The sequence below is a fragment of the Anaeromassilibacillus sp. An172 genome, assembly GCF_002160515.1.
Lineage (GTDB): Bacteria > Bacillota > Clostridia > Oscillospirales > Acutalibacteraceae > Limousia > Limousia pullorum.
Window position 1 is genome coordinate 1 of record NZ_NFKS01000027.1, and the last position, 43,460, is coordinate 43,460.

At 40.9% G+C, this 43,460-nt stretch carries 32 protein-coding genes; 19 read left to right on the plus strand and 13 right to left on the minus strand.

The window, feature by feature from the left end; genetic code table 11:
* Positions 1-197: 197 nt before the first annotated feature.
* From B5F08_RS13770 to B5F08_RS11105, 3 genes are read right to left on the minus strand one after another with little or no spacing between them, the layout of a single operon-like run.
* Complete coding sequence (locus B5F08_RS13770) at positions 198-278, minus strand: NINE protein (RefSeq protein WP_442856076.1); 81 nt, start codon at positions 276-278, stop codon at positions 198-200.
* 50 nt (positions 279-328) lie between these two features.
* On the minus strand, positions 329-1,453 hold the full coding sequence (locus B5F08_RS11100; protein WP_087379345.1) for an NADAR domain-containing protein: 1,125 nt from the start codon (positions 1,451-1,453) through the stop codon (positions 329-331).
* 37 nt (positions 1,454-1,490) lie between these two features.
* Complete coding sequence (locus tag B5F08_RS11105; RefSeq protein WP_158096293.1) at positions 1,491-1,988, minus strand: hypothetical protein; 498 nt, start codon at positions 1,986-1,988, stop codon at positions 1,491-1,493.
* A gap of 236 nt (positions 1,989-2,224) precedes the next feature.
* Here B5F08_RS11105 and B5F08_RS11110 point away from each other — a divergent pair, with 236 nt between their 5' ends.
* From B5F08_RS11110 to B5F08_RS11125, 4 genes are all read left to right on the plus strand, one after another.
* Positions 2,225-3,448: an AraC family transcriptional regulator gene (locus B5F08_RS11110; RefSeq protein WP_158096294.1), complete on the plus strand. Its 1,224-nt coding sequence runs from the start codon at positions 2,225-2,227 to the stop codon at positions 3,446-3,448.
* 265 nt (positions 3,449-3,713) lie between these two features.
* Complete coding sequence (locus B5F08_RS11115; RefSeq protein WP_087379354.1) at positions 3,714-9,389, plus strand: endo-alpha-N-acetylgalactosaminidase family protein; 5,676 nt, start codon at positions 3,714-3,716, stop codon at positions 9,387-9,389.
* 283 nt (positions 9,390-9,672) lie between these two features.
* Positions 9,673-17,505, plus strand: coding sequence for an InlB B-repeat-containing protein (locus tag B5F08_RS11120; RefSeq protein WP_087379357.1), 7,833 nt, complete (start codon positions 9,673-9,675; stop codon positions 17,503-17,505).
* A gap of 412 nt (positions 17,506-17,917) precedes the next feature.
* Positions 17,918-18,265, plus strand: a complete 348-nt coding sequence (locus B5F08_RS11125) for a hypothetical protein (RefSeq protein WP_087379360.1) — start codon at positions 17,918-17,920, stop codon at positions 18,263-18,265.
* A gap of 48 nt (positions 18,266-18,313) precedes the next feature.
* Here the strand turns inward: B5F08_RS11125 and hcp are convergent, their stop codons facing one another.
* Genes hcp through B5F08_RS11140 form a run of 3 tightly spaced genes read right to left on the minus strand, consistent with a single transcriptional unit; the run spans position 18,314 to position 21,014 of the window.
* Positions 18,314-19,909: a hydroxylamine reductase gene (hcp, locus tag B5F08_RS11130; protein WP_204245197.1), complete on the minus strand. Its 1,596-nt coding sequence runs from the start codon at positions 19,907-19,909 to the stop codon at positions 18,314-18,316.
* A gap of 37 nt (positions 19,910-19,946) precedes the next feature.
* The gene (locus tag B5F08_RS11135) at positions 19,947-20,288 is read right to left on the minus strand and encodes a cupin domain-containing protein (RefSeq protein WP_204245198.1); all 342 of its coding nucleotides are present in this window, start codon (positions 20,286-20,288) and stop codon (positions 19,947-19,949) included.
* Between the two features lie 12 nt (positions 20,289-20,300).
* Positions 20,301-21,014 (minus strand): 4Fe-4S binding protein, encoded by a 714-nt coding sequence (locus B5F08_RS11140; RefSeq protein WP_087379366.1) that lies wholly within the window; start codon positions 21,012-21,014, stop codon positions 20,301-20,303.
* Between the two features lie 110 nt (positions 21,015-21,124).
* Between B5F08_RS11140 and B5F08_RS11145 the strand changes: the two genes are divergently transcribed.
* From B5F08_RS11145 to B5F08_RS11210, 14 genes are all read left to right on the plus strand, one after another.
* Positions 21,125-21,784, plus strand: a complete 660-nt coding sequence (locus tag B5F08_RS11145) for a Crp/Fnr family transcriptional regulator (RefSeq protein ID WP_087379369.1) — start codon at positions 21,125-21,127, stop codon at positions 21,782-21,784.
* A gap of 154 nt (positions 21,785-21,938) precedes the next feature.
* Positions 21,939-22,814, plus strand: coding sequence for a L,D-transpeptidase family protein (locus tag B5F08_RS13565; RefSeq protein WP_242968441.1), 876 nt, complete (start codon positions 21,939-21,941; stop codon positions 22,812-22,814).
* Between the two features lie 107 nt (positions 22,815-22,921).
* Entirely contained in the window at positions 22,922-24,817 is a 1,896-nt protein-coding gene (locus B5F08_RS11155; protein WP_087379372.1) for a fructose-1,6-bisphosphatase, read from the plus strand.
* Positions 24,818-24,857: 40 nt separating this feature from the next.
* A complete protein-coding gene (locus B5F08_RS11160; RefSeq protein ID WP_087379375.1) occupies positions 24,858-25,475 on the plus strand; it encodes a hypothetical protein in 618 nt (205 codons plus the stop codon).
* Positions 25,476-25,499: 24 nt separating this feature from the next.
* Positions 25,500-26,165 (plus strand): hypothetical protein, encoded by a 666-nt coding sequence (locus B5F08_RS11165; RefSeq protein ID WP_087379378.1) that lies wholly within the window; start codon positions 25,500-25,502, stop codon positions 26,163-26,165.
* 63 nt (positions 26,166-26,228) lie between these two features.
* Positions 26,229-26,900: a hypothetical protein gene (locus B5F08_RS11170; RefSeq protein ID WP_087379381.1), complete on the plus strand. Its 672-nt coding sequence runs from the start codon at positions 26,229-26,231 to the stop codon at positions 26,898-26,900.
* Positions 26,901-27,480: 580 nt separating this feature from the next.
* A complete protein-coding gene (locus B5F08_RS11175; protein ID WP_087379384.1) occupies positions 27,481-28,251 on the plus strand; it encodes a DeoR/GlpR family DNA-binding transcription regulator in 771 nt (256 codons plus the stop codon).
* Positions 28,229-29,155 (plus strand): 1-phosphofructokinase, encoded by a 927-nt coding sequence (gene pfkB, locus B5F08_RS11180; RefSeq protein WP_087379387.1) that lies wholly within the window; start codon positions 28,229-28,231, stop codon positions 29,153-29,155. The genes B5F08_RS11175 and pfkB overlap by 23 nt, the downstream gene beginning before the upstream one ends.
* A 61-nt stretch (positions 29,156-29,216) precedes the next feature.
* Entirely contained in the window at positions 29,217-31,238 is a 2,022-nt protein-coding gene (locus B5F08_RS11185; RefSeq protein WP_087379389.1) for a PTS fructose transporter subunit IIABC, read from the plus strand.
* 55 nt (positions 31,239-31,293) lie between these two features.
* Positions 31,294-31,551, plus strand: a complete 258-nt coding sequence (locus B5F08_RS11190; RefSeq protein ID WP_087379392.1) for an HPr family phosphocarrier protein — start codon at positions 31,294-31,296, stop codon at positions 31,549-31,551.
* Between the two features lie 170 nt (positions 31,552-31,721).
* Complete coding sequence (locus tag B5F08_RS11195; RefSeq protein WP_087379395.1) at positions 31,722-32,111, plus strand: Fur family transcriptional regulator; 390 nt, start codon at positions 31,722-31,724, stop codon at positions 32,109-32,111.
* A gap of 68 nt (positions 32,112-32,179) precedes the next feature.
* Positions 32,180-32,749, plus strand: coding sequence for a 6-pyruvoyl trahydropterin synthase family protein (locus B5F08_RS11200; RefSeq protein WP_087379398.1), 570 nt, complete (start codon positions 32,180-32,182; stop codon positions 32,747-32,749).
* A 154-nt stretch (positions 32,750-32,903) separates the two neighbouring features.
* Positions 32,904-34,310 carry an AAA family ATPase gene (locus tag B5F08_RS11205; RefSeq protein WP_087379401.1) on the plus strand — a complete coding sequence of 469 codons (1,407 nt, stop codon included), beginning with the start codon at positions 32,904-32,906 and terminating at the stop codon, positions 34,308-34,310.
* Positions 34,294-34,992 (plus strand): hypothetical protein, encoded by a 699-nt coding sequence (locus B5F08_RS11210; protein ID WP_087379404.1) that lies wholly within the window; start codon positions 34,294-34,296, stop codon positions 34,990-34,992. Before B5F08_RS11205 ends, B5F08_RS11210 begins: the two co-directional genes overlap by 17 nt.
* 46 nt (positions 34,993-35,038) lie before the next feature.
* On the opposite strand, the gene B5F08_RS11215 is transcribed toward B5F08_RS11210, so the two are convergent.
* From B5F08_RS11215 to B5F08_RS11245, 7 genes are all read right to left on the minus strand, one after another.
* On the minus strand, positions 35,039-35,839 hold the full coding sequence (locus B5F08_RS11215; protein ID WP_087379407.1) for an ABC transporter permease subunit: 801 nt from the start codon (positions 35,837-35,839) through the stop codon (positions 35,039-35,041).
* Complete coding sequence (locus B5F08_RS11220; protein WP_087379411.1) at positions 35,829-36,650, minus strand: ABC transporter ATP-binding protein; 822 nt, start codon at positions 36,648-36,650, stop codon at positions 35,829-35,831. The genes B5F08_RS11215 and B5F08_RS11220 overlap by 11 nt, the downstream gene beginning before the upstream one ends.
* A gap of 87 nt (positions 36,651-36,737) precedes the next feature.
* Positions 36,738-37,160 (minus strand): amino acid-binding protein, encoded by a 423-nt coding sequence (locus B5F08_RS11225; RefSeq protein ID WP_087379414.1) that lies wholly within the window; start codon positions 37,158-37,160, stop codon positions 36,738-36,740.
* Positions 37,161-37,216: 56 nt separating this feature from the next.
* Positions 37,217-38,515, minus strand: coding sequence for a phenylacetate--CoA ligase family protein (locus B5F08_RS11230; protein ID WP_087379417.1), 1,299 nt, complete (start codon positions 38,513-38,515; stop codon positions 37,217-37,219).
* 44 nt (positions 38,516-38,559) lie between these two features.
* Positions 38,560-39,126 carry an indolepyruvate oxidoreductase subunit beta gene (locus B5F08_RS11235; protein ID WP_087379420.1) on the minus strand — a complete coding sequence of 189 codons (567 nt, stop codon included), beginning with the start codon at positions 39,124-39,126 and terminating at the stop codon, positions 38,560-38,562.
* A 1-nt stretch (position 39,127) separates the two neighbouring features.
* Positions 39,128-40,876 (minus strand): indolepyruvate ferredoxin oxidoreductase subunit alpha, encoded by a 1,749-nt coding sequence (iorA, locus tag B5F08_RS11240; RefSeq protein WP_087379423.1) that lies wholly within the window; start codon positions 40,874-40,876, stop codon positions 39,128-39,130.
* A 2-nt stretch (positions 40,877-40,878) separates the two neighbouring features.
* Positions 40,879-42,189 carry a phenylacetate--CoA ligase family protein gene (locus B5F08_RS11245; protein WP_087379426.1) on the minus strand — a complete coding sequence of 437 codons (1,311 nt, stop codon included), beginning with the start codon at positions 42,187-42,189 and terminating at the stop codon, positions 40,879-40,881.
* Positions 42,190-42,657: 468 nt separating this feature from the next.
* Here B5F08_RS11245 and B5F08_RS11250 point away from each other — a divergent pair, with 468 nt between their 5' ends.
* Entirely contained in the window at positions 42,658-43,368 is a 711-nt protein-coding gene (locus tag B5F08_RS11250) for a hypothetical protein (protein ID WP_087379429.1), read from the plus strand.
* The last annotated feature ends 92 nt before the right edge of the window (positions 43,369-43,460 follow it).

Consider the following 43,460-nt stretch of genomic DNA (forward strand, 5'->3'; position numbering starts at 1 on the left):
GCTTTTATACAACTCATTTTTAACAACATCCATCTTTTGAGTTCTATTTAAGCTTTTTAATTATATCAAATTTAAAATAAAAGTCCTTAAAAGTTGTTATTTGACAATTTTTCCGTCTTTGTCTTTAAATTCTCCCACTATCAGCAAAAGTAAATCGGAAAGCCAGCCAAGGAAGAAAAAACCACCTGTTAAAAACATCAAAAACCGGATTTAACTCTTCCTACATACATTCGATGAATTCCGGCAATTCCAAAGAAAAACCAGAGGAACAAAGCCACCCAACGGCTGGGCAGTTTTCTGATTGTTTGGGCAAGAAATTAAATTGACACTAAACCTTTTTCTGTAATTTCAGTTCTTCTCGGATTTTCATGAGGATTTTTCCGAGGAGATTGTTTCCTTTGCCTGTCCTTGTATCAACGCCCCAGCAGGTATCTCCCCAGGTATTGCCTTCGATTATTGGAATTTCTCCGGTGGTGAGGAGTTTTTCTGCGATATCCGGATTTTGTAGAAATTTTGCACGTACAATTTCTTCCATGATCTCGGCTTTTACATCCTCCCAATCCGGTCTTAACTGCACCTGACGCCCCAGGCGTTTGGATTTATTGGAAGGGAGATTTATAAATTGCATTTTTTCCTCTTTTGTAAGGCATTTTTGTGCTTGGAATGCGGCTTCGGCGTTGAGAAAATGCAATCCCTTGTAATCAAGCTCAGACGGATAGAAGTTGCTGAGAAAATCGTATTCCTCACGGAAACGGTCGATGACTTTCGGAATTTTTCCGTTCTTTTTCAACAATTCCCAAACATCCTTTGTTACCATTCCTTTTGCAGATAAATCATAGCTGCGCAGCTTTTCTCTGAAAGCCGATGAGCTTATTGTGTCGAGCCAATCGGGAACGGTAAACACTGTGAAGGCGTCTTTATGAGCTGACAGGAAGGGATGATTTGAAATCACTGTTTCCGGCATTTCTCCTTGACGTTTTGCCACCATAATGCCGAATCTTTCTACAAACTCTTTGATACGGTGCCAGCGGGGGATAATATGGAGTTTATCACTGCCGGCAAGAAAAAGCACCTGACTTTCAGGATATTTTTCTTGTATTTTTTCCAGTGTTTCATAAGTAAAGCTTCTTTCGCCTTTTTGACGCTGAAGCTCACAGCTATCTACTGCCAAGCGTTTATCTCCGGAGCACATACTATTGAGAAGCTCTATGCGAAGTTCATCCGGCAAGGTTTCTTCCTTATGTCCTGTCTTAGCAAGCTTTTTTTCCACATACCAGAACGGTGTGGGAACAAATAATCCGAGCTGTGCCCCTGCTGCATCAACAGCGGCTTTCATAAGAGCTAAATGGGCGGTTGTAGGCGGATTAAACGAACCGCCCAGCACCACGATTTTTGATTGATTTTCTTTATTGTAATTTGAAAAGCCGCAAGAGGATATTACTTTTGTTTCCATTTTGACAGCCTCCTTTCTATATAAAATAAATAATAAACTAATTTTTAAATTCAACTATACGTTGTGTGTTTTTGTAACAGGATACTGTTACTTCATCGGTTTCTTTAAGATTATTATAGTCGTTTCCTGAGATTCTAAAGCGGTATGCTGTGCCGTTTGAATCTAATCCACGGAGATAATAATGCTGTCTCCAGATAAATTTTATTGATGGACTGCGGTCTATACTGCAATTATATAATGTAATGGTTTCAGTGCCTGCTATTATATCCTTAAATATATCGGCGGATTTAAAGACGGCTACAAAACATAATATAATGAATACGAATATAACCAGTATGGATTTTAAATATTTTTTTGATTTAAAGACGGAGGGCAAGGATTTTCCTATAGCCACTGCCAAAATAATCATAAGTAAAACGGTAAAAAATTCCTTGAGCAAAACTAATTGCCCAGTTTCAGGAATAAAAATACTGGAAAGTAAACATACAACCGTAATAAATAAAATTATTATATAAAACAATTTTTTCTTTGTCATTTTTTCACCTGCAAATATTTTCATATATTATATATCTTTGAAACGATTGTATCATAGGTGATAATGCCGGTCAACTATAACAGGTTGCTTTTACTGTAATTTCCATTGACGTGTAATTTTTCTAACTGTAAAATAAAAATTGATATTGCTTTGTGTTTGAAAATAATTGTACTTGTGTTCCAATAAAAGTTAATGCATAATTTATTTATAGGTTAGTTTATACAAGGGTGATGGGTTTGGATAATAATTATGACGTATTTTCAGGGCTGGAATTGCTCTATAATTCTACAGGATGCTATGTGTCTGTATATGACAAAGAGAGCAAAGATTTTGTATGGAGCTGTTCTGAAGAATTTAATGTATTTTTCCGTGAGGCCATAGACAGACCATATGTAATATTTAACGATTCGCCGACAACATTTTTTATAAACAGCTTTGAGCTTGTGGGAGGATTTAACTATTCAAAAGACGGAAAAACATATACGGTTATAGTAGGTCCTGCATTCGTAACGGACCCGTTTTCGGATTTACGTATTATAGGAAAAACATTGTATTTTGTAACGGGCGGCGACACACAGAAGCTTAAAAATTATCTTTATGTTTCAAAGATAACGGATAAAAAAGGTTTTAATGCTGACTTACTTATGTGTTACTATTTGCACACAGGAAAGAAAATCTCCAAGAGTGTGGAAGAAAGCACTGTAGTTGTGGATATTAACAAAGACATAATTCAAAAGTTGTTTGACATGAGAGAAGAAGAGAAAAAGGATTATTTTTCTTTTGAAAGACAAGAGCTTTTACTGTCTGCCATATCTTCAGGAAATCTGGAGAACACGAAAAAGCTTTGTACTTCTTTTTTGAATTTCTCTGCTTTTAAAAGGTGTGAAGACAATCTGATGTCAAGTAAGTTTCGTTTTATAGCTGCTATGCTTCTTGTGAACAGGCAAGCTGTTATATTTGGAGTAGACGAAACAAAAGCTGCCGCCATATACAAGGAGTTTTGCAGAAAAGTATATGCTTCGGAAAGAGAATGGGAAATAAAGGAAATCTTTTTGAAAGTGGCAATGGAATATACAAAAAGCATAAGCGAGTCACAAATATACAAGGTCAATATTCATGATGTTAATCCGGTGGTTATAAAAGCTGTAAACTATATAAGCCAGCATTTGCATAAGGATTTAACCGTTGCAGAGATATGCTGTTATTGCGGTGTAAGCGAATCTTATTTGCGTGTACGTTTCAAGCATGATATCGGAAAGAGTATAGTAGAATATGTTACTGAACAAAAAATTGAAGAAGCAAAAATGCTTTTAAAATATACCAATTACAGTCTTTTGGAAATATCTGAATATTTGTCTTTTTCCTCTCAGAGTTATTTCACTACAGTGTTTAGAAAAAATTGTGGACAAACACCGACAGAGTATAGAAATCTCTTAAAAAATAGTCGAAATTCAAAATAGCAAATTGAAAATTGAAAGAAGCATAGCTGCTTGTATGTTAGAATAAACGTACAGGCAGCTTTTATTTTACGGATGAATTTAAAAGCAATAGAGTTTGAAGAATTATTCTTTAAACTTGTTAAAAGGATAATATATAAAAAGAAAAGAGGGATGGTTTTTAATTGTCTATTTAAAACAAATCTGTAAGTGAAGAGGTGATTTTGAGTTTACTATTATAGGTTGAAAGAAGTAAAAGGAACATTTTAATGTATTGGAGGTTAAAAAAATGAAACGAATAGTAAACAGAGGTCTTGCTGTTCTGTTGTCGGTTATTATGCTTGTAGGAATAATCCCTGCCGGTATATCATCGGCAGCTGCGGCAGATACCGGCAAATGGAAATTTGCTGAATGGCCTACAGGAGCTCCTGTAGAAGCTCAGGACGGCTGGATAACACCGGACGAGGACGGAAACGGATTTGTCCTTGATTTTGAAAAAGTTATAGCTGACAGAACTGACGGAGGAGACAGCACAAGCATAGTTTTGTACGACTCTGAAGCAGAGCCTTATAAAAACAGCATATTAGAATTCGACATTACTCAGGAGTCCGAAAAGTGGCCTGACTTTTTCAATGTTGGATTCTTCTCACGTTTTGATATTACAGACAACGTGCTGAACTGCGATGGATTTGCAGTTGATACACCGGAAAAAATTCAGCATAGCGCAGCCACAAACGGTCAAGAGGGATGGGCTAATGTTGATAATCTTGCCGGTTACAATTTTGAAACAGGTAAAACACACCATGTAAGAATTGAAACCTATAACGATACTATAACAGTATATGTAGGAAATGGTGCTGAGCAAAAGAAGCTCACTTCCTTTACATCTTCTTCATCAGTACAGGAAGGCGGATACGGTTTCCGTATTTGGAGAGGAGCAAAAACAATTACTGTTGACAATATCGTAAGAAAAGATTTTTCAAAGTCATACTTGCTTGAAAACGAAGCCAAGATTATGGATTCACAGTGGACAACTGCAAGCGTTGATATTCCGGTTGCTCTTAAAGAGGGCGACAATGTGGCATCAATAAATGACGGAACAATGGATTTGACTCCGGGAAGCCACTACAGCATAGCTGATGGAATTATCAATATCACACCTGACTATATGAAAAATTTGGGAACAGTAAGTGAGGTTACTCTTACAGTTAATTTTGAACAGGGTGATAAAGATACATTTAAGCTTATTCGTCAAGGCGAGGATGACGGCGGATGGAAATTCTATCGTCATAATGCTACAGAACCTTTTGAAAGCCAGGAAGGCTGGATAAATGTATTAAACGGCGGAAGCAAAGTAGTTATTGACTACGATAAGCTTATTACAGATACAGGTGAGCAGGGATTGGTTATTCTTAATGAGAGTGCTCCACAGTATCAGGATAGTATACTGGAATATGACCTTACATTTACTAATCCTAATGACGGTACATGGATAACTACTGCCCCTGTTGTAAGAGGATATGACGGTGCAAACTATGAGGGCTTTGCTATAACTCAGGGCACAGGACTTGAACGTACAGGTCGTCTTAACGGAAGCGAAAGCTATGCAGGTATAGACAATAAGCTGGGTATTTCATTTGAGTACAACAAAACCTATCATTTCCGTATAGAAACAATAGGCAACCATATTACAGTTTATCTTACAGTTGACGGCGAAGAGAAAAAACTTACAGAATTTGACAGCCCAATAGGACTTGAAAAGGGTACATATGGTTTCCGTATTTGGCGTGGCGGAAAAACTATCACACTTGATAATATAAAGCGCACAGAGATTATCACATCTAAGTTTGAAAACGGTATTCTTCAGGTTAATAAAGACGACTGGGGAAAAACTGATGTAACAACAAATGTATCCTTCGGTACAGGTGACTCTATTAAGACAATTAAAAACGGTGATACAGTTCTTGAAAACGGCAAGGATTACACAGTTGAAGGCAATGTATTTACTCTTAAGAAGGAATACGTAGCCACACAGTCAGGAAACTTCAGACTTCAGGCAGAGTTTGCTATGGGCAGTAATGTTGCATTATGGGTTATGAAGTTTGACCCTGATAATGCCCAGGAATACACATGGACTCCTGACCAGGGTATGGACATGTGGAAGAAAATGGAGGGCGACGGAACCTTTGAGATGACAGAGGACGGAAAAGCACTTCATATTAAAGGAAACAATCTCCTTGTAAACGAGCTTGCACCAATCGCTGCAAACGGTGAAATTGAAATGACATTTGATATTTTGCAGGACCCGAAAGGTTACGACGCAGGTGCAGTATTCCGTACAGATGATATATTAGGCAACTGGCAGGGTGTTGTCAGCAACGATACTCTCAATGCAGAAGGCCTTTGGGATTTCATGAGTAACGGAAGCGCAACCCGTATAGTTTGGGACGGCGGCAGAAATATGAGCCGTAACGGCATAATAGACATAAAAGTAAAAATCCGTTATGTTGATAATTCCATGACAATTTGGCTTGATGACCAGTTTGCACACACAGCAAAGATGACCCAGTCAGAGCCGGGCGTAGGCGGAATGGGTATATTTGTAGGCGACCAGGGCGATCTTTTGCTCAAGAAAGTTGTATTCCGTGAGGTTGTTCCTTATCAGGAGGCAGAGGGTGAGCGTGAACCTGTAACAATCGAAAACGACGGATTGTCAGTTCGCCTTGACAGCGACTTCCCACACGTTATCGACTATACCCTTAACGGAAAAGTTATGAATGGTTCTGAGCTTCGCTATAACTATGTAACAATCAATACAACAGATTATAAAGCAACAGCTGAAATCACAGAGCAGACAGAAAATTCTATAACATACCATGTTACACCTCAGGGTATTGACGTGCCATTTGATGTAGTATTTACAGTTAAGGAAGACCAGGTTGTTGAAATGCTTATCAAGAATATTGATGAGAGCAATGTTACAGTAAATTCAATCGGCTTCCCGGCTCAGCCTTTGATTTCTGCAAACAGTGCTCAGGCTGACGCATCTCTTGACGCTGCTTGGGTAAATGAAAACAGCAGAAGCATTGTTGACCTTCACGAAACAATCGGAGATAAAAATGTTTCTACAGTAGCTCCATTCTCTGTAAACACTCCGTATATTTCAGCAGACGGACTTTCAGCTTCAATGTTTAACAACTGCTATCTCGGTGGTGAAGAGTTTATTTACCGTGGTTTTGAACTTCCAAACGGCGAAGAGTCAGTAGGTGTTTGGAATCAGGACTTCATGTACAGAGGCGTTGACGGAGAAAAGATTCTTCCGTTCCCATCAGAGCCTGATGAAAATGATTTGTACTGCCGTATAGTTATCACAGAGGACAACAACGGCGATGGTATTGCTAATTGGCAGGACGGCGCAAATGCACTTAGAAAGCTTACAAAGAATATGGTTCCTGGCAGTGATGACGCAGCAAGAAGCTTCTTCCATGTTGGTTATAACTTCGCCAGCGGCGTACAGCAGCCATTCCTCAAGGTTGCCGACAACATGAAGCGTCTTTCAAACTATATTGACGGATTCAGTCAGCAGCTTATCTTCAAGGGCTATGCAAACGAAGGACATGACTCTGGCCATGCTGACTATTCAGATATAAATGAGCGTGCAGGCGGAGCAGAGGATTTTGCAATTGCTATTGCTGAAGCAGACAAAATAAATTCTAACTTAGGTATTCACATTAACGTTCACGAAGCTTATCCGGAAGCTAAGATGTATGATGATTATGTAATGAGCGATTTGCTTACATGGCACTGGATGGATCAGGCAAAAGCTATCCGACGTTATGTATTTATGCTGACAGGCGGCTTCGATTCAGAAATAGACGGACTCTTTGAGCAGGTTCCTGATTTGGATTTCATATATGTTGACTGCTGGGGCGAAGACCGTTGGGGCGAGAAGAAGCTCATCGGTACACTTCTTGACCACGGCGCAGAAATGTTTGTAAACGAGAATGCTGCTGACTTTATGCGTTTCGGTGCTTGGGTACATTCAACTGCTAACAACAGCCAGATTCATCAGTTTACATACAACTCACAGAAAGACATTTATCCGGGAAGCTCAATTTACTGGGGCGGCTACAGCCGTGCAGCTTCCATGATGTCATGGCAGCACAACAACAATATCAATACTCTTGTTGAGCAGTTCTATACTAACCAGCTTCCACAGAAATACCTTATGTGCCATGAGGTACAGCGTGTAGCTGACGGAGTAGGTTATTTCTCAGACAATATTACATCAGGAAATTACACAATTACAAAGGACGGCAAAAAGCTTACAGACGGTAACGGTAAAATCTTTATTCCTTGGTACGATGAGGATACAAGCGTTGACCGCAACCCGGACGAAGCAGCAAAGATTTATCACTGGAATTCAAACGGCGGCAAGACAACATGGGATCTTCCGGACTCATGGAGCGATGTAACAACAGTTTACCTTTACAGAGCAACTCAGGACGGCAAAACAGATGAGACACCTATAAAGGTTGAAAACGGTCAGGTTACAATAGACGCTAAGGCTAAGACACCTTATGTTCTCTATAAGGAGCCACAGGAAGCTGACGTAACAGACTGGAGCGTTGGCAGCGAACTTAAGGACACAGGATTCAACAGCCGTGATTTCTCAATCTGGCAGAACAGCGGAGACGCTGATATCTACTACGAGGACGACGGAAACGGCGTTTCTATCCTCAACATCAAGGGCTCTGAAGAGGGTCAGGTAAGCCAGACAATGGAAGGCCTTGTTCCTGGACAGAAATACAGAGTTGTAGTTCATGCAGGAGTGGAGAACGGCAAAACTGCACGTCTTACAGTTGACACAGGAACAAACACATATGAAAACTATCTTGAAAAGGTAGGAATGACCAACCAGTACTTTGACAGCTATGTTAAGGGCAAGAACATGCAGAGAATGTGGGTTGACTTTGTTGCAGAAAGCGACACAGCAACAGTTACACTTTCCGGTGACGCATGCGAAAGCGCAGACGGAAAGACCACATTTATGGAAACTCGTATTGTAAAGACAGCAGAGCCTGACCTCCCAGAGGGTTATGTTGCAAATGAAACATTCGAGTATGTTGAGCAGGGCGCTTATGGCATATTCAATCCTGAGCGTTCCGCAGACGGTGTTCCTCACCTTTCAGAAACACACAGACCATATACAAACGATACAATCACAGGTGATTGGTCACTTAAATTGTACGGTCATTATGGTCAGGGCGACGTAACAGTACGCACAAGCCCGGCAACAATGCGCCTTGAGCCTAACACAACCTATACAGTTGAGTTTGATACTCTCGGCAACGGTAAAGTATACATCCAGTCCGAAGCAGACGGAAACGACAAGGTTCTTGAAGAATCATACAGCGCAGGACATCACAAGTATACATTTACAACAGGTGACAAAAATGACTATATCGCACGTATTGAGCGCAGCTCCGTACTTGATAACTTCAAAGTATATCTCACCGATGAGGTTACAGAGGTTACAGGTATAGATATAGAGAATAAAGAAATCGAAATGAGCGTAGGCGATACACTTACACTCAATCCAACAATTCAGCCAGTAGAGGCAAACAACAAGCAGGTTGTATGGAATACAGATGAAAACGATATCGTTTCTGTAGACCAGACAGGAAAGCTCGTAGCAGTTGCAAAGGGAACTACAACAATCACAGGAACAACTGTTGAGGGCGGTTATACAGTTACTGTTACAGTTACAGTTACCGATAAAGAGTATGCTAAGGGCGACGTAAACCACGACGGAGTTCTTAATATCGATGACGTAACATTGGTACAGCAGTTCCTGGTAGAGCTTAATCCTGACAACTTTGATCAGACACTTGCAGATATGAATGATGACGGTGTAATCAATATTATTGATGCAACTCTGATACAGCTCGCTATAAAAGCTTAAAAAACTACTTTTAGTTCTAATTATAACTCCTTTTTCTAACAATCAATGGCGGTTACTTTTCAGTAACCGCCATTGGTGTCTTTTTAACTGATTGTGTATTTTTCACAAATTCATACAAAGAACACTTAAAAAACACTTGCTGTTTTGTAATTTGCACCAAAATACTTGTTTTAACATTACAATTTTGTAAGGTTGGCGGTTTTGGCATTTTTTTATGTTATAATTAACATAAAGGTTTATTGTAAAATAATAAATCTAATTCTAAAAAAGAGGAGGAAATGACATGAAAAAACGATTGTTGAGTGTATTCTTGTCAGTATGCTTGCTGTTTTCAGCGATTCCGCTGAGCGCTGCTACTGCTTCTGCCGCAACAGGGGCGCTGCTGGGTGATGCAGACGGAAGCGGCAAAGTAGACTTACAGGACGTATACGCAATGGAAGCTCACATCGACGGAGAAACACCCGAGGGGTTTAACTCTGAAAACGCTGATGTGAACAAAGATGGAACCATAGACAACAACGATGTCAGTTTGGTAAAAGAGTATTTGGCAGGAAATATTCAGCTGACAGATGATCTGTGTACCATTACATTCAATACCGACGGAGGCGGAGAAATTTCTCCGGTTAAAGTCGGCAGGGGATATGAGGTAATACAGGAAATTCCTTCCCCTGCAAAACAGGGTCATATCTTTACAGGTTGGGTAATTGAATCCACAGGAGAACCATTTTACCAGTCTACCCCTATTACACAGGATTTAACAGTAAAGGCTACCTATGAGGCTATGGAATCTACAGAAGAAGTGTATATAGATTCCTTTGCTTTGACTGACCAGCAGCCGGACTTATCTTTTGACATTACAGCGTCCGGAATGACAGCTGATCAGGTTAAGGGAGCATTGACTCTGAGTATTAAGGATAATACAGATCCCGTTGAACTTGCGGTAACCGATGACGGTGACGGCACTTTTACGGTAAAGGCAAAAGATGGATTTACCCCCGGTGCTTCTTATGAAATGACTCTCGGAGAGGGCATGACTTTCACCGATAAGGATTCACGCTATAAGAAGGTTGCGTTCACCATTCATAAGGAAGAGGTGGATAACCTTAAATTTAAAGACAGTGTAATCTTTATAGAAGATACCGATAGTCTGAACTATATGATGTTGGACGATGAGGGAAACATAGTGGAAACCGTTGAAGTTCTTGATATGCCTATAATACATGACAACACGGTAAATCAGTATACTTCCGGATGTATGGCGAACAGTGCAGTAAGAGATCTAAAGGCCGGAGATATTGTATGTTTCTATACCGGAACTGACCCGAGGGAAAAGGATTATACAGAGGATATTGACGATAACGGAACTGTAGCCTATGTAAGAATAACCGATAGAACAGATTATGGTTTTAAATACTTTGAGGCTTTAGGCGAGGAAGATATAGTTGATTTGCTTCAGATTCCTGATTCTATTCCTTATAAGGTTGAACAGCTGCCAACAGGTAACGGTACAGTAAGTATAAACGAATTTGACAATGTAGCGAGAAGCTATCTTGGCTTAGAGGGAAATCCTCAGTTTGCCAAAGATGATTTGCTGATTTTCTATACAGGTGAATTTGCCGATGTAATGGCAAACTTTGAAAATCTTGAAAACTATGACAAAGTGGCTTTCGCTAAGGTTACCGGAACTGCAAGTGAAAACACTGTAAATTATGAGATTATTCAGTACAACGATATAGAAAATCTTGTTAACAGCGATCTGTATATAAGCGATCCCGTTAACATGAATGAGTATATAAGCGATGAGGATAAAGCAGAGCTGGAAGCCGACATAAAACAGCAGGCTGTGGAAAGCGGTTTTGTAGACGAAGCCGTACAGGCTATGTCGGATAATGCTTTGCAGTCTGAAAGCGTTAAGGAAGAAATGCTTGAAGCAGGCTTTTCCGAAGCTGAGATAAGCACTCTGGCTGCCGCTGGAGCAGGAGGATCTTCAAGAGTTAGGTATGAGGTTGAAGACATCAATCCTTATGTAGATGTTGACGTAGGAGATCGCTATGAAAATGGCGTTGGAGTAAGTCTCGGTGTTTCGGCGGTTTTGGCAATAACGAAAAAAATGGATTCAACAAGGGAAATATCGGTGAAAATCGAGATGAACGCTTCCTTTGAGGAGCAGGTTGCCATTGATGTTAATGTTGATGTACAGGCAAAATGGAAAGTAATAGTTCTCAAAGAGCTCAGCGTAAACGCTTCCTTTGACCTGAAGAATTATACTTCCGCTTCAATTTCCGTAAAAGTATATACTGTTCAGAATACAAAAATACCGAAGTGGAATGCTCTTAGAAATACCACAGATATTTCTGATCCTGTAAACAAATTGACTGCGGAAAGATTGGACGAAATAAACAAGCTGGCTGTTAAGGCGAGAAAATTCGCTAAAACCGTGGAAGAAAAGGAAGAAATGCTTGCCCAGATGCAAAGCCTTTATGACAGCCTTCCAAAGGTAAGTGTTGACGGTCAGGAATATACTATTCAAGCCTTGCAGGAAGAGCTTGGAATGACCGATGTAAGCTCAGAGTTTGAGGATTTGCTTGAGGCGGAGGACTATGAAAGCAATAAAGTAGGTATTGAACAGCTTATGAACAAATATACCGAAATGCTCAACTCCGAAGCCGGCTGGATTCAGCTTTTGAATAAGCCTCTCGTGCAAAAATCCTTCTACATTAAGGTAATTGAAATAAGATTTACTGTAAGTGCAATAATAAGTGCAAACCTTAATATGACAGCAGGCGCTGACCTTGAGTATGAAATAGGAAAACGCTATTGCTTCTGGTTAAATATCTTTGCGGGAACCACGGGTTCCAGTGAACTTGATTTGCTTGACGAGCGTTTCGGATTCCAGTTCTATATTATGGGTGCGGCAGGATTAAGAGCCGGTGCAAAGCTTGATGTTGCTGTGGGTGTTATCAGTACGAAAATAGCGAGCGTAGGCGTAAATGTGGAAGCAGGCCCATATGTGAAGCTGTACGGCTATTTTATCTACATATTCACCAAGGAACGACCTGCCGGTACGTCCCAGTGGGAAGAAAATGAAGTAACAATGGGTGCCATATATGTGGAAGCCGGTATATACGTCATAGTTAATTTTAAGGCGTCGCTGTTTGGAGATGCGGTAAAATACGAACCTAACCTGTATTCCGGAGAATTTCCGTTCCTAAAGGTTGGTTTAGACCAGCACCCTTATGATTTCTCCTTAAATGACAAGACGTCGGATTTATTCTATGTACTTGACTCGGATTATAATTCTACAAACGGCATAACAATGTCGCTGCCGGAGATTTACAGAACAATGAAGGTTATGAACCTTAAAACCGGTGAGCGTGAACTAAAGGCGTTTGACGGAAATTGCTTTGTTGCAAGCTTTACAAATCCGTGCTTCTCCATGGACAGTAATACTGGTATAATTTCCGTGGACAGATCAAAGGCCACTGACCCTAATACCCGTTATGAAAGAGGATATATGAGGCTTTCGTGGAAGCTTGGCAAGCTTGCTTTCAGTGATTATGATATAAGCATAACGGTTCCGATAGTTTGGACAAACCTAAGCTCCAGCGAAATGGCACAGAAATTCACCGCCTCTGTTGTAGTGGGAAATGACACAGAGGGCTGGAAAAAGGTTTGGAACCAGCAGTATACAAGAATAGAAACCTTTGATTTGCCTTCACAGGAAGAAATTCTTGACATTATAAACTACGACGGTTTCACTGAAGAATCCGGAAACAATGTAAAATATGACGGTACAGGATTCTACCGTGACACAGAAACTACAGAGCTTTCTATTTCACGTGATACAACATTTTATTATGAAATTCCGTTGAAAAAGTATTCTATTACGGTTAATGATGTTCAGACTTCAACGGGAAGTACAGAAATAAGAACGTATACAACAACTTACGGAAATCCGTTTGTTGAGCTTGTAGGTTTACAGTCAACGGGAGCTGATAACAAAAAGGATAATATTTACAGTACTTTTGACAAAATTACATACACACAACAAGGAGAAGTTCAGGAGTTTCCGCTTGATACTGTTGTAGATATGAGCTTCTTTAAGAAATTCCCAGGGGAAGCTAATGTTTACGCAAATTATATTGATGATTCAAGAATTGCAACCTTTGAGTTTGTGGGAATAGGAGATATTGAACCTTTGAAAGTTCCTTTCAGAAAGGGAGATATTCCTACTTCAGATGAGCTGTCAAGCTATATTAAGCAGCACGGCGGTGAAAACGTATCAATAGTAAGCGTAACACCGGAGATCACAAATTCAGACAGCTCAATAACATATATGGTTGTCTGCAAGCCTGACTCAAATGAACCGAAGTATACAGTAAACTTCAAGATACTGCCATCGGAATACGGACAGGAAGCACCGGAAATAAAATCGGCACAGTATTTGGAGGGCTCTGTAATATTTAGACCATCTGTATCTTCTATTACGGACGCATCCTTTGACGGCTGGTATAAAGATGAAGCCTGCACACAGCCCTTTGATTTCAGTACCGAACGTATGCCCGGCAACGACATTACCTTGTACGGCAGAGTTGTGTCATGGCTTACTAATATCTATTTCTACAACGGAAGCACTCTTGTTGAAAAGAGAGGCTTGCCGATGGGAGCAAAATTCGGAGAAATGCCGAAGGTGACAGGTTTGACAGAAACACAGCGTCTTGTTGGCTGGTATGATAAAGATGGTAAGGCTTATGATTCTTCAAGCATTGTAATACAAACAGGGGATTATTTCCTTTATGCAAAAATAGGTGAAAAACTTAAGACTGATTTATCCCCTGATGATTTTGAGGTTCAAACCAGAAAATATAACGGATATATGGGTCCAAGTATATATAGTTGGGGACCTACTGTACAATCTAAACTTAAAGATGTAATGAATTCAGAGGAGACCAGAGCTGCATGGAGAATTAACGGTGCCCCGCCTGAAGTTGAATGGAAAGACGTAGGTTCTATGCTGGATGAAGACCATATGGCTTGGCCTATAGACGCAGGTTATTATGATGTACGTATCACATACCCGGGAAATGAGGATTATTTACCTGTTGAAATTTATTTGGAGAATCATTTGGTAGTCCAAAAGTGTGAAATATATCAAAGAGGAAACGCATTAGAGCAACCCGGTGTGCAGATTAACGGAAACACCATGGATGTTTTTTATCCCGGCAACTTCTTTAATTATAATGACGAACATTCCTATAAGACCGGAGCTATGGGTACTGTAAACTGTGATATCAGATATATGGGAAAAGACACCGGTATGAAAAAATGGAAAACAATAGTAAGTGAACTTCCATGGACAAATGGAGAAAGCAAAATGCTCAGCGTTGACATGACCAACTTCCCGTATAACGACTGCTTCAGAGATGGTGAATATGTATATATTTATGTATTTGTTTCTTTTAACGAGGGCAGAAACTATTTGGGCGGTACATGTCCCGGAGTAACTGTCATGCACGATACTTCCAGAAACCGTGCTTCCTTCAGTGTTTCTTCATTAGGCGGATTATTTACATCAATGTCTGAGTCTATCGACAGCTTGACAGCACAGGCAGTAAATAATAATGAAGCTGCAAATCAGACAGAACCTAATAACGGTAACCAGGCTATGGTTATTACAGGAGATAATGTAAAAACTGTTCCGGGTACAAGCTTTAGTGTTACTTATAAAGTAAATGACAACTCAGGAATCTGGGGACTTTGGGAAAACATAAACTTTGAAGATACGCCTTTCGAGATGGCAGGCTATAACGTGGGCAATGTATTCCCGAAAAACGGATTTACAATACAGAGGGATTGGAGCAAAAAGAATATAAACTTTGTTGCTACAAACGGAACACGCACAGACACGGTTGAAAATGGAGACCTTATTACAATGTGGTTCTGGGTACCGGATGATACCGAGTACGGAACCTACACAATCGATATGAAAACATTGCAGGCTATTAATGCAGAAAATGCTATTAAGCCTATATCTGACACTGTGGTTACAGTAGAAATTGTGAGTCCTGAAAGCTTTACTGCCGAGATGCCGAAAATTACAAAGAATTTAGAGAATATAAGCTATCTCCAGTCAAGTGAAAGACCGATTTCAGATTTGAGCGTGTCTGCCGTTGTAAACGACGGAGGAACCTTGAGCTATCAGTGGTATGAAAATACCTCCAACAGCACAGAGGGCAGCCAGCCTATAGAAGGCGCAACCGACCCGACATTTACACCGCCAACGGATGAAGTGGGACCTTCCTACTATTACTGTGTGGTTACAAACACACTTGAAACAGTGGCAGGTACAAGAACTGCAAGTGTAAATTCACTGATTTCAAGAGTAGATATAATTGACAGTGAAAAAACAATCACCTTCGATCCTAACGGTGAAGGTGCATATGTAATGGGAGGAGATAAGTTAACCACAGAATTTGGTAGAGTATTAATGCCAAGGAGTGCATGGAGAGATGATTATACCTTTATTGGTTGGTTTACGGAAAGAGAAGGCGGAGAAGAGCTTACTCCTGATACTGTTCACTATGAGGACACAACATACTACGCACACTGGGATTATACACCTAAGATAGTTGATGCAGAGAAACCTTATGTTTCAAGCAACTTTAAACCGGTGACAGCAAACAAAGGAGACGAACCGGGAGAACCATTTGAAGTAAGTGCGGAGATAAAAGACGGAGGAACTCTTTCTTACCAGTGGTATGTAAATACAGAGGACAGTACAGAGGGAGGAACTCCTGTAGAGGGTGCCACAGAAAAAACATTTTATGCTCCTACTGATAAAGTTGGTGTTTTCTACTACTATTGCGTTGTAACAAATACTAACCCGAATGTAACCGGTGAAAAATCAGTTTCCAATGTTTCCGATACGGTACAAGTAACAATACACGTTGGATATATTACGGTTACACTGGACGGTAACGGAGGTAATCCTGATGTTGAAAGTGTGAAGACTAATGTAAACGGCAATCTTCAATATTTGCCGTCAGCAAGACGTGACGGTTATATGCTGTCCGGCTGGTCCACAAAGAAAGACGGCTCAGAGCCTGTTACAACCGATACAGTATTTATGGATTCGACAACTATTTATGCTGTCTGGAGTGAGGATGCAATTACACCTGTTATTACATCACAGCCGGAAGACTTAGAGATAAAAGCAAATGAAGAATTCCTCATAACTTTTACTACTGATTTCGGACCTCAGAGAGATGGTTATGATGTAACCTATCAGTGGTATGAAAATACCGAGGACAGCAATCAGGGCGGAACTCTTATTGAAGAATTTGACAGTAATTATTATGAAGGTCAAATACCGTACGCCTGTGAGAAGTACTACTATTGTACGGTAACGGTTACAGATGAAAAGCTTATAGGAAACAAGACTGCTTCCGTAACTACAGAGCCTGCAAAAGTCACTGTCACAAGCTCTCCTACAGGACACTTGGTAACTGTAAATAACGGTTCCGGTGACGGTCAGTTTGAACCGGGTGAAATTGTTGAAATTTATTCCGATTCTCCGGGAGCTTCAAGAGAATTTGTAGGCTGGACTGTAACAAGCGGAAATGTTGAACTCGAGGATGCCAGTGAAAGATTCACTTCCTTTGTAATGCCTGACGAAGATGTAGTTGTAACAGCTGTCTATAAAGAAAATCATATCCATGAACTGACACTTGTTCCGGCAAAAGAACCAACCTGCACAGAAGATGGCAACAAGGAATATTATGTTTGCAATGGCTGTGAAAAATGGTTTGAGGATGAGGAAGGAACAGTTGAAATTCTTGATAAGGACAGCGTGATTATACCTACAAAGGGACATAATTACGAAGACGGAGCATGTACAGTCTGCGGAGAACTTGACCCGAAATACAGCATCGGCGATGTTGATATGGACGGTACAGTAACTATCAAAGACGCTACTTTGATTCAGATTTATGTTTCAAAGGTTAAATTTGATTCCGTATTCAGTAAGGCCTTGGCAGACGTAAACAGAGATAAAAAGATAACTGTATACGATGCTACTTTAATACAGGTTGATGTTGCCAAGAGAGGTAACGAATAACTTAAAAATTTCAGTTTAGCAAGTAATTGTCAACTGAATAATTAAATAAAGGGACTGGCGAATTTACAATTTGCGTCAGTCCCTTTAAATTTTTTATTGACTTTTAAATATAAAGTAGTATAATAATAACGTAAACATTTACCAAGTGAAGTTTACGTATAGTATTTTCAAAATTGCATTGAGTTGGCTAAGAAGTTATTCAGTAGCCGGGTCAGTGCGTCATTTTTTAGGTTTTACACTGCGCTCCGGCAACAGGGCGCAGTTTTTTGCGTCTTGGCTGAATTTTCTCAGCCGGGTGGAAACGGCTCAGAGTTTTTCCACAGGGACGCATTGCCGCTGAATACAGTGCGGGACGGTACCCTATAACCAAAAGAAAATGCAAAATGAAAATACTTATCGGAGGTAAATGTTTATGAAAATGAATTATAATGCTGTATCCTGTGAAATCACACTCTCTAACAATTTTTACGCCGTATCCCATGTTCCCTGCGATTACCAGAATGATGTAATCGGTTACGGTGTGTGCCGTTTTATTATGAAGTCAAACGATATTCGCAGACACTGCGTGTTTCAGAGCTGGAAGCTCCGTGTGTCAAAAGGAAAGGAACGCAAAAGCCATCGTTTCTTCTATACAATTCCTGCAGTTCTTGCAGAGCTTCCCGGACAGTGGATTCAGATAAGCGGAACTATAGACCCAAACGGAGTGACGCTAAAAAAGGCGGAAATCTTTTCCCAGCATCCCTGTTTTAACAAAAGATAAATCAAGCCGGTTCAATCTGTGTAATGCAGAGAGAACCGGCTTTTTATATTACTTATTTAAAATAGCTTTTAAATCTTCCTCAGGTGTGGTTATAGGGGCGATGTTGTAGTTTTCTACAAGGAAGTTCAGAACATTTGGTGAAACAAAGGCCGGGAGTGTCGGGCCTAAGCGGATGTTTTTAATTCCAAGATAAAGCAGTGTGAGAAGAATACATACAGCCTTCTGCTCGTACCATGAAAGAACAAGTGAGAGAGGAAGTTCGTTTACACCACAGTTAAAGGCTTCTGCAAGGGCAATTGCTACCTTGATTGCGCTGTAGGCGTCGTTGCACTGTCCCATATCCATAATGCGTGGAAGCCCCTCTATTGTGCCGAGGTCAAGGTCGTTAAATCTGTATTTACCGCAGGCCAAGGTGAGAACTACTGTGTCCGCAGGTGTGTTCTTTACAAAATCTGTGTAGTAATTGCGTCCTGTCTTTGCTCCGTCACAGCCTCCTACAAGGAAGAAGTGCTTTATTTTTCCTGCTTTTACTGCCTCGATAACCTTATCAGCAACGCTTAAAACTGTTCCGTGGCCGAAACCGGTCATAACTGTGCTGCCGCCGTTTATTCCGGTAAACTTTCTGTCCTCCGGATAGCCTCCAAGCTCAAGGGCTTTTTCAATTACAGGTGTAAAGTCCTTGTCCTCGCCGATGTGTACAAGCTCAGGATATGAAACAACCTCTGTTGTGAAAACTCTGTCCTTGTAGCTGTCCTTAACAGGCATGAGGCAGTTGGTTGTGAAAAGCACAGGAGCCGGAATGTTGTCAAACTCCTTTTGCTGGTTCTGCCATGCTGTGCCGAAGTTTCCCTTTAAGTGGCTGTACTTTTTGAGGAGAGGGTAAGCGTGGGCAGGGAGCATCTCGCCGTGGGTGTAGATGTTTATGCCTTTGCCTTCGGTTTGCTCCAAAAGCTTTTTAAGGTCGTAAAGGTCGTGACCTGAAATTACAATAAATGGACCCTTTTCAACGGTGAGGGGAACAAGTGTGGGAACAGGAGTTCCGAAGCTTTCTGTATTTGCTTTGTCCAAAAGCTCCATGCACTCAAGGTTTACTTCACCGGTTTCCATAACTATTGGGAGAAGCTCCTCCATGCCGTAGTCCTGTGAAAGACTGAACAGAGCCTTGTAGAAGAAGTTGTTTACCTTTTCGCTGGTAAAGCCTAAAACATAGGCGTGATAAGCGTATGCCGCCATACCTCTTATTCCGAAGAGGATAAGTGATTTAAGAGAACGGATGTCCTCGTCTGCATTCCATATATTTGAAAGAGGATAATCCTCTGTACTTTCACAGCGGGAAGCGCATCCGGCACAGCCCGGAGCGGCAAATTTTTTCTCATTGTGAACCTGATTGATAAGGTCATTAAGTGTTTTTTCGTTAAAGCTTACATTTGTTACTGTTGTGAAAAGTCCCTCTAAAATAAGCCTGTCGGAATTTTCTGTTTTTCCGTTGTTCATGCAGGCTTTGGCAAGACCTATAAGAGCGGCTGTTAAATCGTCCTGAAGATTTGCAACAGGAGCTGATTTTCCGCAGACACCTGCAGAGCCTTTGCAGCCTGTACATCCGGCTGTTTGTTCACACTGAAAGCAAAACATTTTATTAGTCATGATTTTCTCCTTTTTCTAGTTGATATGTTGATATTTTTTACTTTTCTACGGGAAATATTACAGTTAAAAGCATTTTAAAAGCTTCTTGTGCAAAAACCGCATGTGGTTTTTGTGCCGGCATAACCAGCGTTTCGCCTGATGAAACAAAGTATTCCTTGCCGTCAACGGTGAATTTTCCCTGTCCCTCCAAAACAGTTACCATTGCGTCGCCTTTTGACTCGTGGGTGCTTATCTCTTCACCCTTTGAAAATGCGAAGAGTGTAAGGCTTACAAAATTGTTTTGTGCAAGAGTTTTGCTGACAATCTGTCCTGGCTGGGCAGATATTTCCTTTGCAAGACTCAAAACCTCTTCGTGATTGATATTTTTAATATAGCTCATAATTTCCTCCTGTTATATGTCCAGTATTCTTCCGTCTGTGGAGATTGTGACAACCTGCCATGGAATAAACTTTCCGCTGTTCTTTAAAGCGGTGACTGCGGCATGCTCAATTCCTCCGCAGCAGGGAACCTCCATTCTCACAACTGTGACGCTTCTTATGTCGTTGTTTGCAATAATCTGTGTGAGCTTTTCAGAATAGTCAACTGCGTCCAGCTTCGGACATCCTATCAATGTGATTTTTCCTTTTATAAATTCCTCGTGGAAGTTTGCATATGCATAAGCGGTGCAGTCTGCGGCAATAAGAAGCTTTGCTCCGCTGAAATAAGGTGCGTTTATTGGCGCAAGCTTTATCTGTACAGGCCACTGCTGAAGTCTGCTGACAGGTACAGTTTTTGCAGAAAAGCTTTCTGTTTCGGAAATATTTTCTCTGTTAAAAGCTTTTGCCTGACTGCCGGGACAGCCGCAGGGAATTTTTGCCTTTTGTGCTTTCTTTTCCATATTGGCTTTTACAGCCTGTTCATCATATGCGGCGGCTTCACGTTCTACAAAGGTTATTGCTCCTGTGGGACAGGTGGGCAGACAGTCGCCCAAACCGTCGCAGTAATCGTCACGCAAAAGCTTTGCCTTTCCGTTTACCATGCCGATAGCACCTTCGTGACAAGCCTTGGCGCAGGCTCCGCATCCGTTGCATTTTTCTTCATCTATATTTATTATTCTTCTAATCATAGTAATCTGCCTCCTGTTTAGTTTTCGATTTTCTGTTGAGTTTATGACTGAATTATAGTACAATCAGAAAATAAAGTCTGTTGTAATTCCAACAAAGGAGATTTTTTAAAATGGAAAAATATTTTGAAGCTATTAAGAGATGTCCAATCTTTGCCGATATATCATCAGAGGAAATAAAAGCAATGCTCAACTGTTTGCAGGGTAAAAAAGAAAGCTACGAAAAAGGAAGCTGTATTTTGCAGATAGGCGATAAGCTGGAAGCTGTGGGTTTGCTGTTATCGGGAAAAGGAATGATAGTTCAGGAGGATTTCTGGGGTAATAGAAATATCCTTTCGGAGATTTTGCCTGGGCATATTTTCGGCGAGGCTTTTGCCTGCTCGCCGGGTTCGGTTTTAAATGTCAGCGTTTTTGCTGAAAAGGAAAGTGAGGTGCTTTGGCTCAGCGTCGGAAGAATACTTACCACCTGTCCCACCGCCTGCCCTCATCACAGCAGAATGATAAGAAATCTCCTTTCAGATTTGGCAGAAAAAAATCTGCGTTTAAATGAAAAGCTCACCCATATGGGACAGAGAAAGACAAGGGAAAAGCTAATGTCCTATTTGTCGTCCCAAGCTCAAAAATCCGGAAAATCCCAATTTGAAATACCCTTTAACAGACAGCAGCTTGCAGACTACCTTTCAGTAGAGAGAAGCGCCATGTCCTTGGAGCTGAGTAAGCTTAAATCCGAGGGGATAATTGATTTTGATAAAAATAGTTTTAAACTATTATAATTATATTGAATGATAAATCTATAATACATTATATAAATTTTATTAGCGGATAGTAAGGAGAAAGGAATGCTGTCCGCTTTTTTAATTGTAATTTATATTTTTATGTGATAAAATTAAGTAAAAATAATCGATTATTCAAAAATGAGGAGCAGAAATGAGTAAGAAAGAAAAAATAAAGTTAATTTCCGTGGTTGCGGCTTGTTTTATAGTGGTTTTGATAACACTTATAGTTGTATTTTCTCCAAAATCTGACGATGATTTCACATCTGCGCCAACCGCTGACACAAGCGAAGCTAAAGTTACAACAGAGGAGCTTACAACCGAAACATCCACAACCGAAGAGGAAACAACTGAGCCGGAAACAGAGGAGATATCTTCAGAGGAAACATCATCGGAAACAGCGGAAAGCACGGAAGTACAGCAGGTTTCTCAGCCTGAGGAGTTTATAAGACTTATGAGCAAGTGCGGAATTGATATCAACATGGTGGATTGCCGCCAGCTTGTGGTGGTGGAGTCCTCGGGAAACGAAGCGGTTGTGTCATTTTATGAAAAACAGGACAGCGGTCTGTGGCAGGACACAGGACTTACTGTTTCCGGATGGGTAGGTGTAAACGGAGTTGACGAGAAATCCCAGGAGGGAGATGGAAAAACTCCTTATGGACTTTTTTCAGTTGGAGAGGCTTTTTATATAGGAGAAGAGCCTGAAACAGGACTTAACAGCTTTCAGGTAACGGAAAACACCTACTGGGTTGATGACCCACAATCTGTGTATTACAACCAAAAGGTAGAGGGAACGGAAAATAAGGACTGGAACAGTGCCGAGCATATGATAAGCTATTACCAAAGCTATAAGTATGGATTTGTTGTAAACTTCAATATGGACCCTATTGTTCCGGGAAAAGGCTCTGCAATATTTTTCCACTGCGGAACTGCGCCAACTGCCGGATGTGTGGCTGTGCCGGAAAGCAGTGTGCTGAGCTATCTTGAAAGACTGGACAAAAATAAAAATCCTTATATATTGCTTATGTGAAAAAGCTCGTTTTATAAATAATTATTAAAAATTTCTTAATCTTTTGGCAGAACTCTTGACAGCTATTCCGGGAAATATTTATAATACTTATAAGGAAGGTGATAAATATGGAAAAGGAATGGTCACCGGAAAAAAGATATTATCTAAATCTTTTGGCGGAGAAATACCCGTCCATGCAGAATGTGTGGACAGAAATAATAAATTTACAGGCTATAATGAACCTGCCCAAGGGCACAGAGCATTTTATGAGCGACCTCCACGGAGAGTACGAAGCATTTACTCAGATACTCAACAACTGTTCGGGGGTTATCAGAGAAAAGGTAAATATGCTTTTTGAAAATACCCTGAGTTCCTTTGAGAGAAACGAGCTTTGCACACTTATCTACTATCCGGAACAGAAGCTTTCACAGCTTCATGAAAGCGGAAAAATTTCCGACGGCTGGTATCAGACAACATTGCAGGAGCTTACAGACTTGGCAAAGCTTTTGTCATCAAAGTACACTCGCTCTAAGGTGAGAAAGGCAATGCCTCAGGCATACAGCTATATAATAGACGAGCTTTTGCATGCCCAGCCTGATGAGGACAACAACCAGCTTTTGTATCATCAGAAGATAATAGACACACTTATCCGTGTGGGAAGCGGCGATTCATTTATATGCGCTTTGTCAGACCTTATAAAAAGGCTGGCTGTTGACCTTTTGCACATAGTAGGAGATGTTTTCGACAGAGGCCCAAGACCTGACAGTATTCTTGATATGCTTTTCAAGTACCACAATGTGGATATAGAATGGGGAAACCATGACATACTGTGGATGGGAGCGGCGTCAGGCAACAAAGCCTGTATCGCCACTGTAGTGAGAAACAGTCTTTCCTATGGAAACACCCAGGTGCTTGAAAGCGGCTACGGAATAAGTTTGCGACCCTTGTATCTTTTTGCGGAGCATACTTACCCGGGAGATGTAAACAGTGCCGCAAGGAAAGCGATTTCCGTTATCCTCTTTAAGCTTGAGGGAAATATAATTATGAATCATCCGGAATACTGTATGGATGAACAGCTTTTGCTTCATAAGATGAACTTAAATTCCGGAACAATAGAGATTGACGGAAAAATTTACGAGCTTAACGACACGTTTTTCCCAACGCTTGATTTTGAAAATCCTTACGAGCTTACAGAAGAGGAAAAGGAAATAATAGAGGATTTGAAGCAGTCATTTACCGAAAGCGAAAGACTGAACCGTCATATTGAATTTTTGTACAAAAAGGGAAGCATGTACCGCTGCTGTAACGGAAATCTTCTTTACCACGGCTGTATACCAATTGATAGCGACGGAAACTTTGACAGCATAGAGCTGGAAGGCGGAAGATACTGGGGAAAATCCTATATGGATTACGCAGACAGAGCCGCAAGAAGAGCGTTTTTACAGAAAGATGATGAAAATGCAGTGGATTTCATGTGGTATCTGTGGTGCGGAGAGAAATCCCCCCTTTCGGGAAGAAGAATAAAAACTTTCCAGAGAATGTTTTTAAACGACAAAACAGCATGGGAAGAACCACGCAACCCTTATTACGAGTTTTATAAGGAAGAGGCGGTCTGCAAAATGATTTTGAGGGAGTTCGGACTTTTCGGAGAAAACTGCCACATAATCAACGGACATACGCCTATAAAGGTTTCAAAGGGCGAAAGCCCTATAAAAGCCAACGGCAGGCTTATTGTAATTGACGGAGGTTTCTGCAAGGCTTATCAGAAAACCACCGGAATTGCGGGATATACATTGATATTTAATTCCCACGGTCTTAGACTGATGTCGCACCAGCCGTTCAGCAGTATAGAAAAGGTTTTAAATGACAACGAGGATATTGAGTCCCAGTCAGAAATATTTGAAACAGAGAAAAAGAGGGTAATGGTAGGCGACACCGACACGGGAGTTATAATAAAAGAAAAAATTGCCCAGCTTGAGCAGATTTTGGAGCTGTACAGGCAGGGAAAAAGGTTCCCTTTATAAAATTTAGGGAAAGAAAAGCTAAGTAAAGGAGGTATGGACAATGAAAAAGATAATTGCGGTTATGCTCTGTGTTTGTGTGCTGGCTTTTGCCGGATGCTCAAATACGGAGAAAACAACGGACAATGACACAGCGGCTCAGGGTGCTAAATACCTTGAAAAAGAGGGCATTGCCCCATATGACCTTTCCGATGGCGAGGAGTATATTCTAAATGTTATGAATATCAAAAAGGATGCATTGCTTGTTTCCTACAACGCCACAGAGAATTCAAAAATGCTCATGGTAAGAGTATACAACCTCAATGACGGTCAATGGGACGAAACAGGAAATCTTGCTTTTGTGATTGCAGATGACAATAAGCAGGGAACAATTTCAATTATGGAAAAGGACAATTATGTTTTGGAGTTGTCCACAATTTCCGCATCTACAAAAAGTGAAATGATTGATGATGATAACGAGTACGTTCAAAGTCAAAAAGTGGTTATCAATGATTTTCAAAATATAGAATTAAACAAGGAAATACCGGTTGCCATATATATAAACGACAGCGATACAGCCGGTGTACCCATTGAACTCAGCGAATTTTCCGATCCAGCAAACTTTGAGGGAATAGATTTGGTTCGAGCTGTGACCTTTGAGTTTATGGACGAAACGCTCTGATATCAGAGAAAAGAGGTGTCAGCTATGAATAAAAAGATACTTTCATTAGTGTTTTGCATATGCTTGTTTATATCTGTTTTTGCAGGCTGTACCAATGAGAATAGGGATAATGAAACCGATGAACCTGAAACAAAAACATCTTCTGACGTGACAGAACCCGTTGAAAATGAAAATAACCAGCTTCAGTCCTACGGTTTGACTCCTTATGAACCTACACAGGAAGAAAGCGAACTTATGAGGGTTTTGCATCGTGGAGCAATATTATTTTCCTATAATGTTCCCGATGAAGCAAAGGCCATCAATATAAAGGTTTATTCCTATAACGGAAGCGAATGGGAAAAAACACACGATTCAGGTTTCGGGCTGACAGATGAGGAGGATAAAAGCGGAAGAATAGCGGTTTCCGTCAATGATGACTATACCATAAGAGTTACAGGTAACCGTTTTCTGTCAACCTCAGACCCGCCTTTCATGTTAAAGGATAAAATAAATTCCGGAAGCCGCCAGTCACTTCAGGAAACCTGGGAATATGAACCAAATAAGGAGATACCGCTGTATATGGCCATGGGAAAAGAAGACGGTGTGCTGATTGACTATAATATGTCTGATTTCCCAAGCACTGAAAAACTTGAAAATGTCGGCTATATAGAAATTATGACCATAGAATTTCCCGGAGAAATCGTATTGTAAAATCAGTGAAAAACTATAAGGTTTTAGTCTGATTTTTTGAACGGAAAAAGGAGGAAATAAGCTATGAATAAAAGATTATTATCATTATTGATTTGTTTGTGCTTGTTTATATCTGTTTTTGCAGGCTGTTCAGATGAAGATACGAAAAAGGAAACTGAAGAAACTACAAATGAAATTACCTCTGAAACAAGCGGAAAAACAGAACCGGTGGTAGAGAGAGGAACCTTAAAATCCTTTGGAATAGTTCCCGATGATTATGTGTCATTTAGCGCAAAGATGTTTGATATTTTGGGACTTGATACAAAAGAGGATATTTATGTATACAATGTACCTCAGGAAGCGAAAGTTATATATATAGAAGCCTATTCCTTTGACGGAAGCGGATGGAAAAATGTTTGGGATTCCGGAGCAGGCATAACAGCCCCGTCACATATGAGCGGAGAAATCGCCATTGAAATAAAAAAGGACTATTCTCTGAAAATATCAGGTGATTACTTTAGTTCAACAACAAAACCTTTAACGTTGTCTGAAAATATTGAGAACGTCACAGTTTTAAAGCTTGATGATTTTTGGGAGTTTGAGCTGGACAAGGAAGTACCCGTATATATGATTTTAGCGGACGAAGAGAAAAATGAGTTTTCATATAATCTGGAGGATTATCCGAGTACGGAAAATCTTGACGGAGTAGATATTGCCCAGGTTTTAACCATTGAGTTTTCAAGCGAACCACTCTAAAATTTAATAAGTTTTTTACGGAGCAGGCGGAGAAATCCGCTTGCTTTTTTGTTTGTAACGGTGATGTGACTGAAAATGAAAGATAAATTAAATTTTTGACCGTTTTCAAGTGAGGAGATTAAAAGTGTTTAATTATTAGTTGAATTTTTAGAAAATAAAATTATTTATATTTAAAGTGGCGAATATTATATTTTATACAGAAAAAAGTTGTTAGTTTGACACGCAATAGTTATCTGGAATAAAAGTATATGATATTGCAGAAGTAAAAAGGCAAATTTGCGTCGGTTATGATTGGCGGAAACATTGAAAACGGTCATGAAAATCAAAAACAATCATTATTTTATGCGAAAAAATGACATATACGCTCGAAATAAAGGGGTACAGGTCGTATTTATTAAAAATAAATATGGATAAATAGCTATTTTGTTTGATAATGATACATATTTTTATTAAATATGCACAAAAAATCGGGTGAAAGATTGTAACTGATTTTGAACGAACTTGCTTGACTTGAAGATTTTACCGTGCTAAAATATATACAACAACAAGGGAGAACAAAGTACAAAGGAGGCGAGATTTTATGCTGACACAGGAACGGCACGAAGAAATATGCAGAATAGTTAATGATAAAAAGGCAGTAACTGTTACAGAATTGGTGAAATTGCTGGGAAGCAGTGAGTCAACCATAAGACGTGATTTGAATTATCTTCACGATAAGGGAAAAATTAAAAAGGTTCACGGCGGAGCTACAAGCCTTATCAACAATTACACAACCAGAGAAGATACGGTTGATGAAAAAGCTCTTCTTCATATGGAAGAAAAAGAAAAAATCGGACGATATGCGGCAAGTTTGATTGAACCGGGAGAGCTTATATATATAGATGCAGGAACAACAACAGGATGTTTGGTTTCAAATATTAAAGATAAAGATTGTATTTATGTTACAAACGGCATAAGCCATGCAAAGCTGTTAGGACAAATGGGATGCAGGGTTTTTGTAATTCCGGGAACAATAAGAGGATGCACGGAAGCCATTATCGGAGGAGAAGCCAACGACTATTTGATGCGTTATAATTTTACAAAAGGCTTTTTCGGAGTGAACGGCATAAGTCTTGAAAACGGACTTACAACTCCCGACCCGGACGAGGCACGTACAAAAACGGCGGCAATGTCAAGATGCAAACAGTGTTACGTTTTGGCTGACTCTTCAAAATTCAGAATTGTTACAGCCGTAACATTTGGCCAGCCGGAGGACGCAAGAATTATTACAACTACACTGGAAGAAAAACAATTCAAACTAAAAACTGAAATTGTGGAGGTTGATCAGTATGATTTATACAGTCACATTTAATCCGTCACTGGACTACATAGTAAGAGTTGACGACTGGAATCAAGGAGAGGTTGTAAGAACCGCAGGAGAGCAGATTTTCCCGGGCGGCAAAGGCGTAAATGTTTCCATAGTTATGCAGAACTTAGGTTTTTCCACAAAGGCTTTGGGATTTAAAGCAGGATTTACCGGTGAAGCTTTGGAGCAGATGCTCAGACAGTATGGCTGCGAAACAATGCTTATACCTATTGACAATGGTTTTACAAGAATCAATGTAAAGCTTAAATGCCCAAACGAGGAGAAAGAAAAGAGAGAAACAGATATAAACGGACAGGGTCCGAATATCTCAAAGGAACATATAGATAAGCTTTTCTCCGAGCTTGACAAAATAGAAGAGGGCGACGTGCTTGTGCTTGCAGGAAGTATTCCAAACACATTGCCTGAGGATATTTATCAGCAGATAATGGCAAGAATGGTCGGTAAAAATATTAAGATTGCCGTAGACGCTACAAAGGATTTGCTTTTGAATGTTTTACAGTACAATCCTTTCCTTATAAAGCCCAACAACCACGAGCTGGGAGAAATGTTTGGCGTAAAGATTACAAACACAGGGGACATAGTTACCTATGCCAAGAAGCTTCAGGAAATGGGAGCGAGAAACGTACTTGTTTCAATGGCAGGAGACGGCGCACTGCTTTTAACAGAAGACGGAGATATATATCAGAGCTTGCCGCCTAAGGGCAAGGTTGTAAATTCCGTTGGCGCAGGCGACTCAATGGTAAGCGGATTTATGGCAGGATACCTCAACACAGGGGATTATATGGAGGCTTTGAAAATGGGTCTTTGCACAGGTTCTGCCACAGCTTTCAAGGATTGGCTTGCAACCAAAGAGGATGTAATGAAGATTTACAATGAATTTAATCTTTGATTTTGTATCTTAACAGCGTGACGCTGTTGCAATATATAGAAAAATGAAAAGGAGAATGGTTATGCGTATTACAGATTTACTCTCACCTAAGGGTATTGACCTGAATGCGAAAGTTTCCACAAAAGAACAAGCCATAGATAAGCTTGTATCATTGATGGATGCAACCGGCAAAGTAAATGACGTAGAAGTTTACAAGCAGGCAGTAATCAAAAGAGAAGAGGAAGGCACAACCGCCATGGGCGAGGGAGTTGCAATTCCTCATGCAAAAACATCAGCGGTAAGTGCACCTGGTCTTGCGGCAATGGTAGTACCATCCGGCTGTGATTATGACACACCGGACGGAGAACCGGCAAAGTTGTTTTTCCTTATTGCGGCGCCAAACACAAAAGACAATGTTCATCTTGACGTTTTGGCACAGCTTTCAATCCTTCTTATGGATGACGATTTCAGAACAAACCTTATGAATGCAAAGTCCGTTAAGGAATTTCTTCAGATAATCGACGACGCCGAAAGCGATAAAAAGGCTGAGGTTAAAGAGGAAAGCGCAGACGGATACGCAGTATTGGCAGTTACCGCATGTCCTACAGGTATCGCTCATACATATATGGCTGCCGAGGCTTTGGAGCAGGCAGGAAAGAAGCTGAATGTTGCAATAAAAGTTGAAACAGACGGCTCAGGCGGAGCAAAAAATGTTCTCACAGCCGAAGAAATTAAAAAAGCAAAATGCATCATCCTTGCAACCGATACAAAGGTTCCTACAGCCCGTTTTGAAGGCAAAAAGGTTATTCAGGTAAAGGTTGCCGACGGTATTCATAAAGCGGAAGAGCTTGTAACAAGAGCCAACAACGGCGAAGGTGAAATCTTCCACGAGGCAGGCAGCAGCAAGGCAAAGGCAGAAGAAGAGGAAAAAGGCGGAGTAGGTCACCAGATTTACAAGCACCTTATGAGCGGCGTTAGCCACATGCTTCCTTTCGTTATAGGCGGCGGTATTCTTACAGCTCTTGCATTCCTTGTTGATACAATCTGCGGCTACGGCGGCGCAGCTTCCGGAAGCTTCGGTTCTATCACACCTCTTGCAGCATTCTTTAAGACAGTAGGCGGCCTTGCAATGGGACTTATGGTTCCGGTTTTGGCAGGCTATATCGCATATTCAATCGCTGACCGTCCCGGACTTGCTCCAGGTTTTGTAGGCGGACTTATTGCAGCAAACGGAAACGCAGTTATGAACTTTGAAGGCGCAGAGGGTTTCCAGGGCTTCATCGCTCAGTTTGCTTTCGGAAATACAGGTAACACAGTTTCAGGCTTCCTCGGAGGTCTTGCAGCAGGATTTATCGCAGGCTTTATAGTTTTGGGACTTGAAAAGCTTTGCGCAAAGTTCCCGCCGTCACTTGAAGGTATTAAACCTACACTTATTTATCCTCTTGTAGGAATTTTTGCAATTGGCGTACTTATGTACTTTATCTTTAACCCGATTATTGGTATAATAAATACAGCCCTCAGCAATATGCTTCTTGCAATATCCGGCGCAGGAATGATGGTTGTACTTGGACTTATCCTTGGAGCTATGATGGCTATAGATATGGGTGGTCCTATCAATAAGGCGGCTTATGTATTCGGTACAATGTGCCTCGGTATGGCTGCAACAGCAGACGCAGCTGCTGCAAACGATTATTACATGATTATGGCAGCTATCATGGTAGGCGGTATGGTACCACCGGTAGGTATTGCTCTTGCAACCACATTCTTCCCAAATAGATTTACAAAGGCAGAGAGAAACTCAACAGTTTCCAACTATCTTATGGGCGCATCATTCATCACAGAAGGCGCAATCCCATTTGCAGCATCCGACCCGATTCACGTAATTCCGGCAACAGCAGCAGGTGCCGCAGTAGCAGGCTTCCTTTCAACACTCTTTGGCTGCACACTTATGGCTCCTCACGGCGGTGTATTCGTATTCGCAACAGTCGGCAATCCGCTTATGTACATTGTATCTTGGCTTGTAGGAAGCGTTGTAACAATGCTGCTGCTTGCAGTGCTCAAAAAACCACGTCCTGAGTACGCAGCAGAAAAGGCAGGAAAATAATTTATGTTCAAAAACTGAACAAACGTAATTCTACCAAGAAAAGGAGACAATCAAAATGAAAAGTTTTAGCTACGTAATCACAGACGCAGAAGGAATCCACGCTCGCCCGGCAGGATTGCTTGTAAGACAGGCAGCAAAGTATCAAAGCGCTATTAAAATCGAAAAAGGCGGAAAGTCAGGAGACGCAAAAAGAATTTTTGCAGTAATGGGTCTTGCAGCAAAGCAGGGCGAGACAGTTACAATCTCCGCTGACGGCCCTGACGAGGATACAGCAATCGCTGAACTCGAGGCTTTCATGAAAGAAAATCTGTAAACACCTCATATTAAATAATATAAAACCCCAAAGAGACGCTCCGGCACATGTGCCGGAGCGTTTTTTGTGAAAAAAGTAGAAAGTGAAATAATTCCTGTTTTTAGTTGACAGATGGGATTTATTGTGATATATTATTTAATAGTAAAGATTATTAATAAGGAATGATTATTATGATTAAGCGAAACACTATTCAGCGTGCTATGGTTTTGGATGCTGTAAATAAGTTGAAGTGTCACGCTACTGCGGATGAGGTATATCAAATAGTTGTGAATGAACACCCGAATATAAGCAAAGGAACAGTATACAGAAATCTGAACCAGCTTGCCGAAATGGGAGAGATAAGAAAAATCGAAGTTCCCGGCAATGCGGACAGATTTGACCACAGATGCCACGACCACTATCACGCCAGGTGTCTGAAATGCGGTAAGGTTTTTGATGTGGAAATGGACTACATAAAAGACCTTGAAAAGCAAATAAAGGACGCTCACGGATTTCAGTTCAGCGGACACGACCTTATGTTTAAAGGTATTTGTCCGGATTGTCAGAAAAAAGAAAAGTGATACATGGCTGTTTATAAATGCGTATGCGGGCGCATAAACCCGTAAATAATTTATTAGGAGATGATTTTATGAGAAGTATTACAACATTGGACCTTCAGTATGCACACAGATTTTATGGATTTAAGGGTGAAGCTCAGTATCTTCACGGACACACAGGTGTTTTGACTATAGAGGTAGAGGACACAGTAGAACCGGGCGTTAACATGGTTTTCCCATGTAATGAAATTCAGAAAACAGCATGGGACGTGCTTAAAAACTTTGACCACGCATTGATTTTGAGAGAAGATGACCCGCTTCTTCCGGCTGTACTTGATGTATATGAGAAGCAGGGAATCCGCAACGGAGCTCCTCAGAACACAATGGTTGGAGCAGCATTTAAGACAGAGCTTGCAACTGCTTATCCTGAGTGCAGACTGGTTGTAACAAAGGAAACCTTGACAGTTGAAGGCATGATTAAGATTGTTTATGATTTGCTCAAAGATAAGCTTAACATTGCAAAAATCACATTCACAAGCGGCGTAAATGCGGCTTCTGCTGAATTTACAACAAAGAATAAGATTGACCGCTGTCCTCTCTGCGGAATCGCTCTTGATGAAAACGGAGTATGCCCTAAGTGCGGATACAGAAAACAGAAGTAAAAAGTTAATATAAATGAAGAAAGGGACGTCTTAGGGCGTTCCTTTTGTTTTGTGTAGAGATTTTTATCCGTTGACACCTGAAAAAATTGAGTATATAATTTAATAAATTGATTATATTTTTATATAAGTGTATGGCGAAGATTTACGACGGGAGATGAAGCAGTTGCAGGGAGATATGAATTGCAGGCTCAGCAAAATCGAGCTTAGAAACTTTAAAAATACGGAATACGGTATTGTGGAGATGCCCTCTTTTGCCAATAAGGAATATTTTTCCCGCAGTGCCGATATTTTGGGGATTTACGGTCAAAACGGTTCGGGAAAGACTGCGGTTGTGGAGTGCATTTCCATACTGAAAAATCTTCTTGAGGGCAAGACCCTTCCGGCAAACGTGAAAAATTATATTGCCCAAACCAGTGAAACCTGCCAGCTGAGAATTTGGTTTACCGTGGAATTTAACGGAGAAAAAAGCCTTTTGGAATATAAGGTGGAGCTGGGAGAAATTTCAAAGGAGCAGACGGGAATAATCACCGAAGAGCTTTTCGCTTCCGAGTACAGCGGCAAAAGCTTTAAAAGAAAAAAGCTTATTATAGGCTACAGCTCCGAAAAGGGAAAATCCTTTGTCACACCGGATAAATTATATAAAGACCTTGTAAAGCTCAGAGAAGAAAGTTCTGTGGATATGATGGTAGCTAGAAGAATTACCCAGCGTGAGGGTGTTTCATTTATTTTCGGCGACGATATGAACCGTGTTTTTGAACTTTCAAAGGATGTTTTAGGTGTGTGCAGCGGAGTTATCAAAGCTTTAAGAGATTACGCCGCATATGACCTTTTTGTTATTTCAAATGTAAGGGAATCCCACGACCACAATATCTGCCTGATACCTGTGCTGTCGGGAGCTGAGGACAAAAAGGAAGAGAGCAGAAAGTATTTTGTTCCCGTTGACGAGCCATTTGTTTTGGAAAAAAGCAAGTTTGTATTTTTTGAAAATATACTTAAAAAAATGAACACCGTTATATGTACAATAATTCCAGGCCTTAACATAGACATCCACAGCTTCGGGGAACAGCTTATGGAAAACGGCAAGGAGGGAGTAAAGGTTCAGCTTGTGTCAAAAAGGGGAGATGTGACAATTCCCCTTAAATATGAATCGGAGGGTATTATAAAAATAATATCCCTGCTTAACCTGCTTATGTGCGTGTACAATAATCCCTTTATGTGCCTTGTGGCAGATGAGCTGGACGCAGGAATATATGAATATCTGTTGGGAGAGCTTCTCTCTGTTTTCCGCAGAGGGGCAAAGGGTCAGCTTTTGTTTACCTCACACAATCTGAGAGCCTTGGAAATGCTTGATAAAACCAGCGTGATTTTTTCAACAGTAAATCCGGAAAACAGGTATATACGCCTTAAAAATGTGAGAAATTCAAACCTCAGGGACATATATCTGAGAAGCATTATACTTGGCGGACAGGATGAAGAGATTTACGACGAAACCGACGCAATAGAGATGGGAAGAGCTTTCAGAAGCGCAGGAAAGGCGGTGCGCAGTGAAGAACAAAACTAAAAAGGTCATACTTTTCATAGTTGAAGGCCCTACGGATGCGGATACATTAAGTCCGGTTCTGAAAAAAATATTCAAGCCCGGTGATATACATTTTCATGTAGTTCACGGGGATATAACAACAGTAAAAAAATCCTCATACGACGCCGTTATGAAGCGGCTGTCTTCACAGATTACAGAAGAGATGAAGAGATACCGCTTTACCAAAAAGGACGTGGTGAGGATTATACATATAGTTGACACCGACGGAGCTTTTGTGTCCTCGGAAAATGTGGTTTTCAAAGATACTCACCATATCGAATACGGAAAAGACCATATTTATACGGATAATCCGGTGAGTATCATAGGCAGAAACCGTCAGAAATCAATGTCCTTAAGAGAGTTAAGCTATGCTGCAACTGTGGGAGGAATACCCTATTCAGTCCATTATTTTTCAAGGAATATTGAACATGTTATGCACAACCAGCAGGGAAATCTCACCAGCGACCAGAAGATGTATTATGCCGACGAGTTTGTAAAGATTTACGGAAACTCACCGGAAAGGTTCTTAAAATTCATTTACTCAAAGGATTTTGCGGTTTCGGGAAACTACAGGGAAACCTGGGATTTTATAATGGAGGACTGCAATTCCCTCCACCGACATTCAAACCTCCATTTGATTTTTTCATTTTGCGATATAAAATAAAGCGACCTTTTACGTCAGAAACAAAACTGATGTAAAAGGTCATTTTTTAAATATTCATATCTTTTTTTGTAAAGATGATTACCGAAGCTGCGCTTAGAATAATACATCCGGCAAGAAGAATGAATGGGGCATAAACCGCAAAGCTGTCGCCGGCAATAATTTTTTCCGGTGAAAACAAGGTAAAATAAGTGGTATATTTTATCTTTTCAAGGTTGCCGCCCATGTTTGCCATCATCTGGAGAACATACATCAAAACATTTACTCCTGCGCCTACGCCCAAACTGTATTTTGTATCGTTAAAAATACAGGAGGAGAGAAAGCAAATTGAAGCCATGAAAAGCTGTAAAAACAGCAGTGAGAGATTTAAGTAAATTAAATCAGAGGCTATGTTTTCCTGAGGATACATTATTTTACAGCAGATAAGCTGTAAAACCGTTACGTATAAAATCAGAAAGAATACTCCTGAATACAGCACGGACATTTGAGTAAAAGCGATAGTTTTTCTTTTTACCGGAGCCGCCATAAGTGCTGACATTGAACCTCTGTCCACATATTTTGCGATAAGTCCGTTTGCCCTTATAATAGCATAGACCATAGGGAAAATCAGCAAAATCATTCCGTAAAGATAGGAGGACATGAAGCCCAAAAGGGTAGCAGTGTTTCCGTTCATGCCGAAAGCCGCCATCATTTCGGAAAAAAGCTCTGTAAACTCCTTTAGAACCTCTTCCATTTCCGGATTATACATTCCGGTTATCATTGTTACGTATAGTGTAAGTATTGCGATAAAAATCACAATAAGCTTTAGGGAGGACTTTATTTCTCTGAAATATAATGTTTTATTTATCATTTTTTCCGCCTCCGTAATACTGTAGGAATATTTCCTCAAGGGATTGTCTTGCGGTAACCTCAACGGTGTTTCCTTTTTGTATGCCGGAAAAATCCCTTGCAAAATCTTCGGCTGTCTTTTCGTTTTCAAGAGTAACTGTGTATTTCTTGACATGTCTGTTGCGCAGTTCTTCCGTCGAGTCGGTTGCAGCCAGTTTTCCGTCTTTGATTATTGAAATCCTGTCGCAGGTTTTTTCCACCTCTTCAAAAATATGGCTGGAAATAAAAATAGTTTTTCCCTTGGACTTTTCCCTTTGAATAAGCTCAATAAATCTTTTCTGCATAATAGGGTCAAGTCCGCTGGTGGGTTCGTCCAGAATAAGCACCTGAGGGTCGTGCATAAAAGCGGAAACAATTCCCACCTTTTGCTTCATGCCTATGCTCATTTTCTTGATTTTTCCCTTAGGGTCAAGATCAAACATTTCGAGAAGAGATTTTTTAAGGCTTCCGTTTTTTATTTTGCGGTATTTTTCCATAAAGTTTAAATAATCAATGCCTGTCATGTCGTCGAAAAAATTTATTTCTCCCGGAATATAACCCACAAACTCCTGTATTTTACACCGCTCATGGAAGCAGTCAAAGCCATTTATACAGCATTTTCCCGAATTAGGTTTAATAAATCCCATGAGATGTCTTATGGTTGTGGTTTTACCGGCACCGTTTGGCCCTAAAAAGCCGAAGATTTCACTTTCCTTAACAGACATTGAAATATCAAAAATTCCCTTGTTGTTTCCGTAGTCATGGGTTAGATTTTCAATTTCTATAATATTCATAGGCGCACCCTCCTTGCAGATAAATTTTTATAAAAATATAAGGTAATTCTGAATGCCAGAATTACCTTATTATTTTATGTAATAAAATTATTCGCACATGTCCTCATAGCTGTAAAGCTCAAGACCACCGGCTGTAATTGCTTTTGCGGCAGCCTCTCCGTCGGAAGCCTTTACAATCATGGCAACTCTGTTTGCAGAAGCCAAAGCGTACATATACTCAATATTAAGACCTTTGCTGCAAAGAATGTGTGTCATCTTGTGAAGCTCGCCAACCTTGTCCTGAAGCTTAACTGCGATAACGTCTGTAAGCATTGCGGAAAAGCCCTTATCTCTCAGTGCGTCCTTTGCGGTTTCCGGATTGGAAACAATCATTCTCAACATACCGTATTCTGTTGTGTCAGCCATGCTGAGAGAGAGAATGTTTACTTTTTCCTGTACGAGAGCTTCTGTAACCTCTTCCAGTCTGCCCTGACGGTTTTCGATAAATACGGATAACTGTTTAATAAACATAGTTCTACCTGCCTTTCTTATATAGTAATATAAATAAAACTTCTGTTTATATTTTATCAGTTGTACTTTCTGTTGTCAATTACGTGTTGACTCTTGCCCATGCTTCTTTCGATGCTCTTAGGCTCAACAAGCTTAACCTTAACCGCAAGACCGATAGCCTGCTTGATAACCTCTGTAATTTTATTTGTGAGATTTTCAAGCTCTCTGATTTCGTCGGAGAAGAATCTCTCTTCAACCTCAACTCTAACCTCAAGTGTATCGAGATTGTTTACACGGTCAACAATGAGCAGATAGTGAGGTGTAGTGCCGCCCATTTCAAGCAATGCAGCTTCAATCTGGCTTGGGAATACGTTAACGCCTCTGATAATAAGCATGTCGTCGGTTCTGCCTGTAAATCTTGCGATTCTTGCGGTAGTTCTTCCGCACTGACAAGGCTTGTGAGTGATGCTTGTAAGGTCTTTTGTTCTGTAACGGATAAGAGGAATACCCTCTTTTGTAAGGGTTGAAATAACAAGCTCGCCGGTCATGCCGTCACGGAGAGGCTTGAGGGTTTTCTGGTCAACAATTTCAGGAAGGAAGTGGTCTTCATGAATATGAAGTCCTGAATGGAATTGACAGTCTGTTGCAACGCCCGGGCCCATAATTTCGCTCAAGCCGTAAATATCGTGAGCATGAATTCCCAGCATGTTTTCAATCTGAGAACGCATTTTCTCTGTCCAAGGCTCTGCGCCGTTTATTGAAGCTTTAAGCTTTATTTTGTCACGAACACCCATCTCGTTGATTGTTTCAGCGATGTGAAGCAGATATGACGGTGTGCACATAATGCCTGTAACGCCGAAGTCAATCATCATGTTGATAAGCTTCTTTGTGTTTCCTGTTGACATTGGTACAACAGTTGCGCCCAGCTTTTCTGCGCCGTAGTGAGCACCCAAACCGCCTGTGAACAAACCGTAGCCGTATGCGATTTGAATAATGTCGTTTTGACCTAATCCTGCCATTGTGATACAGCGGGCAACGCACTCGCTCCATGTTTCGATATCACGTCTTGTGTATCCTACAACAGTTGCCTTTCCTGTTGTGCCGCTGGATGCGTGAATTCTGGTAATCTGTGAATTAGGAACGGCAAATAATCCGAAAGGATAGGTGTCACGCAGGTCGTCCTTTGTGGTAAAAGGCAGTTTGTCCAAGTCTTCGATGCCCTTAATATCGCCCGGTTCAAGTCCCAGAGCCTGCATCTTTTTTCTGTAGTATTCAACGCTGTGATATACTCTGTCAACCAGCTTTCTAAGTCTGGCGCTTTGCAGGTTAGTCATTTCGTCCCTGCTCATACATTCTTTTGTTTCATTCCAGATCATATGGTCAGCAACCCTTCCTTATAATATTTATGCTTTTATATTTATTAAAGATTGTAGCCTATTTCAAAGGCTTTTTTATTTATTTCAATGGTCTTAGGAGGAACTGTGGTTTCAATAACATCAAGCCAATCCTCTTTGTCAAAGCCCATGTACTTTGCGGCGGCGCCCAAAACAATTACGTTAAATGTACGAGGTGCGCCCAGCTTCTTTGCTTCCTCTGTAGCTTCAACAACAATGGTGTTTCTCTTTTCCTTGAGTGTGCGAATTATATTTTCAGGATACTGAGCAACACCTGTAACAACTGTAATAGGGTCTATTCTCCAGTCATTTACAATAACGGAACCGTCCTTTTTAAGGAAATGAATATAGCGGAGAGCTTCCAAACGCTCGAAAGCAATCAAAACATCTGCCTGACCCTCTTCAACGATAGGTTCTGCAACATTGTCGCCGTAGCGTACAAAAGTAACAACGCTTCCGCCTCTCTGTGCCATTCCGTGAACCTCGGAAAGCTTTACGTCATAGCCTGCACGTGTTGCAAGCTTGCCTAAAATTCGGCTGGTGAGAAGTGTTCCCTGTCCGCCTACTCCGACTATCATAATATTCTTTGTCATATTATTCACCAACCTTTACCTGCTCTATAGCTGAGAATTTGCAAAGCTGCATGCAAAGTCCGCAGCCGTTGCACATTGTTTCGTCAATGGAGATTGTGCCGTCCTCGTTCTTTGTAAGGGCAGGACAACCCGGTTTTAAACATGCTCCGCACTTTTTACACTTGTCGGAAACAGGTCTGCACTTGAATGGGAACTTAACGCCCTTGAGAAGTGCGCATGGAGCTTTTGTAATGATAACTGATACAGCCTCTCTTGCTGTTTCTCTCTTGATAACCTCTTCAAGCTCTTTCTGATTGAATGCGTCAACCTCGTAAACATTTTCAATACCCAAAGATTTGCAGAGATTGTAAATATTTATTGCAGGAACAGTTTCGCCCTTGAGTGTCTTTCCTGTAGCGGCGTGGTCCTGATGACCGGTCATTCCTGTTGTGGAGTTGTCAAGGATAATAACTGTGCCTGTGGACTGGTTGTAAACCATGTTTACAAGGGAGTTGATACCTGTGTGCATAAAGGTGGAGTCACCGATAACTGCAACCCAGTTGCGGATGTAATCCTTGCCCTTTGCCTTTTCCATACCGTGGAGTGTGCTGATACTTGCGCCCATGCATATTGTTGTGTCGATAACGGAAAGAGGAGCAACTGCGCCCAATGTGTAACATCCGATGTCGCCTGCGCCGTGGATTTTAAGCTTTTTAAGCACGGTGAACACACTTCTGTGTGGACATCCCGGACATAGAATCGGAGGTCTCGGAGGAACCTGTGCAGGCTTGTCTGCGTCTGTAGGCTCGCCTAAAACCTTTTCTCTAATCATTTCTGCGTTGTACTCGCCCTGGACAGTGAATATCTCTTTACCCACTGCCTTTGAAATTCCCCATGCTTTTACCTGCTCTTCGATAACAGGCTCAAGCTCTTCAAATATGTAAAGCTTATCAACCTTAGAAGCGAACTCCTCAATAAGCTTTTTAGGAAGAGGATTTACAAGACCAAGCTTCAAAACAGAAGCGTTTGGCATTGCCTCTTTTACATACTGATATGGTATACCGCTTGTGATAAAGCCAACTGAAAGGTCGTTGTATTCAACCTTGTTGATAGGCATTGTGTTGGCGTCCTCAGCCATTCTTTTAAGTCTGTCCTCAACAAACAGATGACGCTTAATAGCGTTGCCCGGCATCATAACAAACTTTGCAGCGTCACGCTCGTAAGCGATATCCTCAGGCTCTACACGCTCCTGAAGCTCAACAAGTCCCTGTGAGTGGGAAAGTCTTGTGGTGCTTCTCAAAATAATAGGTGTGTCATATTTTTCGCTGAGGTCAAATGCGTACTTCATGAACTCCTTTGCCTCTGCGCTGTCGGAAGGCTCTACAACAGGAACCATAGCGGCTCTTGCCACCATACGGCTGTCCTGCTCGTTCTGGGAGCTGTACATTCCAGGGTCATCTGCGGCAACAAGAACAAGTCCGCCCTTAACGCCTGTGTATGCGGCTGTGTAAAGCGGGTCAGCCGCTACGTTTACGCCAACGTGCTTCATTGCGCACATGGAGCGAACACCTGCAATAGATGCGCCCAGAGCAACTTCCATTGCAACCTTTTCGTTTGGAGCCCATTCTGCGTAAACCTCATCATATTTAACTACATTTTCGCTTACCTCTGTGCTTGGTGTTCCCGGATATGCGGAAGATACCTTTACACCTGCTTCGTAAGCGCCTCTTGCTATGGCTTCATTGCCAAGTAAAATTTTCTTCTCAGCCACTTTTATATTCCATCCTTTCGTAAATCAGTTACTCTCTTTGCTTTTCCTTCAAATCTTTGCAGTGTATTCGGTGATACAAGCTGGATTTTACAGTCAAGACCCAGCATCATGTGAAGTTTCTTCTTGATCTTATCTTCAAGCTCTTCCAAAGCGGCATAGGAGTCCATCATGCCCTCTGCGGCAACCTCAACCTTAACGGTGAGTATGTCGGAGTGGTCTTTTCTTTCAACCACAATTTCGTAGTTTGGTCCTATTCCGTCTGTATTTATCAAAACTTCCTCAATCTGGCTTGGGAATACGTTAACGCCTCTTATCTTCAGCATGTCGTCTGTACGTCCTGAGAGATTTTCCATTCTTGCAGTGGTTCTTCCGCAGGCACATGGCTCGTACATAAGTCTTGTGATATCTCTTGTGCGGTAACGGATAAGTGGCAGAGCTTCCTTTGTGATACATGTAACAACAAGCTCACCCTTTTCACCCGGTGCTAAAACCTCTCCGGTATTTGGATCTATAACCTCGGCGATGAAGTGGTCTTCATTTATGTGCATACCGTTAAGCTCAAGACATTCTCCGGAAACGCCGGGACCTATAAGCTCGCTCATGCCGTAGTTCTGGGTAAGGTTTACATCCTCGCCCCAAACCTTGTAAAGCTCTTTTCTCATGGCCTCTGTCATAAGCTCAGAGCCCAAAAGCAGAGTTTTAATCTGTAAATCTTTCTTTATATCTATGCCTATCTGCTGAGCAACCTCGGCAATTCTCATGGCGTATGATGGAGTTGCAACCAAAAGGGTAGTGCCGAAATCCTTCATGTACATAAGCTGTTTTTCTGTGTTTCCGGTTGAAGAGGGAACAATGGTTGCGCCCACCTTCTCAAGACCGTTGTGTAGACCCAAAGCGCCGGTGAACATTCCGTAGCCGAAGCAAATCTGAGCTACGTCCTCATCAGTAGCGCCGCCGGCAACGGCAAGTCTTGCCACACATTCCTTCCATATATCAAGGTCGTGGTCTGTATAACCTACAACTGTGGGCTTTCCTGTAGTGCCGCTGGATGCATGAATTCTTCTGAGTTCCTTTTTAGGTACGGTAAACAGACCATAAGGATAATTATCTCTCATGTCCTGCTTTGTGGTAAAAGGCAGTTTTTGAATATCTTTAAGTGTTACGATGTCCTCAGGTGTAACACCTGCCTCTTCCATTTTGGCACGGTAAGCGGGAACTTTTTCGTAAACACGTTTTACTGTTTTTTTAAGTCGTTCCAGCTGGATTTTTTCAATCTCATCTCTGGACAGGGTTTCTTCTTTTGCCCATATCATAATAATTTACCTCCTCGTTACTGCGTTTATATAAGGAAAAGCTCTCTTTGTTCCTTTAAAGCGGTATCAAACCGTCGCAGTACAGTGCATGAAGCTATTATATCACTTTTTTCCCACTTTGTCTTGTGTTTTTTAGATAATTTTACAAAAAAATTCTGAAATCTTCGTTTTTTTTGATATATGAAAGAATTTTAATTTATTGAATTTTCTTTAATATATATTTTATTCTGATATTAGTAATTTTATAGGATTTAGCGAAATATCACGCTTAATATTTATACCGAGAAAGCAAAGTATACCCATATAAAATTACTTAATTTGATATTATATCGTTTACAGCGGTGTGTTTTTCTGTTATATTTAGTATACTATATATAAGTAAAGTTGTCCCATGAGTTTGCTCATAAGGCATCTTTGATTATGATATAATAAGGATATTCACGTTTTTGTGATTGGAGAACAGAAAATATGAAAAGCTTTTCCATTAAAATTGCCGACACAGTCATAAAAATAACACCGGTATATTCTCAGATTTTTGAGATGTGCAGGGATTATTTGACAGATGAAGAACCTCTTTTTGAGGTTGAAACAAATGAAAAGGACTTTGAAAGGGAAAAAGCCATGGCTGACGGAGAATACAGCCTAAGCTATCTTGAAACACTGGCGGTGTACCGTAAAATTGTCACAAGGCTTGTTTTTTCCGATATACTGTTGGTTCACGGCTCCGCTATAGCCGTTGACGGAAAAGCATATCTTTTCACAGCTCCCAGCGGCACGGGAAAATCAACACATACAAGAATGTGGCGTGAATATTTTAAGGAAAGAGCAGTAATGGTCAACGATGATAAGCCCCTTGCACGCTTTAAAAAAGACGGCGTATTTATTTACGGAACGCCTTGGAACGGAAAGCATAGACTGGGAAACAACATCTGCGTACCCTTAAAAGGCGTGTGTATCCTTGAAAGGGCAAAGGAAAACAGCATTTCGAGGATAAGCAAAAAAGAAGCCTATCCCACATTGCTTTCCCAGATTTACAGACCCATTGAAAACGGTGAAGCCATGATAAAGACCTTACAGCTTGCAGATAAATTTATGGAGCTTCCTCTCTACCGCTTGGGATGCAACATATCCCAAGATGCGGCAATAACAGCCTATGAGGGGATGAAAGACCAACTATAAAAAGTCAATAGGAAAAATAAAAAAATAACGAATAAGGGATGAAAAAATATGCAAGACAAAAAGACCTGAACAAAAAGTCCAAGTCGATGGAT

Coding starts and splice junctions, on each gene's coding strand:
- B5F08_RS11100 (WP_087379345.1), bottom strand. CDS start 1,453: ATGGAAACAAAAGTAATATCCTCTTGCGGCTTTTCAAATTACAATAAA.
- B5F08_RS11105 (WP_158096293.1), bottom strand. CDS start 1,988: ATGACAAAGAAAAAATTGTTTTATATAATAATTTTATTTATTACGGTT.
- B5F08_RS11115 (WP_087379354.1), top strand. CDS start 3,714: ATGAAACGAATAGTAAACAGAGGTCTTGCTGTTCTGTTGTCGGTTATT.
- B5F08_RS11120 (WP_087379357.1), top strand. CDS start 9,673: ATGAAAAAACGATTGTTGAGTGTATTCTTGTCAGTATGCTTGCTGTTT.
- B5F08_RS11125 (WP_087379360.1), top strand. CDS start 17,918: ATGAAAATGAATTATAATGCTGTATCCTGTGAAATCACACTCTCTAAC.
- hcp (WP_204245197.1), bottom strand. CDS start 19,909: ATGACTAATAAAATGTTTTGCTTTCAGTGTGAACAAACAGCCGGATGT.
- B5F08_RS11135 (WP_204245198.1), bottom strand. CDS start 20,288: ATGAGCTATATTAAAAATATCAATCACGAAGAGGTTTTGAGTCTTGCA.
- B5F08_RS11140 (WP_087379366.1), bottom strand. CDS start 21,014: ATGATTAGAAGAATAATAAATATAGATGAAGAAAAATGCAACGGATGC.
- B5F08_RS11145 (WP_087379369.1), top strand. CDS start 21,125: ATGGAAAAATATTTTGAAGCTATTAAGAGATGTCCAATCTTTGCCGAT.
- B5F08_RS13565 (WP_242968441.1), top strand. CDS start 21,939: ATGAGTAAGAAAGAAAAAATAAAGTTAATTTCCGTGGTTGCGGCTTGT.
- B5F08_RS11155 (WP_087379372.1), top strand. CDS start 22,922: ATGGAAAAGGAATGGTCACCGGAAAAAAGATATTATCTAAATCTTTTG.
- B5F08_RS11160 (WP_087379375.1), top strand. CDS start 24,858: ATGAAAAAGATAATTGCGGTTATGCTCTGTGTTTGTGTGCTGGCTTTT.
- B5F08_RS11165 (WP_087379378.1), top strand. CDS start 25,500: ATGAATAAAAAGATACTTTCATTAGTGTTTTGCATATGCTTGTTTATA.
- B5F08_RS11170 (WP_087379381.1), top strand. CDS start 26,229: ATGAATAAAAGATTATTATCATTATTGATTTGTTTGTGCTTGTTTATA.
- B5F08_RS11175 (WP_087379384.1), top strand. CDS start 27,481: ATGCTGACACAGGAACGGCACGAAGAAATATGCAGAATAGTTAATGAT.
- pfkB (WP_087379387.1), top strand. CDS start 28,229: ATGATTTATACAGTCACATTTAATCCGTCACTGGACTACATAGTAAGA.
- B5F08_RS11185 (WP_087379389.1), top strand. CDS start 29,217: ATGCGTATTACAGATTTACTCTCACCTAAGGGTATTGACCTGAATGCG.
- B5F08_RS11190 (WP_087379392.1), top strand. CDS start 31,294: ATGAAAAGTTTTAGCTACGTAATCACAGACGCAGAAGGAATCCACGCT.
- B5F08_RS11195 (WP_087379395.1), top strand. CDS start 31,722: ATGATTAAGCGAAACACTATTCAGCGTGCTATGGTTTTGGATGCTGTA.
- B5F08_RS11200 (WP_087379398.1), top strand. CDS start 32,180: ATGAGAAGTATTACAACATTGGACCTTCAGTATGCACACAGATTTTAT.
- B5F08_RS11205 (WP_087379401.1), top strand. CDS start 32,904: ATGAAGCAGTTGCAGGGAGATATGAATTGCAGGCTCAGCAAAATCGAG.
- B5F08_RS11215 (WP_087379407.1), bottom strand. CDS start 35,839: ATGATAAATAAAACATTATATTTCAGAGAAATAAAGTCCTCCCTAAAG.
- B5F08_RS11220 (WP_087379411.1), bottom strand. CDS start 36,650: ATGAATATTATAGAAATTGAAAATCTAACCCATGACTACGGAAACAAC.
- B5F08_RS11225 (WP_087379414.1), bottom strand. CDS start 37,160: ATGTTTATTAAACAGTTATCCGTATTTATCGAAAACCGTCAGGGCAGA.
- B5F08_RS11230 (WP_087379417.1), bottom strand. CDS start 38,515: ATGATCTGGAATGAAACAAAAGAATGTATGAGCAGGGACGAAATGACT.
- B5F08_RS11235 (WP_087379420.1), bottom strand. CDS start 39,126: ATGACAAAGAATATTATGATAGTCGGAGTAGGCGGACAGGGAACACTT.
- B5F08_RS11245 (WP_087379426.1), bottom strand. CDS start 42,189: ATGATATGGGCAAAAGAAGAAACCCTGTCCAGAGATGAGATTGAAAAA.
- B5F08_RS11250 (WP_087379429.1), top strand. CDS start 42,658: ATGAAAAGCTTTTCCATTAAAATTGCCGACACAGTCATAAAAATAACA.